This window comes from Aquabacterium sp., from assembly GCF_036273115.1.
Taxonomy (GTDB): domain Bacteria; phylum Pseudomonadota; class Gammaproteobacteria; order Burkholderiales; family Burkholderiaceae_C; genus Aquabacterium.
Genome location: NZ_DASUIN010000026.1, coordinates 1 through 55,600, shown reverse-complemented (window position 1 = coordinate 55,600; position 55,600 = coordinate 1). Strand labels below are relative to the sequence as shown.

Annotated in this window: 56 protein-coding genes; 23 read left to right on the top strand and 33 right to left on the bottom strand. The window is 62.0% G+C overall.

Annotated elements, in window-relative coordinates; genetic code table 11:
* Window positions 1-141 precede the first annotated feature (141 nt).
* A complete protein-coding gene (locus tag VFW72_RS11430) occupies window positions 142-1,074 on the top strand; it encodes a triacylglycerol lipase (RefSeq protein WP_329674425.1) in 933 nt (310 codons plus the stop codon).
* An 82-nt stretch (window positions 1,075-1,156) separates the two neighbouring features.
* Window positions 1,157-2,092 carry a lipase secretion chaperone gene (locus tag VFW72_RS11425; RefSeq protein ID WP_329674424.1) on the top strand — a complete coding sequence of 312 codons (936 nt, stop codon included), beginning with the start codon at window positions 1,157-1,159 and terminating at the stop codon, window positions 2,090-2,092.
* On the opposite strand, the gene VFW72_RS11420 is transcribed toward VFW72_RS11425, so the two are convergent.
* The 3 genes from VFW72_RS11420 to VFW72_RS11410 all read right to left on the bottom strand — a co-directional run bounded on the left by VFW72_RS11420 (window position 2,083) and on the right by VFW72_RS11410 (window position 5,072).
* Window positions 2,083-3,177 (bottom strand): hypothetical protein, encoded by a 1,095-nt coding sequence (locus VFW72_RS11420; protein ID WP_329674423.1) that lies wholly within the window; start codon window positions 3,175-3,177, stop codon window positions 2,083-2,085. The genes VFW72_RS11425 and VFW72_RS11420 overlap by 10 nt on opposite strands.
* Entirely contained in the window at window positions 3,171-3,506 is a 336-nt protein-coding gene (locus tag VFW72_RS11415) for a metal-sulfur cluster assembly factor (protein WP_329674422.1), read from the bottom strand. The genes VFW72_RS11420 and VFW72_RS11415 overlap by 7 nt, the downstream gene beginning before the upstream one ends.
* A 75-nt stretch (window positions 3,507-3,581) precedes the next feature.
* Window positions 3,582-5,072, bottom strand: a complete 1,491-nt coding sequence (locus tag VFW72_RS11410) for an AAA family ATPase (RefSeq protein WP_329674421.1) — start codon at window positions 5,070-5,072, stop codon at window positions 3,582-3,584.
* A gap of 69 nt (window positions 5,073-5,141) precedes the next feature.
* On the opposite strand from VFW72_RS11410, the gene VFW72_RS11405 reads away from it, so the two are divergent.
* Genes VFW72_RS11405 through alkB form a run of 4 tightly spaced genes read left to right on the top strand, consistent with a single transcriptional unit; the run spans window position 5,142 to window position 10,405 of the window.
* Entirely contained in the window at window positions 5,142-5,981 is an 840-nt protein-coding gene (locus tag VFW72_RS11405) for a polysaccharide deacetylase family protein (protein ID WP_329674420.1), read from the top strand.
* Window positions 5,982-5,983: 2 nt separating this feature from the next.
* Window positions 5,984-7,300 carry a putative glycoside hydrolase gene (locus VFW72_RS11400; RefSeq protein WP_329674419.1) on the top strand — a complete coding sequence of 439 codons (1,317 nt, stop codon included), beginning with the start codon at window positions 5,984-5,986 and terminating at the stop codon, window positions 7,298-7,300.
* Window positions 7,297-9,738: an exo-beta-N-acetylmuramidase NamZ domain-containing protein gene (locus VFW72_RS11395; protein WP_329674418.1), complete on the top strand. Its 2,442-nt coding sequence runs from the start codon at window positions 7,297-7,299 to the stop codon at window positions 9,736-9,738. The genes VFW72_RS11400 and VFW72_RS11395 overlap by 4 nt, the downstream gene beginning before the upstream one ends.
* 7 nt (window positions 9,739-9,745) lie before the next feature.
* Window positions 9,746-10,405, top strand: coding sequence for a DNA oxidative demethylase AlkB (alkB, locus tag VFW72_RS11390; RefSeq protein ID WP_329674417.1), 660 nt, complete (start codon window positions 9,746-9,748; stop codon window positions 10,403-10,405).
* Window positions 10,406-10,415: 10 nt separating this feature from the next.
* Here the strand turns inward: alkB and VFW72_RS11385 are convergent, their stop codons facing one another.
* Window positions 10,416-11,426: an inorganic phosphate transporter gene (locus VFW72_RS11385; RefSeq protein WP_329674416.1), complete on the bottom strand. Its 1,011-nt coding sequence runs from the start codon at window positions 11,424-11,426 to the stop codon at window positions 10,416-10,418.
* A gap of 16 nt (window positions 11,427-11,442) precedes the next feature.
* A complete protein-coding gene (locus tag VFW72_RS11380) occupies window positions 11,443-12,090 on the bottom strand; it encodes a DUF47 domain-containing protein (RefSeq protein WP_329674415.1) in 648 nt (215 codons plus the stop codon).
* A 202-nt stretch (window positions 12,091-12,292) separates the two neighbouring features.
* On the opposite strand from VFW72_RS11380, the gene VFW72_RS11375 reads away from it, so the two are divergent.
* Entirely contained in the window at window positions 12,293-12,946 is a 654-nt protein-coding gene (locus tag VFW72_RS11375) for a DsbA family oxidoreductase (protein ID WP_329674414.1), read from the top strand.
* Window positions 12,947-12,973: 27 nt separating this feature from the next.
* On the opposite strand, the gene VFW72_RS11370 is transcribed toward VFW72_RS11375, so the two are convergent.
* The gene (locus VFW72_RS11370) at window positions 12,974-13,222 is read right to left on the bottom strand and encodes a DUF3297 family protein (RefSeq protein ID WP_329674413.1); all 249 of its coding nucleotides are present in this window, start codon (window positions 13,220-13,222) and stop codon (window positions 12,974-12,976) included.
* Window positions 13,223-13,369: 147 nt separating this feature from the next.
* On the opposite strand from VFW72_RS11370, the gene VFW72_RS11365 reads away from it, so the two are divergent.
* The gene (locus VFW72_RS11365) at window positions 13,370-13,861 is read left to right on the top strand and encodes a c-type cytochrome (RefSeq protein WP_329674412.1); all 492 of its coding nucleotides are present in this window, start codon (window positions 13,370-13,372) and stop codon (window positions 13,859-13,861) included.
* Between the two features lie 13 nt (window positions 13,862-13,874).
* Complete coding sequence (locus VFW72_RS11360; RefSeq protein WP_329674411.1) at window positions 13,875-14,762, top strand: SDR family oxidoreductase; 888 nt, start codon at window positions 13,875-13,877, stop codon at window positions 14,760-14,762.
* Here VFW72_RS11360 and VFW72_RS11355 read toward each other — a convergent pair.
* The 3 genes from VFW72_RS11355 to VFW72_RS11345 are packed head-to-tail and all read right to left on the bottom strand — an operon-like array spanning window position 14,749 to window position 16,144.
* Window positions 14,749-15,174, bottom strand: a complete 426-nt coding sequence (locus tag VFW72_RS11355; RefSeq protein WP_329674410.1) for a hypothetical protein — start codon at window positions 15,172-15,174, stop codon at window positions 14,749-14,751. The two genes, VFW72_RS11360 and VFW72_RS11355, sit on opposite strands and share 14 nt — an antisense overlap.
* A gap of 42 nt (window positions 15,175-15,216) precedes the next feature.
* Window positions 15,217-15,495 (bottom strand): hypothetical protein, encoded by a 279-nt coding sequence (locus VFW72_RS11350; RefSeq protein WP_329674409.1) that lies wholly within the window; start codon window positions 15,493-15,495, stop codon window positions 15,217-15,219.
* Between the two features lie 10 nt (window positions 15,496-15,505).
* Window positions 15,506-16,144 carry a hypothetical protein gene (locus tag VFW72_RS11345; protein WP_329674408.1) on the bottom strand — a complete coding sequence of 213 codons (639 nt, stop codon included), beginning with the start codon at window positions 16,142-16,144 and terminating at the stop codon, window positions 15,506-15,508.
* A 194-nt stretch (window positions 16,145-16,338) separates the two neighbouring features.
* Here VFW72_RS11345 and wrbA point away from each other — a divergent pair, with 194 nt between their 5' ends.
* The gene (gene wrbA / locus VFW72_RS11340) at window positions 16,339-16,941 is read left to right on the top strand and encodes an NAD(P)H:quinone oxidoreductase (protein WP_329674407.1); all 603 of its coding nucleotides are present in this window, start codon (window positions 16,339-16,341) and stop codon (window positions 16,939-16,941) included.
* Between the two features lie 15 nt (window positions 16,942-16,956).
* Here wrbA and VFW72_RS11335 read toward each other — a convergent pair whose 3' ends face one another.
* The 5 genes from VFW72_RS11335 to VFW72_RS11315 form a co-directional block, all read right to left on the bottom strand.
* A complete protein-coding gene (locus VFW72_RS11335; RefSeq protein WP_329674406.1) occupies window positions 16,957-17,880 on the bottom strand; it encodes a diguanylate cyclase in 924 nt (307 codons plus the stop codon).
* Between the two features lie 86 nt (window positions 17,881-17,966).
* Entirely contained in the window at window positions 17,967-21,071 is a 3,105-nt protein-coding gene (locus tag VFW72_RS11330) for an efflux RND transporter permease subunit (RefSeq protein ID WP_329674405.1), read from the bottom strand.
* 7 nt (window positions 21,072-21,078) lie between these two features.
* Window positions 21,079-22,221 (bottom strand): efflux RND transporter periplasmic adaptor subunit, encoded by a 1,143-nt coding sequence (locus tag VFW72_RS11325; protein WP_329674404.1) that lies wholly within the window; start codon window positions 22,219-22,221, stop codon window positions 21,079-21,081.
* Between the two features lies 1 nt (window position 22,222).
* Window positions 22,223-22,855: a hypothetical protein gene (locus VFW72_RS11320; protein WP_329674403.1), complete on the bottom strand. Its 633-nt coding sequence runs from the start codon at window positions 22,853-22,855 to the stop codon at window positions 22,223-22,225.
* The gene (locus tag VFW72_RS11315) at window positions 22,855-24,237 is read right to left on the bottom strand and encodes a TolC family protein (RefSeq protein WP_329674402.1); all 1,383 of its coding nucleotides are present in this window, start codon (window positions 24,235-24,237) and stop codon (window positions 22,855-22,857) included. The genes VFW72_RS11320 and VFW72_RS11315 overlap by 1 nt, the downstream gene beginning before the upstream one ends.
* 233 nt (window positions 24,238-24,470) lie before the next feature.
* Between VFW72_RS11315 and VFW72_RS11310 the strand changes: the two genes are divergently transcribed.
* Window positions 24,471-24,617: a hypothetical protein gene (locus VFW72_RS11310; RefSeq protein WP_329674401.1), complete on the top strand. Its 147-nt coding sequence runs from the start codon at window positions 24,471-24,473 to the stop codon at window positions 24,615-24,617.
* 135 nt (window positions 24,618-24,752) lie between these two features.
* Here the strand turns inward: VFW72_RS11310 and VFW72_RS11305 are convergent, their stop codons facing one another.
* Complete coding sequence (locus VFW72_RS11305; RefSeq protein ID WP_329674400.1) at window positions 24,753-25,265, bottom strand: flavodoxin family protein; 513 nt, start codon at window positions 25,263-25,265, stop codon at window positions 24,753-24,755.
* A gap of 90 nt (window positions 25,266-25,355) precedes the next feature.
* Here VFW72_RS11305 and VFW72_RS11300 point away from each other — a divergent pair, with 90 nt between their 5' ends.
* Window positions 25,356-25,805: an SRPBCC family protein gene (locus VFW72_RS11300; RefSeq protein ID WP_329674399.1), complete on the top strand. Its 450-nt coding sequence runs from the start codon at window positions 25,356-25,358 to the stop codon at window positions 25,803-25,805.
* 28 nt (window positions 25,806-25,833) lie between these two features.
* Here the strand turns inward: VFW72_RS11300 and VFW72_RS11295 are convergent, their stop codons facing one another.
* Window positions 25,834-28,218 carry a methyl-accepting chemotaxis protein gene (locus VFW72_RS11295; protein ID WP_329674398.1) on the bottom strand — a complete coding sequence of 795 codons (2,385 nt, stop codon included), beginning with the start codon at window positions 28,216-28,218 and terminating at the stop codon, window positions 25,834-25,836.
* Between the two features lie 145 nt (window positions 28,219-28,363).
* A complete protein-coding gene (locus VFW72_RS11290) occupies window positions 28,364-30,010 on the bottom strand; it encodes an acyl-CoA synthetase (RefSeq protein ID WP_329674397.1) in 1,647 nt (548 codons plus the stop codon).
* Between the two features lie 228 nt (window positions 30,011-30,238).
* Between VFW72_RS11290 and VFW72_RS11285 the strand changes: the two genes are divergently transcribed.
* Together VFW72_RS11285 and VFW72_RS11280 are read left to right on the top strand one after the other, a co-directional pair.
* Window positions 30,239-31,642: an OmpP1/FadL family transporter gene (locus VFW72_RS11285; RefSeq protein WP_329674396.1), complete on the top strand. Its 1,404-nt coding sequence runs from the start codon at window positions 30,239-30,241 to the stop codon at window positions 31,640-31,642.
* A 73-nt stretch (window positions 31,643-31,715) separates the two neighbouring features.
* On the top strand, window positions 31,716-31,952 hold the full coding sequence (locus tag VFW72_RS11280) for a hypothetical protein (RefSeq protein WP_329674395.1): 237 nt from the start codon (window positions 31,716-31,718) through the stop codon (window positions 31,950-31,952).
* Between the two features lie 17 nt (window positions 31,953-31,969).
* On the opposite strand, the gene VFW72_RS11275 is transcribed toward VFW72_RS11280, so the two are convergent.
* Complete coding sequence (locus VFW72_RS11275; RefSeq protein WP_329674394.1) at window positions 31,970-33,214, bottom strand: saccharopine dehydrogenase family protein; 1,245 nt, start codon at window positions 33,212-33,214, stop codon at window positions 31,970-31,972.
* A gap of 125 nt (window positions 33,215-33,339) precedes the next feature.
* Here VFW72_RS11275 and VFW72_RS11270 point away from each other — a divergent pair, with 125 nt between their 5' ends.
* Window positions 33,340-33,777: an SRPBCC domain-containing protein gene (locus tag VFW72_RS11270; protein WP_329674393.1), complete on the top strand. Its 438-nt coding sequence runs from the start codon at window positions 33,340-33,342 to the stop codon at window positions 33,775-33,777.
* Here VFW72_RS11270 and VFW72_RS11265 read toward each other — a convergent pair.
* The 5 genes from VFW72_RS11265 to VFW72_RS11245 form a co-directional block, all read right to left on the bottom strand.
* Window positions 33,759-33,956: an oxidoreductase-like domain-containing protein gene (locus tag VFW72_RS11265; protein WP_329674392.1), complete on the bottom strand. Its 198-nt coding sequence runs from the start codon at window positions 33,954-33,956 to the stop codon at window positions 33,759-33,761. The two genes, VFW72_RS11270 and VFW72_RS11265, sit on opposite strands and share 19 nt — an antisense overlap.
* An 85-nt stretch (window positions 33,957-34,041) precedes the next feature.
* Window positions 34,042-34,272, bottom strand: a complete 231-nt coding sequence (locus tag VFW72_RS11260; RefSeq protein WP_329674391.1) for a VF530 family protein — start codon at window positions 34,270-34,272, stop codon at window positions 34,042-34,044.
* 244 nt (window positions 34,273-34,516) lie between these two features.
* Window positions 34,517-34,831, bottom strand: a complete 315-nt coding sequence (locus VFW72_RS11255) for an RNA-binding protein (RefSeq protein ID WP_329674390.1) — start codon at window positions 34,829-34,831, stop codon at window positions 34,517-34,519.
* Between the two features lie 62 nt (window positions 34,832-34,893).
* Complete coding sequence (gene infA, locus VFW72_RS11250; RefSeq protein ID WP_329674389.1) at window positions 34,894-35,160, bottom strand: translation initiation factor IF-1; 267 nt, start codon at window positions 35,158-35,160, stop codon at window positions 34,894-34,896.
* A 45-nt stretch (window positions 35,161-35,205) separates the two neighbouring features.
* Complete coding sequence (locus tag VFW72_RS11245; RefSeq protein WP_329674388.1) at window positions 35,206-35,442, bottom strand: hypothetical protein; 237 nt, start codon at window positions 35,440-35,442, stop codon at window positions 35,206-35,208.
* Between the two features lie 634 nt (window positions 35,443-36,076).
* Here VFW72_RS11245 and VFW72_RS11240 point away from each other — a divergent pair.
* On the top strand, window positions 36,077-36,670 hold the full coding sequence (locus tag VFW72_RS11240) for a chalcone isomerase family protein (protein ID WP_329674387.1): 594 nt from the start codon (window positions 36,077-36,079) through the stop codon (window positions 36,668-36,670).
* Between the two features lie 29 nt (window positions 36,671-36,699).
* On the top strand, window positions 36,700-37,494 hold the full coding sequence (locus VFW72_RS11235; protein ID WP_329674386.1) for a transporter: 795 nt from the start codon (window positions 36,700-36,702) through the stop codon (window positions 37,492-37,494).
* 67 nt (window positions 37,495-37,561) lie between these two features.
* On the opposite strand, the gene VFW72_RS11230 is transcribed toward VFW72_RS11235, so the two are convergent.
* Window positions 37,562-38,302 carry a substrate-binding periplasmic protein gene (locus tag VFW72_RS11230; protein WP_329674385.1) on the bottom strand — a complete coding sequence of 247 codons (741 nt, stop codon included), beginning with the start codon at window positions 38,300-38,302 and terminating at the stop codon, window positions 37,562-37,564.
* Window positions 38,303-38,635: 333 nt separating this feature from the next.
* Between VFW72_RS11230 and VFW72_RS11225 the strand changes: the two genes are divergently transcribed.
* Window positions 38,636-40,186: a diguanylate cyclase gene (locus VFW72_RS11225; RefSeq protein WP_329674384.1), complete on the top strand. Its 1,551-nt coding sequence runs from the start codon at window positions 38,636-38,638 to the stop codon at window positions 40,184-40,186.
* A gap of 164 nt (window positions 40,187-40,350) precedes the next feature.
* Here VFW72_RS11225 and VFW72_RS11220 read toward each other — a convergent pair whose 3' ends face one another.
* Together VFW72_RS11220 and glmS are read right to left on the bottom strand one after the other, a co-directional pair.
* Entirely contained in the window at window positions 40,351-42,462 is a 2,112-nt protein-coding gene (locus VFW72_RS11220) for a hypothetical protein (RefSeq protein ID WP_329674383.1), read from the bottom strand.
* A 227-nt stretch (window positions 42,463-42,689) separates the two neighbouring features.
* The gene (gene glmS, locus VFW72_RS11215; RefSeq protein WP_329674382.1) at window positions 42,690-44,573 is read right to left on the bottom strand and encodes a glutamine--fructose-6-phosphate transaminase (isomerizing); all 1,884 of its coding nucleotides are present in this window, start codon (window positions 44,571-44,573) and stop codon (window positions 42,690-42,692) included.
* Window positions 44,574-44,744: 171 nt separating this feature from the next.
* On the opposite strand from glmS, the gene VFW72_RS11210 reads away from it, so the two are divergent.
* Entirely contained in the window at window positions 44,745-45,263 is a 519-nt protein-coding gene (locus VFW72_RS11210; RefSeq protein WP_329674381.1) for an Lrp/AsnC family transcriptional regulator, read from the top strand.
* Here VFW72_RS11210 and VFW72_RS11205 read toward each other — a convergent pair.
* From VFW72_RS11205 to VFW72_RS11175, 7 genes are all read right to left on the bottom strand, one after another.
* Complete coding sequence (locus VFW72_RS11205) at window positions 45,252-46,034, bottom strand: J domain-containing protein (RefSeq protein WP_329674380.1); 783 nt, start codon at window positions 46,032-46,034, stop codon at window positions 45,252-45,254. The genes VFW72_RS11210 and VFW72_RS11205 overlap by 12 nt on opposite strands.
* Window positions 46,035-46,036: 2 nt before the next feature.
* Complete coding sequence (glmU, locus tag VFW72_RS11200; RefSeq protein WP_329674379.1) at window positions 46,037-47,431, bottom strand: bifunctional UDP-N-acetylglucosamine diphosphorylase/glucosamine-1-phosphate N-acetyltransferase GlmU; 1,395 nt, start codon at window positions 47,429-47,431, stop codon at window positions 46,037-46,039.
* A gap of 29 nt (window positions 47,432-47,460) precedes the next feature.
* Entirely contained in the window at window positions 47,461-48,105 is a 645-nt protein-coding gene (locus VFW72_RS11195; protein WP_329674378.1) for a DUF4136 domain-containing protein, read from the bottom strand.
* A gap of 10 nt (window positions 48,106-48,115) precedes the next feature.
* On the bottom strand, window positions 48,116-49,084 hold the full coding sequence (gene ttcA / locus VFW72_RS11190; RefSeq protein WP_329674481.1) for a tRNA 2-thiocytidine(32) synthetase TtcA: 969 nt from the start codon (window positions 49,082-49,084) through the stop codon (window positions 48,116-48,118).
* A 175-nt stretch (window positions 49,085-49,259) separates the two neighbouring features.
* Window positions 49,260-50,429 (bottom strand): DNA polymerase IV, encoded by a 1,170-nt coding sequence (locus tag VFW72_RS11185; RefSeq protein ID WP_329674480.1) that lies wholly within the window; start codon window positions 50,427-50,429, stop codon window positions 49,260-49,262.
* 41 nt (window positions 50,430-50,470) lie between these two features.
* Window positions 50,471-50,842 (bottom strand): dihydroneopterin aldolase, encoded by a 372-nt coding sequence (locus VFW72_RS11180; protein WP_329674377.1) that lies wholly within the window; start codon window positions 50,840-50,842, stop codon window positions 50,471-50,473.
* Between the two features lie 19 nt (window positions 50,843-50,861).
* The gene (locus tag VFW72_RS11175) at window positions 50,862-51,668 is read right to left on the bottom strand and encodes an SDR family oxidoreductase (RefSeq protein ID WP_329674376.1); all 807 of its coding nucleotides are present in this window, start codon (window positions 51,666-51,668) and stop codon (window positions 50,862-50,864) included.
* A gap of 18 nt (window positions 51,669-51,686) precedes the next feature.
* On the opposite strand from VFW72_RS11175, the gene VFW72_RS11170 reads away from it, so the two are divergent.
* The 4 genes from VFW72_RS11170 to VFW72_RS11155 all read left to right on the top strand — a co-directional run.
* Window positions 51,687-52,883: a class I SAM-dependent methyltransferase gene (locus VFW72_RS11170; RefSeq protein ID WP_414638794.1), complete on the top strand. Its 1,197-nt coding sequence runs from the start codon at window positions 51,687-51,689 to the stop codon at window positions 52,881-52,883.
* A gap of 127 nt (window positions 52,884-53,010) precedes the next feature.
* The gene (gene lpxC, locus VFW72_RS11165; RefSeq protein WP_329674375.1) at window positions 53,011-53,946 is read left to right on the top strand and encodes a UDP-3-O-acyl-N-acetylglucosamine deacetylase; all 936 of its coding nucleotides are present in this window, start codon (window positions 53,011-53,013) and stop codon (window positions 53,944-53,946) included.
* A gap of 21 nt (window positions 53,947-53,967) precedes the next feature.
* Window positions 53,968-54,153 (top strand): hypothetical protein, encoded by a 186-nt coding sequence (locus tag VFW72_RS11160; protein ID WP_329674374.1) that lies wholly within the window; start codon window positions 53,968-53,970, stop codon window positions 54,151-54,153.
* Window positions 54,154-54,298: 145 nt separating this feature from the next.
* Window positions 54,299-55,600 (top strand): AMP-binding protein (locus tag VFW72_RS11155; protein ID WP_329674373.1); only part of this gene is annotated, 1,302 nt, incomplete at its 3' end.

Sequence of the window (55,600 nt, the reverse complement as noted above, 5' to 3'; positions counted from 1 at the left end):
TCGAATCCGAACTTTCCCGCAATACCGCCCGTTTAGGGGTTTTCATGCGTTGATGACGTGGCCTATTCCGCGGGACCATGCCTCACCCCTCGAACGGGGGGCATTCAATTTAAAACATCACGAGACAACGGACAGGCACGTATGAAAAAAGCACTCTTCACCGCCGCCCTGGCTATTGCTGGCGTCTTCGCAGGTTCGCAACCCGCCATGGCTGCGGGTTACACCCAAACCAAGTACCCCATCGTGCTGGTCCATGGTCTGTTTGGCTTTGACAGCATCCTGGGCATTGACTACTGGTATCGCATTCCTGAGAACCTGCGTGCCGATGGCGCTCAGGTGTTCGTGACTCAGGTGTCGGCAGCCAATTCCACCGAAGTGCGCGGCGAGCAACTGCTCACCCAGGTCAAGCAGATTCTGGCCATCACCGGCGCCAGCAAGGTCAACCTGATCGGTCACAGCCATGGCGGCCCCACCGCTCGCTACATTTCCGGCGTGGCGCCTAGCCTGGTGGCCTCGGTGACCAGCGTGGGTGGCGTGAACCGCGGCTCTGACTTCGCCGATGCCGTGCGCGGTGTGCTGCCCGACGGCTCGCCCCTGACCAGCGTGGTGGCCGCCACGGTCGACGCCACCCTGACCGCCCTGATCCAAGGCTTGTCTGGCCAGTCCAGCCTGCCCAAGAACGCCAACGCTGCACTGACTTCGCTGAGCACCGCCGGCTCGCTGGCTTTCAACGCCAAGTTCCCCGCCGGCGTGCCCACCAGCGGTTGCGGCAACGGTGCCACCGTGGTCAACGGCGTGCGCTACTACTCGTGGGGTGGCTCGACTCCTTACACCAACGTGCTCGACCCGATCGACGCTCCCCTGCTGCTGACCAGCGCCTTCTTCAATGGCAAAGCCAACGATGGTCTGGTGTCGGCTTGCTCGATGAACCTGGGTCAGGTCATTCGCACCAACTACATCATGAACCACCTGGATGAAGTGAACCAGACCGTCGGCCTGGTCAGCATCTGGGAAACCAACCCGGTCGAACTGTTCCGCCAGCACGCCAACCGCCTGAAGCTGGCAGGGCTGTGATTCGGTTGCTCCGGATGGTCCCTTCCTCTCTTTTTCTTCACTTTTGACAGACCGCTTCGGCGGTCTTTTTTTGGAGTCTGCGATGTCGACCAAGCTACTCATCCAACGTTCGAGCCAACCGGCCCGGTTGGGCTGGGCGATGGCGGCCTGTGCTGGTGCGCTGTTGGCTTACACCCTGCGCCCACACGACACCACGCCGACCACGGCATCGCAGACGCCCTCCACGCTCAACGCCCCCGATCAGGCCTTCACTCGCACCTTCATCGGCACCGAGCCAGATGGGGTTCTGGCCAGCACGGGCCATGACCTGTCACTGAGCCCCGAACTGATTCGCCGCTTCGAGTACCACCTGACCGCCGTGGGCGAGCGCACCCAGGCGCAGATTCGCGCGGCGATCGAAGCCGACCTGGCGCGCGAACTCAACGAACAAGGCCGTCAACATGCCATGCGGATTCTGGACGCGTACCTGAAGTTCAAGACCGCGCTGGGCAACCTCAATCAGCCCCGCATGCATGAAGTCAGCGGCACCGCCCTGGCTCAGCATTTCAAGGCCATTCGCGATCTGCGGGCCTTGTACTTCCAGACCGACGAGATCAAGGCTCTGTTTGGCGATGTCGACGAGTACGACGACTACATGGCCCGCAAATTGGCGATCGTCCAGAACAAGTCGCTGACGCCCGCGCAGCGCGAGGCTGAACTCGACAAGCTGAAGGACGCCCTGACACCCGAGAACCGGGCCCATGTGGAACAGCCGGTGGTGCATCTGACCCTGGCCGCCAAGGAAGAACAAGCTCGCCAGAACGGCGCAAGCGCAGCCGACATTCAGCAGATCCGCACGCAGTTGGTGGGCGCCGATGCCGCGCGTCGGCTGGAAGCCCTGGACCGTGAGGAAGCCGCCTGGAAAGAACGCATCCGCCAGTATCAGCAAGCCCGTACGACCGACCCGCAACAAGCGCAGCAACTCAAGGCCACGCTGTTCACACCTCAGGAACAGCTGCGTCTGGCCGCCTACGAGTGACGCGTGTGACGGCGTCGCCAGCTGATGGCGGCCGTCACCATGGTCAACACAAATAGAACCAGGGAGGCCACATTCAAGCCCGCACCCCAGGCTTTGAGCTGGGGGCTGGCGTGGCCACCAAACAAGCGCACCATCAGCGATGCGTGAAGCACAGCCAAGGGCAGGTAAAAGCGCGCGTCGTAGTGCACCTTGATGCGGGCCACTGCGGGCAGGATGACCGGCGCATGCCCCATCACCATGCTCATCACGAACCCCAGGCCGAGCGCATGCAGGGCCGCATCGCGATAACCCCCTCCCGCGGCCTGCGCCCACCAGCACACGCCCGCGACGGCCAACCAGGCATAGCCCAGCAACAGACACACGGCCATGTAGCGGCTCAAGCCCTGGGTGTGAATGGTGCGCCGGGCCACATCGAACACGCCCAGCCAGACGGCCAGAACGACCAGGGCCAGACCAAACAATCGGCTGGCCCAGCCCGCATTGGCCCACAAGCCCACCAGGCTAAGCGACAAGGCCAGCAACACGGCGCCCAGCAAGGGATTCGCGGCTGGATGGCGCCGCATCAGGCGTGACATTTCCAGACGTTCGGCCGCAATGGTCAGCACCAGGAAGGCAAACCAGGCTGCCAGCACCGCCTCACTCAAACCGGTCAGGCCAAACGCGATGTTGGCCAGGCACAGCACGATGGCCGAGCCCAACAACATCCAGGTATGCGGCGCCGACTGGCGTCGAACAATGAGCGCATTGACGGCCACAAACACCCCCGCCGCAACTGCAAAGCACCCGCTGGCCCAATTGGCATGCCCAGTCAGCAAACACAACCCCCCCAAGACCGAGGCCAGTGGCGTGAGGTACGCCCACCGAACCCGCACCGCCACCGCACGCTCGATGCCGATGACGGCACCAAAGAAGGCAGGCATCATCAAAGCAGCGTGCCACCCGGCTGCTGACCACTGCCAAGGCGCCGCAACGGGTGACATGGTCCCCGCCCGAATCAGACCACCAAGCAGGCCGCCCAACAGACTGATGGTAACGAGGGCCATCGCGACCGCACGCAGCAAGACAAACGGCACCGGCTTCACCATTGCATCAGCTGACGGGCGTGCGGGCTCATGCGCTCAGGCCCCCAGGGGGGCTCCCAGCAGATCTCCACCACGATCTTCATGTGCGGCGGGATCACCGGGTCAAGTTCGGCTTGAACGTCGTCGATGATGAGATCGGTCACCGGGCAGGCCGCCGAGGTCATGGTCATCAAGACATGGGCTTTGTCTTCCGTGAGGGTCACGGCGTAGACCAGCCCCACATCCAGAATCGACAAGGCGACTTCAGGGTCGACCACGCGTTGCAAAGCTCGGGTAATGGGTACCCGAAGTTCCTCGGGCCCGGTGTATTCAAAGCGTGGTGTGTCCTGCATGGTGAGGTCGATGGTAGCGAAGCCTGACGGCAAACCGCGAGCATCTCCATGACAGGGTCATTGCATTGAACTGAATCAAGTCTGATGTGTCTGAGACCACAGGGTGTGACGCAATTCTTGCTGGCTCAAGGGCTCGGCGGTGTCTTGCTGGTGCGCCAACACGGCCAGATCGGCTTCCGAGGCGTCGCGTCCCTGGGCCAGACGATGCTGGATGCGTTGCCGCAACACAGCATCGGGCGCCTCGCAATGCAAGATCTGAAACGGCGCGCGATGGGCCTGGGCCAAAGCCTGAAATCGCTGCCGCTGAGCCCGAGCCAGAAACGTCGCATCGACCACCACAGACCAACCGGCGGCCAGAGCCTGATCGGCCAGGTAAAACAAGCGCTCGTACACGCGTTGCGTTTGCTCTGGGGTGTATGCGCCTGCCCCGAACAGGCGTTGGCGCTCCACATCAGAGCGAAGCCGAATGGCCTCGTGCCGGGCGGACCACAGCCCCGCCGCCACCGTTTTGCCCGAACCCGAAACCCCATGGGTGATGACCAACTGCGGTGTGGCCACAGGGGCTGCCACGCCCACCCATCGCAGCGCCAGGGCCAAGTAGTCAGGCCCCCGGGGCATCGATCCGCCGGCCATCTGGTCGCGCCGCTGTCGCTCACGCAATTTCGCCACAAGGGCGCGCACCAGGGCTCGGTAAACCAGTTGATGCCGCAGCACCGGCAAGCCGGCGTGGTCGCCACTGGCATCCAGGTAGGCATTCAGAAAGCGCCACGCCAGGTCTTCACGGTCATGCGCCACCAGGTCCATGGCGAAGAACGCCACATCGCTGAGTGCATCGATCCAGCGCAAGGCAGGGTCGAACTCGATGCAATCAAATGCAGTGATACGACCTTGCCACAAAAGAACGTTGTCGAGGTGAAGGTCGCCGTGCGCTTCCACCACCCGGCCCAGTTGCTGCCGAACCGGCCAGACGGGGGCCAGCAACCTGGCCTGCTCAGACGCCCAAGCTCGCAGCCCCGACAGGGCGGTCTGAGGTACACCTTCCTGCGCCGCCAGGCCATCCAGCACGCCCTGCATGCCGGCCTCAATCGATTGCGGGTTGCCCCATCGGGCGGCGACTGTCGCAGCAGGCGCGTCGGCATGAAAACGGGCCAGATCGCGCGCCCAATCGTCCAGCAAGGCGGGGTCAAGCTGCCCCGGCCCCATGCGATGGCTCAGCAAGGCATCGTCCGGAAACTGGCGCATGTGCACCATGTAGTCGACCACCGGCCCCTGACCTGTGAGATTCGGGTGCGCGCGTGCGCCGTGAATGGGCACCACACCCAGGTACAGATCAGGCGCGAGGCGGCGATTCAAGCGCACTTCGTCCTCGCACCATTGGCGACGGGTTTCCAGGCGAGTGGCATCCAGAAATGCCAGCTTCAAGGGTTTTTTGATCTTCCAGGCAGATGTGCCATCGAGCAGCACCCAGGAGATATGGGTTTCGACCACGGTGGCATGCAAGGCCTGGCTCAGCGCCGCCATGAATGCGGCCAACTCATCAGCCTGGTCCGGTCGGTCAGATGCCACGATGCTCCCCCGTGTACTTTGATCCCGCGCATGCGAATCGGGCCCGAATGCCCTACTCTTGCAAGCAGGATGAACGCTTCTCACGATACCTGCTTCGGCGCCCCCTTGTCACGCCGCGCCTGGCTCGGCGGCGCGCTGTGTGCCGCCTGGGGCTCTTTGAGCGCCCATGCGGCAATCCGCTCCCCAGCCTCGGGCCACAGTGTGCCCATTCTGGCTTACCACCGCTTTGCCGACAGCGCCGTCGACAGCATGACCGTGCGCACCCAACGCTTCGAGGCGCACCTCGACACACTGGCGCAACTGGGGGCTCAACTCATTCCCTTGTCGGATTGGGTGGCTTACCGCCGGGGCGAACGCCCCCACCTGCCCGAGCGCGCCGTGGTGCTCACGGCCGACGATGGGCATCGCTCGCAAGCCGAAGTCTTGCTGCCGCGCCTCAAAGCCAGGGGCTGGCCCATCACGCTCTTCATCTACCCCTCGGCCATTTCAAATGCCAGCTACGCCATGACCTGGGACCAGTTACGGCAAGCCCGACAGCAAACCGGCGTGTCGATTCAATCGCACACCTACTGGCACCCGAACCTCGTGCGCGATCGGCGCACGATGGCTGCAGCCGCGTTCGAGCAAGCAGCCCGCATGCAACTGCACCGTCCTCGCGAAGTCCTGCGGCAGAAATTGGGGGTGGAGGCCCATCTGCTGGCCTGGCCTTTCGGGCTCAGTGATGCAGGCTTGCAGCAGATGGCTGAAGCCGAAGGCTATCGTGCCGCCTTCGCATTGGAGAACCGCTCGGCGAGCCTGAATGACCCGCTGTATGCCGTGCCCAGGCACCTGATGGTCGACAGCCTCGATGAGCATGAACTGGCACGGCGACTGCGCCATGCCTTCGCCCAGTCCACCCGGGAGGAATGACCGTGAAACAGCAGCCCCTCCGGGATTCCCTCCGACGTGGCTTCGGCGACCTGCTGGTTGCGGCACTTGGCCTCGTGCTGATTCAGGCCGCGCAGTCTCAGCCCTCGCCGACCTGGTCGGGCCAGGTGGTCGACGCCCAATCCGGCCAGCCCATTGCCCATGCCATCGTGCAAGCCGCAGAGCAATCGGTGCGCACCGATGCGCAAGGACGATTCGTATGGAGCGCCTCGAGCCGCCCGCCACGCTGGAGCGTGCGGGCCTGCGGCTACAGCCGGCTCAATGATGCGCAGGCCTCCGCGGGCCCCACCACGCTGTCACTGCACCCCATTCGCCCCAAGGCGCTGTACTTGTCGGTGTTTGGCATTGGCAGCCGCCCCTTGCGTGAATCGGCCTTGAAGCTGGCGGCCACCACCGAAATCAATGCCCTGGTCATCGATGTGAAAGACGACCGTGGCCTGGTGCCGCACCGCAGTGCCTCGGTAGCGGCATCGGGCCTGGGCCCGCAAAAGCCCATCACCGTGGCCGACATGCCGACCCTGGTGCGCCAGCTGAAAGCCCAAGGCCTTTACCTGATTGCGCGCGTGGTGGTGTTCAAGGACAACCAGTGGGCCAGCGCCCACCCGCAATGGGCCGTGCACCGAGCCGATGGCAGCCTGTGGCGCGATGGCGAAGACGTGGCCTGGATCGACCCCTTCCAGCAAGCTGCCTGGGACCGCAGCCTGGCCATTGCCGAAGAGGCCGCGCAAATGGGGTTTGACGAGGTCCAGTTCGACTACATCCGCTTCCCCGATGCCACCGGCCTGGTCTTCAGCGAGCCCGCCACCGAGCCCCGTCGGGTGGCCACCATCAACGCCTTCCTCGATGCCGCACGCCAGCGTCTGGCCCGCTACAACGTCCTCATCGCCGCCGACATCTTCGGCTATGTGGCCTGGAACACCAACGACACCCAGATCGGACAGCAACTGGAAGCCATTGCCCAGCATGTGGACTACCTGTCGCCCATGCTCTACCCCTCGGGCTTCACCTTCGGCATTCCGGAGCACCGCAACCCGGTCGCCGAGCCTTATGCCATCGTCGAGCACACGCTGAAACGCGCCAAGCAACGCACCCACGGCACGCCGGTGTGCTGGCGCCCCTGGCTGCAAGCCTTTCGCGACTATGGCTTTGACCGGCGCCCCTTCGGCGAATTGGAAATTCGTGCGCAAATCGATGCGGCCGAATCCACCGACACACATGGCTGGATGCTGTGGAACCCCCGCAACCACTACGACGAATCGGGCCTGAAACTCGAACCCAGCCCAAGCGCAACCCAACCATGACGTCCACCCGGCGCCCACCCCATGACCGACCCGGCCGGGTATGCCGCGGTGGGATCCTGTGCGCGCTGATCAGTTGGGCCGCACTGTGCACGACCGCACAAGCCCAAACCGCCCCGCCAGCACCGATCACGCTCACCCCGTTATCCACCACGGGGCGGCCCGCACTGACTGACAACTGGGCCCCGCTGGACGCGGCGGTGCAAGCACAGATCAACGCCAGACAACTGCCCGGCGCGGTGCTGGTGATGGGCGACGCCGACCGCATCTGGCTACGCCGCAACTGGGGCTGGCGCAGCCGCCAACCGGTGCCCGAGGCCATGAGCCCCGATACCATTTTCGACCTGGCCTCGTTGACCAAGGTCGTGGCCACCACCACCGCGGTGCTGCAACTGGTGGAGGCAGAACGCATTCAGCTGGACGCCCCCGCAGCCCGCTACTGGCCGGCATTTACCAGCAAGGGGAAAGACCGCATCACCATTCGGCAACTGCTGGCCCACACCTCGGGACTGAGGCCTGACATCTCGCTGCAACCCGACTGGCAAGGCCCAGCAGAGGCTTTGAGGCGCGTGTTGGCCGAGCAACCCATTGCGGCACCAGGGACGCGCACGCTCTACAGCGACATCAACTTCATGGTGCTGGGCGAGATCGTGCAACGCGTCTCGCACACGCCTTTGCCGCTGTATGTGCGGCAACACATCTTGCTGCCACTGCACATGCACGATTCGGGCTTTCTGCCGCCCCACCGCTGGGCCAGTCGCATGGCCCCCACCGAGCCATTGGCCAACGGCCAATGGCTCAAAGGCCAGGTTCAAGACCCCATCGCGCGCCGCATGGCCGGCGTGGCGGGCCATGCCGGCCTGTTTGGCAGCGCCGACGACCTGGCCCGATTTGCCCAGGCCATGGTGCAACCCGGACGTTTGCTGAAAGCCGAGACCTTGCAAGAACTGGCCCGCCTGCAGAGCCCTGCCAGCGACTCGGAATGGCGGGGCCTGGGCTGGCAGCTGCAAGCCCCCTTGGTGGCGAACCGAGATCAACTGGCTCCGCTGGGTTTGATCGGCCACACAGGCTACACCGGCACGGGCTTGTGGATCGACCTGGTTCAAAAACGCTTCGTGGTGCTGCTCAGCAACCGGCTTCACCCGGATGGCAAGGGCGATGCACGCCCCCTGCGGCGCGAGCTCCTGGCCCTGCTGTCCAGCCTGAACCCACCGCTCTCGGCAGACGCCTTGGGCAAAGCGCCCGCGCGCCCAACCTCCGTTGCGACGAGCAGCCCTAGCAGCTCGGTGGTGGCCACCGGCATCGACGTGTTGCAGGCCCAGCAGTTTGCCCCCCTCATTGGGCGCCGCGTCGGCCTCATCACCCACCTCGCGGCGGTGGACCGCCAAGGCTGGCGTACCCTGGACCGGCTGCGCTGGGCCCCAGGGGTTCAACTGGTCAAAGTGTTCAGCCCTGAGCATGGCCTGTACGGCGATGCCGAAGGCAAGATCGCCTCGGGCATCGAGCCTCTCAGCGGCCTGCCGCTCATCAGCCTGTATGGCGAGCAGCGCCGCCCCACGGCCGAATCGCTGCGCGACATCGACACTCTGGTGTTCGACCTGCAAGATGCGGGCGCACGCTTCTACACCTACATCTCCACCCTGGCTGAGGCCATGCGGGCGGCGGCCGAGCAAGGCGTGCGCATCCTCGTGCTGGATCGCCCCAACCCGATTCGGGCCGATCGAATGGGAGGACCCGTTCTGGATGCCGACAAGGGCTCCTTCACCGGCTACCCCGGCTTGCCTGTGCAGCATGGCATGACCGTGGGTGAATTGGCCCGCTGGTTTCAGCAAGACCTGCAGAAAGAGGGCCTGACCGTGCAGCTCGACGTGGTGCCCATGCAAGGTTATCGGCGGTCGCTCTGGTTCAACCAGACCGGCTTGGACTGGGTGCCCCCTTCCCCCAACTTGCGCACCCCTTTGACTGCCATGCTCTACCCCGGCATGGCCTGGGTAGAAGGGGCCAACGTCAGTGTGGGGCGAGGCACCGAGCACCCCTTCGAATGGCTGGGCGCGCCGTGGATAGATGCCACTCGGCTGGCCGAGGCGCTCAACGCCTGGGTTCAAAACGGTGCCCTGGCTGGGGTGCAATTCAGTGCCACGCAGTTCACCCCCACGGCCCCGCCGTATCAAGGGCAACTCTGCAATGGCATTCAGGTTCGCGTGCTCGATCGCAACCGGTTGGATGCCCCGCTGCTGGGCGCTGCCCTCGTGCGTGAGCTCTACCGCCTCTGGCCCCAGCAGTTCAAGCTGGAGCGAACCCTGGGCATGATCGGATCAGCCCGCACACTGCAAGGCTTGCGCGAAGGACAAGACCTCAAAGCCCTGGCGGCATCCTGGCAAGACGACCTCACCCGCTTTCGACAACGTCGCGCCAGCGTGCTGCTTTACCCAGAGGAGTGAGCCGCCCATGACACTGGACCTGTTTCCCGATGAGCCTTCCACCCTGCCCGCGGGTAGCCAGGAATGGCTTGGGCCGCAAGCCGTGGTGCTGCGGGGCCGCGCCCTGGCCCTGGATCGGGACCTGGTACAAGCCATCGACACGGTCACCCGGCAGGCCCCCTTTCGCCACATGGTCACGCCAGGCGGGCAAACCATGTCGGTCGCCCTGAGCAGTTGCGGCCCCCTGGGCTGGGTGACCGACCGACGAGGCTATCGCTACAGCCCGGTCGATCCCCAAACCGGCATGCCCTGGCCTGCCATGCCCGAGGTCTTGCAAGACCTGGCCAGACAAGCCGCCAGCGACGCTGGCTTTGCGAACTTCGAGCCAGACGCCTGCCTCATCAACTGCTACGAGCCGGGCACCCGCATGGGCCTTCATCAGGACAAGGACGAACGCGACCTGAGCCAGCCCATCGTCTCGGTTTCCTTGGGCATTCCCGCCCTGTTCCAGTTCGGCGGTCTCAGCCGCAGTGAGCGCCCGGCCCGCGTGCCCTTGTTCCACGGCGATGTGGTCGTCTGGGGTGGGGTCGACCGCCTGCGGTTTCACGGGATCTTGCCCATGAAAAATGCGACGCACCCCCTGCTGGGAGAGCGTCGCATCAATTTCACTTTCAGAAAAGCGGGCTAAGCCGCCTGGCTCAGAACAACTGCAAGCTCACCCAGTAAGCCACGGCCGCCACAAAAGCCGACGCCGGAATGGTGAGGATCCAGGCCCAGACGATGTTGCCGGCCACGCCCCAGCGCACGGCACTCGCACGCTGCACCGAGCCGACGCCCACGATCGCCCCCGTAATGGTGTGCGTGGTCGAGACAGGCACACCCAACGCCGTGGCGATGAACAGCGTCAAAGCGCCACCGGTCTCGGCACAGAAGCCGCCCACCGGCTTGAGCTTCGTGATCTTCTGACCCATGGTCTTGACGATGCGCCAGCCACCAAACATGGTGCCCAGGCCGATGGCCGCGTAACAGGCCACGATGGTCCATGTGGGTGGCGATTTGTCCGCCGCAGAGGCATAGCCTGTCGAGATCAGCAGCATCCAGATGATGCCGATGGTTTTCTGCGCATCATTGCCGCCATGGCCCAAGCTGTAGGCCCCGGCCGAGACCAACTGCAAGCGACGGAACCAGCGGTCAACCCGCGAGGGCGAGACCCGACGGCACACCCAAGCCACCAGCACCATCATCAGCGAGCCCAGGGTGAAACCCAGCAAAGGCGACACAAAGATGAAGGTGACGGTCCGCATGATGCCGCTGGCCATCAGGGCACCTGCGCCGGCCTTGGCCATCACGGCCCCCACGATGCCGCCAATCAGCGCATGCGAGGAACTGCTGGGAATGCCATAGAGCCAGGTGATCACGTTCCAGGTGATGGCCCCACTCAGGGCGCCGAACACCACGTAAACGTCGACCACGCCCTTGTCGGCAATGCCCTTGCCCACGGTGGCCGCCACGCTGAGGTGGAAGATGAAGATGGCCACAAAGTTGAAGAACGCCGCAAACACCACAGCCTGCGTGGGGCGCAACACCCCCGTGGACACGACGGTGGCGATCGAATTGGCAGCGTCGTGGAAACCGTTCATGAAATCGAACAGCAGCGCCAACACCACCAGGAAGACGATGACCCAAAGGGCCACCTGCATGGTTGCCATGATGAGACCTCCCGGATCAGGAGTTCTCGAGGATCACACCCTCGATGAGCTTGGCCACGTCCTCGCACTTGTCGGTGACGGTTTCCAGCAGCTCATAGATGGCCTTGAGCTTGATCACCTCGCGCACATCGGGCTCTTCACGGAACAGCTTGCTCATGGCTGCGCGCATCACGCGGTCGGCATCCGATTCCAGCTGGTCAATCTCTTCGCAGGTCTTCAGCGCGGCCTGAGCGGTCTTGGCGTTGCCAATGTCGTGCAGCATGGACACGGCCGTTTTCAGGCGCTCGCAGCTCTTCACGCACAGGTCGGTCAGACGAACGATTTCGTCGGTCATGCGACGCACGTCGTACAGGGCCATGGTTTCAGCCGCGTCTTGCAGCAGGTCAGCCACATCGTCCATCGTGTTGATCAGCGAGTGAATCTGCTCGCGATCGATGGGGGTGATGAAGGTCATGTGCAGCAAACGGTTCACTTCACGGGTCACCGTGTCAGCTGCGCCCTCGGCGTTGTCCACGTCCTTGTTGAATTTTTCACGTTGTTCGGGGTCGTTGTAGTGCTTGACCAGGTCTGCGAACGCCTTGGCCGCAGAAACGATGTGGTTCGCGTGCTGGTTGAACAGCTCAAAAAAATTGCCCTCACGGGGCAGCAGCTTTCCGAAGATCATGAATTTTCTCGCGCGTCACGAGGGTGACATTGACTTGAGGTAGGGGATTTTACCCGCCTGCTCAGCGCCTGACTACCCACCCCCGCGGCCGGATTTGGCAAGCGGCGCATCTGTGATCCGTGTGTGATCCTATTGCCCTGATCCAGATCAGGAAATGCGACTGTGGCTAGCATGGCTGCCATCGCGACCGCTCGGACACGCCATGGTGACCTTGAAAATCGACTTCGTCTCCGACATTTCCTGCCCATGGTGTGCCATCGGCCTGGCGGCTCTGGAGCGCGCACTGGCCAATCTGGCAGGCGAGGTCTCCGCCACGATTCAGACACAGCCCTTCGAACTGAACCCGCACATGGAGCCCGAAGGCGAGGACATCACCGAACACCTGAGCCGCAAGTACGGCAGCACCGCCGTCGAGCAAGCCCAGATTCGCGAACGCATTCGCCAGCGCGGCGCCGAAGTGGGTTTCGAGTTCAACGCCGACGGGCGCGGCCGCATTTACAACACCTTCAATGCCCACCGGCTGCTGCACTGGGCGGGGGAAACAGCCCCGGCCCAACAGATGGCGCTGAAAAAGGCCTTGCTGGTGGCCTGCCACCGAGACCGGGCCGACATGTCTTCCCCCGAGGTGTTATTGGGTGCCGTGGCACGGGCCGGCCTGGACACGCAAGCGGCTCGGCAGGTTCTGGACTCGGACGCTCATGCGCAGGACGTGCGCGAGCAAGAGGCGTTTTACACCTCGCACGGCATCCGTTCGGTGCCCGCGGTGATCATCAACGATCGACACCTCATCTCCGGCGGACAACCGGTGGAGGTGTTTGAACAGGCGCTTCGGCAGATCGCCGCAGATCAGGCCTGAGGCGTTCCCGGCCGAAGCAGCGCGCGCTTATTTGTAAAACGCTTCGACCTTGCCCTTGAGGGCCACCGTCAGAGGACGCCCCTTGCGGTCGACCTTGTTGCCCACGGGCACGCGAATCCAGCCTTCGCTGATGCAGTACTCGGCCACATCGAAGCGTTCCTTGCCATTGAAAAGAATGCCCACGTCGCGCTCGAACACGGCCGCAACGTGGTGCGGGCTGGTGGGGTCGATCGAGAGGCGATCAGGCAGCGCGGGGGCAGACGTGGTGTCGTTCATGGTTTGAAAAGTTGCAGGAGTCGCGAAAGGCCATCATTGTCCAGGATTCGGCGCTGCCACAACAGCCACGACACAGAAACAAGGCGATACTGAAAGCGAAGCCGGGATCTCGCACACCACCGGCCAGACTCTGAGGAGACCTCTGCCATGAACAGGCTTTTTCAACGCAAGTACCTGCTGAGCGCCGCTCTGATTTCTGCGCTGACCCTGGCCGGTTGCGCCATCGAGTGGCAGAACCGCCAACCGGCTCAGGAAATGGCCGAACTGGCCAAGCCTCCCGGCTCGGTCTACACCGGCTGGCGCGTGTTTCAAGGCAAATGTGCCAGCTGCCATGGCGCCAGCGCCACCGGACAGGGTACTGCGCCAGATCTGCTGGTTCGCCTGCGCGAGATGGGGCCACGGCAGTTCATGAGCGTGGTGCTCAAACGCTACGACTGGGGGATGCCCACCGCACGCGTCAACGGCGACTCGGCCACGCTTGATCAACTGGTGGAAGCGATTCTGAAGCGCCAAGCCGGTGCCCTGACCATGCCCGCATGGGAAGACGAGCCCGAAGTCAACGCCCAGATTGCCGACCTGTACGCCTACCTGTCGGCGCGCTCGGAGGGCACACAAGGCCCAGGACGACCCGCCCGTTAACCGAGGTGCCCTGATGTCTGCGACCGAGACAAGCACGCCGAACGTCGGCCATGGCGTCCTGATCACCGGATGCAGCTCGGGCATCGGCAAGGCCCTGGCGCATGCCTTCCATGCCCAAGGCTACCGGGTCTGCGCCACAGCCCGCCGCGTCGAGACCCTGGCGCCCTTGGCCGAACTCGGCATGCTGACACGACCGCTGGATGTGACCGATGCGGCCAGCCGACAAGCGCTGCTGAGCCAGTTGCGCGAAGAGCGCTGGCAAATTGACACCCTGGTTAACAACGCAGGCTACGGCGCCATGGGCCCTTTGATGGACCTGCCCTTGTCCGAGTGGCAACGCCAGTTCGATGTCAATGTGTTTGCACCCATGGCGCTGATTCAAGCCGTGCTGCCCGAAATGGTCGCGCGTGGCCACGGTCACATCGTCAACATCAGCAGCGTGTCAGGCGTCATGCCCACGCCGTTTGCCGGGGCCTATTGCGCCAGCAAGGCTGCAGTAAACGCCCTGTCAGATGCCTTGCGCATGGAGTTGGCGCCTTTGGGCATCCGGGTCACCACGGTTCAGCCAGGCGGCATTGAATCTGGCTTTGGCGATGCGGCAGGGCAAGGCGTTTCGGTGCCGCCCCAATCACCCTACCACCGCATTCGCGATGCCGTGATGGCACGGGCCCATGGCAGCCAGCAAAATGCCACGCCGGCAGCCGAATTTGCCAGCCAGCTGGTGGCCCAACTCGGGCGTGCCAATGGCCCGGCCGTGGTTCGCATTGGCGAGAAAAGCCGGCTGATGCCGGCCTTGAAACGCTGGCTCAGCGACCGGCAGCTTGACCGCATCCTGAGCCGGCAATTTCAGCTCGACCAACTCGCGTCTACGCGGCCATCCAAGCCCGTCAAAAAGGGGTGAAACGCGCCTGCTCGGCCGCCTGCCCCTTGAGCTTCACACTCACCACGGCTTTGATGCCAGGCGTGGAGGCGTAACGCGCCACGCCCTTGAGGCGATTTTCGCCGTCGGGCTGCAACGCCGCTGTCACCTTGTTCTTCCCACTCAGCAGCGTGATGCTGCCGGTCGCGCCTTGCGTGGGCAACACCTGGCCGGCGTGGTCGGTGACATAGACATACACCGGGTTGTCAGCGGCCGTCGGGCTGTCTTTGACCAGCACCAACTCCAGGTGCTGGGCCCCCGCCATGCGCAACTGCCCGCCATGCGGCGCCTTTTGCGTGTCCAGGTAGGCATCATCATGCGCACGCGCAATGCCACTGGTCATGAAAACCAGGGCGGCTGCACACAGGGAAAGACTCCAGTTCTTCTGCCACATGGCGTTTGACTCCTTCAGCGACAAGATCGGTTCAGTTTCTGATCACCCCAAGGTCTTGGGAGTTCCCTGTGGGTTCGGTGGACCGCCACGGTGCGCCTTGCTCCAGCTGTAGTCGGCCGGTCTGTCATCGCTGACACCAGGCTGACTGACACAGTCGCCCAACTCGGAATTGGTCACCACATGGTTGTGCAAAGGGCGTCCATCGGCGTCCTTCTCCTTGCGTTTGGCCTCTGAAAAGGCCAGCGCAGCCAGAAGCTGGTCATCCTGAAAAATCTGAACCGAAGGCTGCCCTTGGGTCAGCCAATACACCACGATGCTCATGAACCTGCTTTCAATTCAACTCAGATGCAGCCGAGCTGGGGCTGTGGCTGGCTGCCGGATCTGGCAAGGCCGACGAGGCGGGAGCAGATGGCGGCGCTGAAGCGGGCACAGCCGAAGCAGAGGCGGCTGACGCGGGCGCCACCGCCGGCACCGTCGGCTTCACCGCACTGGGGCGAACAGTGGCCGCGGCGGCTTCCTTCTTCAGCAAACGATCAACCCGCGCCTGAGCCCGGTTTTGCACCAGATAGCGCTCAAATCCATTGAACTCATCAAAGAGTTGCTGCGACCAGGTGCTGCACTGCGCCAGCCGCTTGCGCCGTTCCGCCTCAGTCAACGTGGCCCAGCGCTTTTCGGATGCCTTGAGCATTTGATCGGCCTCGGGGTTGCGCAACCCCTGCTTGTAAGCCACGGCCACAAAGGTGAAACCCAGTTCCGCGTCTCGCAAGATGGCCTGATTCCGCGTGTCCGTGCGCGGCTCGGTTCGACGCTGAAGAATGCGCCCTTCGAAGGCTGCCGCGCAGTCCGACGCCTCTTGATGAGTGGGTTGCCGAACCTCATCCGGCGCGGCCCACGCCCCCCCAGATGAAACGGCCAACAAGACCCATGCCCCGAGGACGGGGACGAAGGCAAGCAAACGATCAATGTGCATGGTTCGATGTTAGCGCCCGCCAGACCAGCGTGCGTAAGAAGGTGTGCCAAGGTGCGTCACCCTACCCATTCGGCATTCAATCAATTTCAACGATCCCGACAAAACAACGCGACCTCAGGACACAGGGCATCTCGAATAATGACTTCACTGCGGTTCAAACGGACCGCTCCCCCCACCTCCAGCCAGGAGTCATCATGTCCAAAGTCCTCGTTCTGTACTACTCGTCCTACGGTCACCTTGAAACCATGGCCCAGGCTGTGGCCGAAGGCGCCCGCTCCGCCGGCGCCACGGTGGATGTCAAGCGCGTGCCGGAAACGGTGCCCACCGAGATCGCCCAGGCGGCCCACTTCAAACTGGATCAGGCTGCCCCGATCGCCACGGTGGCCGAACTGGAACACTACGACGCCATCATCGTCGGCGCCCCCACCCGCTTTGGCCGCATGCCTTCGCAAATGGCCAACTTCTTCGAACAAGCGGGAGGCCTGTGGGCCCGCGGCGCTCTCAACGGCAAGGTTGGCGGCGCCTTCACCTCAACAGCCACCCAGCATGGCGGCCAGGAAGTGACGCTGTTTTCCATCATCACCAACCTGCTGCACTTCGGCATGACCATCGTGGGCCTACCCTACAGCCACCAAGGCCAGATGACCCTTGACGAAGTGGTCGGCGGCAGCCCCTACGGCGCCACCACCATCGCCGGCGGCAAGGGTGAGCGCCAGCCTAGCGCCATTGAGCTGGAGGGGGCACGCCACCAGGGCAAGCTGATCGCCGAAACCGCCAACAAGCTGTTCGGCGCCTGATCTGTACCGGCCAGGCTAGCGAGGCAGGACGCGGTTGCGACCGCCTCGCTTGGCCTCATACAGGGCTGAGTCGGCGCGAGCGAACACGTCTTCGGGGCGCAAGTCGCTCAGCTGCAGCTCGCTGAATCCGCCACTCACGGTCACGTCGACGGCGGATGTCATCTGCCGGCCCAGCATCTTGTGCAGTTGCTCGACCAAGGTCTGGCGCAAACGCTGAGCAATGGGCTCGGCCTGCGCCAGTGAGGTCTCGGGCATGAGCACCACGAACTCATCCCCACCGATGCGGGCCACCACATCGGTCGCACGCAGGGTGGCACGGCACACGTCTGCCACTTTCACCAGCACATCGTCTCCGGCCTGATGCCCGAGCTCGTCGTTGATGCGCTTGAAATGATCAATGTCAAACACCAGCACCACCGCCGCACGCCCGTAGCGCGTCAGGTGATGCCGCTGCACTTCGAGCGCCTGCAACAGCCGGCGCCGATTGAACAAGCCGGTCAGCGGATCGGTTTCACTCAGCTCGCGCAAACGTGATTCCATCTGCTTGCGCGCCGTGATGTTGCTGGCCACCCAGAGCACAGCCTCTTCGCCTTCCACCTCAAAAGAAACGGCCTGAACGCGTCCCTCGAACCAGATCGGCTCACTCGGCCCCACTTCCGTCAAGCCTTTGACATCGCTGCCAGAGAGGGTGTATTCGTTGATCAGCAGGCGCCGTTCACGCAAGGCGGTCTCGATCTGGTCCAGAAACCACTGCGCCTTGTCCTCTTTGATGACATCCGAGATGCGGGTGCCGACCAAGCCGCTGCCGTCGTGGTAGTAGCGCTCGTCGGTGCCACCGTAAACCGCGGCATAGCGGCCTGTCCGGGTCAGAATGAACACGGGGTCAGGCATGGCGCTCAGAACCGAGCGCATTTCTTCCAAGGTCAGAGGCGAAGACATCGTCACGGAATTTCGGGTAGCCAGCGCAAACGCGCAGCAGACAAACGCAGCAGACAATCGGCCGCGCCAGCATACCTCATACCGTATTACATCGGGTGCTCACCTTGCCCGACCAGATCAGCCGTGGCCTGTCGTCCGAACCGGGCATACAGCAGCGGAGTCAGCACCGTATCCAGCAAGGTGGAACTGATCAGCCCACCGAAGATGACCACGGCCACCGGGTGCAAGATTTCCTTGCCCGGCGCATCGGCTGACATGAGCAAGGGCAAGAGCGCAAAGGCCGCCACCAAGGCCGTCATCAACACCGGGGTCAAGCGCTCCAACGAGCCCCGCACGATCATGGCCTGCCCGAATGTTTCACCCTCCAGCCTGCACAGATTGATGTAGTGGCTGATCTTGAGGATGCCATTGCGTGTGGCAATGCCTGTGAGGGTGATGAAACCCACCAGAGTGGCCACCGACAAGGGCAAGTCGGCCACCCACATGGCCACCACGCTGCCGACCAGGGCAAAGGGAATGTTGGCCATGATGACCAAGGCCAGGATGCCTGACTGGTAGCGCGAATACAGCACCAGGAACATCAGGGTCAAAGACAGCAGCGACAAACCGGCAATCAGACGGGTGGCTTGTTCCTGCGCCTGGAACTGTCCTTCCAGGCTGACGAAGTAGCCCTGAGGCAAAGCCAGACGCGTCATGTGCGCGCGAATATCGTGCACCACCTGGGCCATGTCCCGACCATCGGTGTTGGCGTAGACGACGATGCGGCGGCGCCCGTTTTCCCGCCCGATCTGGTTGGGACCATCGCTTTCATCCACCGTGGCAAACGAAGACAAGGGCACGCGGCCAGCGGGCGTATCCAGCAACAAGCCGGCCAGATCTCGCGGACCTCGGCTTTGATCGGCCAGTCGGATCACCACATCGTATCGACGCGCCCCATCCAGCACCTGACTCACGCCTTGCCCCTCCGACAAGGTCTGCAAAGCTTCCACGGCCTGCCCTGGCGTCAGCCCCAGCTGGGCGGCCTTGCGATGGTCCACGCTGACCTTGATCTGGGGAATCAGCACTTGCTTCTCCACGGTCAGATCCACCAGCCCTGGAATAGGGGCCAGGCGACTGCGCAATTGCTCGGCCAGCCCGCGCAGGGCATCGACATCGTCGCCATAGATTTTCACCGCGATCTGAGCCCGCACGCCAGACAAGAGGTGGTCGAGCCGATGCGAAATGGGCTGTCCCACCGCCACCGCCGCAGGCAACACTGACAAGCGCTGGCGCAGATCAGCCATGATGGCCTCGCGCCCGCGCTGACTGCGCCGCAGGTCCACCTCGATCTCGGAGGTGTGCACCCCTTCAGCGTGTTCGTCTTGCTCGGCTCGCCCGGTACGGCGACCGACCTGAACCACCTCGGGCACTTCGCGGATCAACTTCTCTGCCAAGGCCCCCATGCGATTGGCTTCCGCCAGGGAGGTACCCGGCGTGAACAACACTGACAGCACCATCGAGCCCTCATTGAAGGCCGGCAAAAAAGTGCGCGGGAAAAACGGCACCGAAGCCGCCGCCAGCACCACCACCAGCACGGCCGCCATCAGCAATCCGCGCATGCGCGGAAACGACCAGTTGAGCAGCCGCGTGTCTTGCCGTTTGAGCCAGGCCACCAAAGGACTGTCGCCATGCCCCAGGCGCTTCATGCGGGGCAACAACCACGACGACAGCACGGGCGTGACCGTCATGGACACCAGCATGGACGCCAGAATGGACACGATGTACGCCACCCCCAAGGGCGCAAACAGACGCCCCTCGATGCCCGGCAACGCAAACAAGGGCACGAACACCAGCACCACCACCACGGTGGCGTAGACGATGCCCGACCGCACCTCAACCGACGCGCGCCAGATCACTTCCATGACTGGCAAGGGTTCTGCCGCCAGTCGGTTGAGTTGCAAACGCCGAACGATGTTTTCCACGTCGACTACCGCATCGTCCACCAACTCACCAATCGCAATGGCCAAACCACCCAGTGTCATCACGTTGATCGACTGCCCCAGCGCATGAAACACCAAGGCCGTGACCGCCAACGACAAAGGAATGGCCAGCAGGGAAATGACGGTGGTGCGGGCGCTGAGCAGAAATGCAAACAGCACGATGGCCACCATGATGGCCCCATCGCGCAGGGCTTCCACCACGTTGCTCACAGAGGCCTGGATGAAGTCTGCCTGTCGGAACAAGACCTGAGGGGCGGCCAATCCAGCAGGGCGACCTTGCCGCAACTCGGCCAGGGCCTCATCGATACGACGGGTCAGCTCGACCGTATCGGCTCCAGGCTGCTTTTGCACACTGAGAATGACGGCCGGCTTGCCGTTGTAGCCGGCATCGCCCCGTTTGAGCGCCGGGGCATAGCGAACCGTGGCCACCTGCTCAAGCAAGACCGGATGCCCCTGGGACCAGCGCACCGCCAAGCCTTGAAGGTCCTCGACTCGGGTGGTACGAGCCAGGTGGCGAATCAGGTATTCACGACCATTGAGATCGATGAAACCGCCGCCGGCATTGCCGGCATAGCCCTTCAAGGCGGATTCGACCTCGGTCAGCGACACGCCAAACTGCGCCATGCGCGCCGTATCGGGTTCGATGCGAAGCTGCCGCACCTCGCCACCAATCGGAATCACTTGGGACACCCCAGGAACCGAGAGCAAGCGAGGCCGCATCACCCACTCAGCGTAGTCGCGTGCCTGCATGGGCGTAGCTGCCTGATCGGCCTCAATGGGCAAGGCAATCAGCATGATCTCGCCCATGATCGACGACACGGGCCCCATCACGGGTGTGATCCGGCCCGGCAGTTGCTCTTTCACCAGGGCCAGCCGTTCGGCTACCAGTTGACGGTTGCGATAGATGTCGGTGCCCCAATCGAACTCGGCATACACCACCGACAAACCCACGCCCGATGTGGAGCGGACGCGGGTCACCCCGGGCATGCCATTGAGGGCCGTCTCCAGGGGAAAGGTTACCAGTTGCTCGACCTCTTCCGGCGCCATGCCACCGGCCTCGGTCAGCACGGTCACGATGGGCTTGTTGAGGTCAGGGAACACATCGACCGGCGTGCGCATGGCGGTGAACACCCCCAAGGCCATCAAAATGAAGGCCCCCACCAGCACGAACAGGCGTTGCTGCAGGCTGTGTCTGACGATCCAGTTGAACATGGCCGCCTCAGCGAATCTGGTTGATCAGGGAGGCGCCTTGCACCACCACCCGGCTGTTGGCCGACAGCCCCCGCGTGACCAGCACGCGCTGGGCATCGAGGGGCTGCGCTTGAACCGGCTGCGGCGCGAATCGCTCGGCGCTGACCTTCACCCACACAATCGGCTCGTTGGCCGGGCTGCGCACCACCGCCTCGGACGGCAAGGCAACGCCCTCTTGCCGCTGCCCCAACTCGGCCACCAAGGTCAGCGGCTGACCGATGGCCAAGGGACTGGATGCAGCCGGATCGCCGTTGGCCTTGGTGCTGGCGCGGAAGGTCACCGGAACCGCCCCCTCTTGCATGACTCGCGCCACGCCCACGAGTTTGAGCGCCAGATCAGGCGCTTGCTGCACCGAAGCAGCACGGATCTGGCTGGCCCATGCGGGATCGCTGACGCGGGCCTCAATCAGCATCCGCTTGGGGTCAACAATCTCGAACAACACCGCTTGCGGTTCCACCATCTGGCCATGGAGCACCCGCGCACTGGCCAGAACCCCATCGGTGCTGGACAGCACGGCTTGCCTGCCCTCGAGCGATTGAGCCAAAGCGGCTTCGCGTTCACGCAGCCCTTGCAGCTCCCACTGGGCGGCCTCGCTTTCTTTGCGCGGCACCACGCCTTCCAGCTGCTTGAGTCGGTTGACCCTCGCTTCGGCCTGCAAGCGGCTCGCCCGCACCTCGGCCAAGGCCGCGCGTTGCGAGCCTCGTTCTGCCCCCCCCATGGCGGGCTGGATATAGGCCAAGACCTGCCCCTTGCGAACCGCCTGACCGGCGACTGGCAGCCCACCCGCAGCCGCCTCCATGCGACCGGCCATGGCCGCCTGCACCACCCCACCGGAGGCGGGGTCCATCACCACTCGGGCATTGAGCACCATGGTGGTGGGATAGGTGCCCGTCTCAGCCACCACGGTGCGCACTTGCATGCGACGCTGCGCCAACTTGGGCACCTGCACATGGCCATCCGGCAAACGATGCAAACCGGCAGGCGCCCCCACCGAAGCGGTCGCATCCAGATGCTCCCCATTGGGACCATGCGCACCCGGGCCAGCCCAGACCGAGCCTGCCAGAGCCAAACAGCCTGAGAGTGCCACCAAAATCATCAGCTTGCTACGCATGTCATGCCTCGCCAGTTTGGGATGGTTCTGTAGACGAAGGTCGCGCCGATCGGCGACTGGCGATGCGCCATGCGACCGCTGCCACGATCAGTATCAGCACCGCCACGAGGGCGATGCCCTGCCAGCGAGCCAAGCCCAGCAGGGCATGGGATGTTGGCTGCGCCTGAATCGCATCAGGCTCGACATGCAAGGCGCCTTCAAGCAGGTCACTGTCATCCCCGCTCACGACGGTGAAGACCAAGGCATGGTGCCCCGGTTGAGCCAGGGCTTTCAGCAAGGCCGGGTCGGTGAAGGCATAGTCACCCTGATCTGCATGGAAAGTCCCTTGGGCCCGGATGCCATTCACTTCGACATCGACCTGACCGCCCAGCACCGGTTCGTTGGTGGCATAGCGATCCACCATCACCGATAGCTCGCCCGCCTCGAGCGTGGCCACCAGCTCAAAGGCCTCGGTGCGGGCCTCCATACGAGGTGCCGCGTGCGCCCCGTATGACTCTATCGCGGCTGAATCAGCGGCGCCATGATCATGATCACCCTCGGGCCCATGGGCCCAGGTTGGCGCACCGAAGCAGCCAGCCAAGGCCAGCACGATGGCTGCACCATGCGTCCCACACAGTTGTCTGTTTCGCTTCATCACTGCGCTCCTTGCGCATAGCTCAGGCGTGCTCTGGCCTTGGCCAACCACGCACGTTGTTGCATCACCCGGCTCGCGGCCTGCTGCCAGCTCAATTCGGCTCGCAAGCGTTCCGTCAAACTCATCTCGCCCAGGGCATAGGCTTTTCTGATCCAGTGGGCACGCGTCTGGGCCGCAGCCGAGGCGGCCTGCATGTGATCCAGCATGGCTTGTTGATGCCGAACCCCTTGCTGCGCCTCCAGCCACTCGGTTTCCAACTGATCGGCCAGTCGGCGTGCCTCGGCCTGCGCCACATCAGCGGCTGTTTGCGCCGCCACCGCGGCCTGGCGGCGATCCGGGTCCGCCGCCAGCGGAATCATCACACTGATGCCCCACGACGGCGTGATGCGATTCACATCGGCCTCCTGGTCGCGACGGTGTTGCAGCCCCAACTCCCACGGTGCACTGGCCCCACGCCTGAGCAGGTCTTGCCGAACGGCCTGCTGCTCGGCGGCCGCCTGTGCGGCCAACATGGCAGGGTGCTGGCTGAGGCGCTGTCGGATCTCGTCGACAGACAGCGACAGCTCTGCCTCATTGATGGGAGGCAGCATCGATTCCAGTCGCTCACTGGATACGTCACTCGGCGGACGCGCCTCCCCCACCAGCACATGGAAGGCGTGCTCTGCCTCCATCTGATCGAGCTGGGCCTGCCTGACTTCGGTTTGCGCCAGCAGCACGTCCTGGCGTACCAACAAGGCATCCGACTCGGCCTGGTCACCCGCTCGCACGCGCTGCTTCACATCGGCTTCCAGCACCTCCAGGTCAGCCAGATGGGCGCGCGCCTGGCGCACGCGCACGTCTGCCAGGGCCAGGTCCGCCACACGCTCGCGCACCTGGCGAGTCAGCGCCAGCCGGTGTGCCACCACCGCGGCTCCCGCATAGGCCTGCGCCAGTTCAGCACTGCGCTGACTGGCGGAGCGTTGCCCCAGCGGCCACAACGGCGCCTGGACAGCGACTTCCTGCTCACGCAGGGGGCGCTGGCCCGGCCGGCTGCCCGACCTCTGCCCCAACGACACCGTGGGCGCAGCGGGAAACCACGCACCAGCAGCTTCTGCTTGAGTTTGTGCCTCACGAGCCGCGCCTTCCAGCTGACGCGCCTGGGGCGAACGAGCCCAGGCCATCTCGACCAGCGTAGCCAGACTGGACACCTCAGGCAAATGCGCGTGCCCCGCATCCACACCGGGCGACACGACCGCCTGTTGAGGTCGATCAAATGGGGCCGGCTCACCCGAGCCGGCCTGGCTGGCCTGCGGAGCCAACACCAACATAGCCAACGTCACGCCCAGCAGGCCGCGGGCCGAACGGCCACGGCTCTGCCTGGCGGCAGAATCGAAACAATACACAGGAATGTCCTCTCGTCAGCGGTCAGAAATCCAAGACGGAATCTGGCGCTCGGGCGGGCACGAAGGCCCTCACCCGATGCGCTTCACGCACCCCAATGAGGCGGACGAGGAGGCTGTTCGAGAACGGGAGCTGGCAGAGGGCGATCTAGCCAGCCGGGCATGGCATGAGGCACGCCAACCCACTGGGCCAGGGTCAACGACGAGGGCAACAACCAGCCCAAGGTACCGACACAATGGTGATCACTGTGCTGGGACGCATCTTGATCATCCCCATGCGAGCTGACGGCGTGGCTGTGATGGTGATGCGCTTCAAAAAACTGGTGCGCCGACTGCATGTCGACAACATGGTGGCCCTGCGCGTTCAGGGTCACGGCTTCTGAAAAAGACGGGCAATCGCACTCCGCGGCCATGACAGCCTTCAGAGGAATCAGCACACACAGCAGAAGAAGCAGGAAGCGTCGCCACATAAGAGTCATTCGCATCCTAACGCATGCGCTTGCGCTTGTGGAGCCATTTCAGAACACCCCCAACAGCAACCCGGTTCCCAAGGCCTCACCCAACGCTTCGCATTGCACCCGGTCGTCCGGCCCGATTTGCTTCGGCGCCGCAATCGCCTCGGGTGTTTGCGCATGGGTGCAGACGATCAACGGCTCAGCCACCGCTCTCAAACGCCAGCCCGTGGCTATGCGATCGATTTGCCGCGCCGCGTTGTGGCCATCGCTGCCAGCACAGATCAGGCTGGCATAGGGGCGACCATTGATCTGGTCGAGCACGGGGTAGTAGCAGCGGTCAAAGAAATCCTTCATCAAGCCACTGATGGCAGCCAGGTTTTCTGGCGTGGCAAACACATAGCCATCGGCAGCCAGCACATCGGCGGGGCCCGCCTCGGTGGCCGGAAGCAATCGCACCTGCAAATCGCCCTCCACCAGGCTGGCACGCATCGCCCCATCGTGGGCTGCCTGCGCCATCTGACGGGTTCCGCCGGTCAGCGAGTGATAGACAATGAGCAAGGTGCGGGTTGGCTTCATGCCACAAGCATAGGCCACTCTTGGTGCCACGCAGGTTTACGACGATGATGTCGCCAGCCGTCATCCAACTGATTCAGCCAGGAGCCCACCATGAGCACATCCGGAACCGTGACCCTGCATCGCGTGTTGCGCGCCCCCGCCGAGCGCATTTATCGCGCATTCCTCGACGCCGATGCCATGTGCAAATGGCTGCCCCCACATGGTTTCACTGCCAAGGTGCATCACCTCGACGTGAAGGTCGGGGGCTCTTACAAGATGTCATTCACCAATTTCTCGAATGGGCAGGTGCATTCGTTTGGCGGTCAGTATGTGGAGTTGGTGCCCAACGAGCGCATCGTCCATACCGATGCCTTTGATGACACCAACCTGCCCGGCACCATGCGCACCACGGTGGTCCTGCGTCCGGTGTCATGCGGTACGGATGTCCACATCGTTCAAGAAGGCATACCGGCCCTGATCCCAGTGGAGGGCTGCTACCTCGGGTGGCAGGAGTCGTTGCAACTGCTGGGTCAGTTGGTCGAAGCCGAGATTCCGGGCTGACCACACCACTCATGCGAGCCTGAACCCATCAGTTCAAGGCTTGCACGGCCTCCGGCACCGCCATCTCGTGGCGATAGAACCCGCACCCCAGAACGCACTCTCCATCGAGCGGCAGAACGTAGCTGGTTTTCTTTTGGGGCAAACCTGTGATGGGATTGACGATGGTGTAGTCAACCCAGTGCGAGCCATTGGCGGCGCTCCAGGCATCTCGCACAAAGGCATCGCCATCGATCCCGGGAACTTCATGTACGCGATGCCCCTCTTTGGCCGGGTTGCCTGCATGCAAACGGTACACACCCTTTCGGTCGGTGATGAACACATACAGATCACGGTCGACATAGCCTGCGCCAGGCTGACGCATCTCGGCCATGGCGGCATCCAGCCCGATGCGCTGAATCAAGGACAAGGCGCGGTCCACCAGATTGCGCGCCTCGTCCGCAGATCCCTGCCGCAACTGAATGGCCGAGACGTCATTGGCCAGCGCTCCAGCGCGGTCCATCAACTCCAACGCGGCATCGGTGGAGTGATTGACCATGCCCTGATTCATTCGGGTCAACGAATCGAGGTTACCGACGCTTTGAGCCACACCCGACAAGCTGGCGCTTTGTTCATGACTGGAGTCGGCCTGCGCTTTCAAGGCGATCGAAATCGACATGACCCCATCGACCAGACCCGAAATGGCGCGCCCGGCTTCCTGAAGACGCCGAGAGGAATGCTCCACATGCCCCTTCGAGGTGTCGAGCAAACGCCGCACCTCTGCCGCCGCTTGCGCGCTGCGCTGAGCCAACGCACGAACCTCGCCAGCCACCACAGCAAAGCCACGCCCGGCCTCGCCCGCACGGGCGGCTTCCACTGCGGCATTCAGCGCCAGGATGTTGGTCTGAAACGCGATGCCATCGATCACGCCGATGACCTCGCCGGCCTTGCGTGAGCTGGATTCCAGATCAACCATGGCATGCACGGTCTCGTCCATGATCTGACCACTGGCCAACGCGTCGGCCTTGAGCTGCTCGGTGGTTCGGCTCAACTGTCCTGATGCCTCGGCGTTGACCGCCGCTGCCTGACTCAGCGAGCTGACGACCTCCACCGTTTGCACAATCTGACGCGCCTGTTCATCGGTGCGATCGGCCAGAGAGGCGGCGGACGCGGCCACCGCTTCCCCCGTCTGGCTCAATCGCATGGCGCTGCTGCGCATTTCACTCACGATGTTCGAAAGACGCTCGGCCACCTGCTCGGCGGCCAACCCGATGTGAGCCACCTCATCTTGGCCCTCGACTTGGACTCGGGGGGTCAAGTTGCCCTTGGCATATTGCCCCAGGGCCTGCTGCAACTGCCTGAGTCCATTGCCAAAGCTGACGGCGAAGGTCCAGGAAAAATACGCCAGCAGCATGATGCCCAGAACCAGAGCGGTGACGGCCAACGTCAGCCGAACCTTGGCCTGCCCGAGGCGCTCGTTCAAACGGCGCTGTAACGCGTTGGCGCTGTGCCGCTGTGCGTCATCCAGCGCGTCCATGACGGCCGACGCACGATCCACGTGCTGCGCGGCCGAAACGCCGTCGCGCAGCGAGTCGTCGGCTGTGATCTGCCTCAGGTACGCGATGTAGCTGATAACGGCTTGTTCTGCCTTCCGCCAAGGTTGTAAATCGGTCTCCCCCGCGCGCTCCAGCGATTTGAGGTGGGACTGAAGATCATCAATGGACAACTCAATCCGATCGACAGCGTTTCGCAAGCGCACACGATCTTGTTCACTCTGGCCGCCATCCAGAAGCCACGCAGCACCGCGCCCGCGTGTGCGCCCGACCTCTTCAATCAGCCTGAGACTGCGCTCCAACCTCAAATCGATCAGCAAGTAACTGGGGGGATCGGGGTCAAAATACAAACCATACACCTCACCCACAAGGTGCAACAGCGAGCTGGCATGACTGACCACCTGATTGGCGCGTCGATACACCTCCTCGGGGTCGGTCTCAGCACTTGCATCCTGGCGCAGTTTCAACAACTGCTCAGACTCGTTTTTCAACTCCTGCCACTGAGCGATCAGCAGCGGCTCCCCCAGCCCCCCGACCAGCTGACCGACGTCCTGCAAGGCCTGCTGAAGGTGTTGGGTGTGTTCGCCCAGGCGCTTGGTGACAGAGTCATCCCCCCGCGTTGCACGCAAGATCAGACCGCGTTCGGACTGAAACATCCGCGTCAGCTCGAACATGCGCGAGGCCAAATCCGACCCCTGAATTTCGCGCTCAATGATGCGCATGTCTGTCGTGGTTCGCGTGACCACCAGCACCAGCAACACCAGCAAGGGCAGGGCCATCACACCGGTCAGCAAAGCCAGTTTGGCGGGCAGCTTCATCCGACGCATCAGGTAAAGGCCTGGCGTCAAAATGACATGCAACAGTCTGGCTATACGGGCGATCATGGCGAGTCAATGCTCACATCAGGGATACCCCACACTATCGTCCGTCAATTCCGCAACTGAAGCCTTCCTGGCCCCTACGGGGGAAATGAAGACATTCCGTGACAAACGCCACGGATCAAGCAACTTCCCCCCGCGCCGCGATGCACTAAACGTCGATCGCCGACTTCGAGCCTGCCAGCTTGCGCAACTCGAACTTCTGAATCTTGCCGGTGCTGGTTTTAGGCACCTCGCAGAACACCACCTCACGCGGCACCTTGAAACCCGCAAGATGTTTCTTGCAATGGGCCACGATGTCTTCGGCCGTGGTCGTGGCGCCGTCCTTCAACTCCACAAACGCACACGGGGTTTCGCCCCACTTGGGGTCAGGCTTGGCAACGACTGCTGCGGTCAGCACATCCGGGTGGCGGTAGAGCACGTCTTCCACTTCGATGGAGGAAATGTTTTCGCCACCGGAAATGATGATGTCCTTGCTGCGGTCTTTGATCTTGATGTAGCCATCTGGATACTGCACCGCCAGGTCGCCGCTGTGGAACCAGCCACCGGCAAATGCATCGGACGTGGCCTTGGGGTTCTTCAAATACCCCTTCATGGCGATGTTGCCGCGGAACATGATTTCACCCATGGTCTCGCCATCTTGCGGCACGGGCTGCATGGTGTCGGGGTTGATGACGCGAACATCGCGCTCCAGGTGATAGCGCACGCCTTGGCGGGCATTGAGGCGAGCACGCTCGCCAATGTCCAGGCTCTGCCAGTCATCGTGTTTGGCGCACACCGTGGCGGGGCCATAGACCTCGGTCAGGCCATACACATGGGTCAGGTCAAAACCGAGCTTTTCCATGCCCTCGATCATGGCGGCGGGCGGCGCGGCCCCAGCCACCATGGCCTTCACGCCGGTGGGCAAGCCCACTTTCATGGCCTCAGGCGCGTTGACCAGCATGCCGTGCACGATGGGCGCGCCGCAGTAATGCGTGACGCCGTGCTCGCGAATGGCATCGAAAATGGCCTGCGCATCGACGCGGCGCAAACACACGTTCACACCGGCGCGCACCGCCACGGTCCAGGGGAAGCACCAGCCATTGCAGTGGAACATGGGCAGGGTCCACAGATAGACGGAATGCTTGGGCATGTCCCACTCGAGCACATTGCTGATCGCATTGGTTGCCGCCCCGCGGTGGTGATAGACCACCCCCTTGGGGTTGCCTGTGGTGCCACTGGTGTAGTTCAGCGCAATGGCATCCCATTCGTCGGCGGGCAGCGACCATGCGAAAGCCGGGTCACCGCCAGCGACGAATTCGTCATAGTCAACACCGCCCAGGGCCTGGCGCGTCGGGCCGAAGAGATCGTCTTTGACCTCCACGATCAGGATCGGCGTGGACGACTGCCGCAAAGCCAGGGCCCTGCCCATCACCGCAGCGAACTCGGGGTCGACGATGACCGCTTTGGCCTCACCGTGGTCCAGCATGAAGGCAATGGCTTCGGCATCCAGGCGGGTGTTGAGGGCATTGAGCACGGCGCCAGCCATGGGCACACCGAAGTGCGACTCCACCATGGGCGGCGTGTTGGGCAGCATCACCGCCACGGTGTCATTCTTGCCAATGCCATGCTGCTGCAAGGCGCTGGCCAACTGCCGACAGCGGCGATAGGTTTGGGACCAGGTTTGTCGCAGCGGGCCATGAACAATCGCCAGACGGTCAGGGTAGACCTCGGCCGTGCGCTCGATGAAACTCAGAGGGCTCAAAGCCGCATAGTTGGCTTCGTTACGCGGCAAATGCTGATCAAAAATCGAACTCACGGCAAAACTCCTTAGGCCACAGCACAACAGGGTCATTTTTCGACTGGCACACTTTACGAGATAACTCGACCCCAATTTCGAGCCATTTCGTCAAGCAAGACACACGAATCGCGCGTCATATTGCGTCACACCGACTAAGATCGCCAGCGTGCAAACCTGCAGCCCAGGCGGCAGGGTCCATCACGCTCACCATAAGTAAAGTCTGGGGAGCTTTTTCTCCTTACGTTCATGTCCAAAAAGTTCCTGTTCCCTCTTCTGCTCGCCGCATCGGTCACGCCCGTCTGGGCCTCCGGTTACCGCTTTGGTTCTCAAAGCGTGTCGGCACAAGCCAACGCCGACGCCAACAGTGCGGAAGCTGCCGATGCCTCGGCTCAGTTCTTCAATCCCGCAGCGCTGTCCAAGCTCTCGGGCTCTCAGTACCAACTGGGCGGCACCCTGGTGGTGCCACAGATGTCCTACCAGGACCGCGGCTCGACCCGTTTCACCGGCACGCCCACCGGCGGCACCACGCCCTCCGGCTTCGCGCCTGACCACGCCATCGTGCCCACCTTCTACCTGAGCCGCGCACTCAACGCCGATCTCACCTGGGGTCTGGGTGTGTACGTGCCCTATGCCGCCAAGCTGAACTATGGTTCGACCTGGCAAGGCCGCTATGCGCTGAAGTCGATCGAACTGGCTTCGCTGGCCATCAACCCCTCGGTGGCCTGGAAGTTTGCCCCTCACCAATCGTTGGGCTTTGGCCTCACGGCTGAGTACATGAAAGCCAAGCTCAGCCAGGCTGTCGACGTGCCCGGCTCGATCGCTGCCCTGGCCGCCGCCGGTGTCGGTGGCGCTGTGGTTTCGGCCATTCAAGCGCAAGGCGGCAACCCGGCTGTTCTGGCCTCCGCCCAAGATGCGCACGCTCAAATCAAGGGCGACGGCTGGGGCTATGGCTTCAACCTGGGCTATCTGGTCGACCTGAGCGACTCGACTCGTTTCGGTCTGGCCTATCGTTCCCCCATCAGCCACACACTGAAGGGCGACACGATCTGGGACTTCTCCACCGTCACCACCGACCCCATCGTCAACCAATTCCTGCAGAACTCGTCGCACAAGATCAACTCTGATGGTCGCGTGAAGCTGATGACGCCGGAAACCGTATCGGCCAACGTGTTCAGCCAGTTGAACGCCACCTGGGCCGCGATGGCTGATGTGACCTGGACCCGCAACTCGCGTCTGCAAGACCTGCACATCGAGTTCCCCGGCAGCCAACTGGGTGACGAGGTGATCCGTCAGCGCTGGCGTGACACCTTCCGCGTGTCGGTGGGCGCCAACTATCGCCTCAACGAGCGCACCGTGCTCAAGGGTGGCGTGGCACTGGACCAATCGCCCGTTCGCAGCAGCGAACTGACCCACCCCGCCCTGCCTGACGGCGACCGCACCTGGCTGTCGGCCGGCCTGAGCTACAAGTTGGATGCGGCTTCCAGCGTGGATCTGGCCTACAGCTACGTTCAGTTCGATCAAGTCGAAGGCAACTACAGCAACGACTGCTCGCCGCTGAGTACCGGCTGCACTGGCAACGGTGAAACCACCAAGGGTCTGTACAAAACTCGTCTGCAACTGCTCGGTGTGAGTTACAACCGCAAGTTCTGATCGACCGAAGCCCTCAAAGGCCCTCGGCTGCTACAGGCGTGCCGAGGGCCTTGTTTACTAGAGAACCAGCCCCATGAAAACTTACGACATCGAACTGCAACGCATCAAGTCCGTCAAGCACGACAAGGGGCTGATTGAACTGGGCGTGGATGTGCTGGTCATGCCCCGCTCGCCGCGCGACGAAAATGCCGTCACCAGCTGCTTGTCGATCCCGGTTGACGACGCGCGCACGCTGCTGATCCTGCTCAAGCAGCAAATCACCGAACTGGACAAGCTTCAACCTCGCAGCCGCCGCTCAGGCCGCTGCTGACACGGCAGCCCGAGCGGTCAGACCCGCTCGAATTGCACCCCGGCATAACGCGACAAGCGGCTCAAGTACCGGTCGTCAAACATCGTGGCGGGCGTCCAGAATCCGCCTGCGCGGCCTGTCTTGGCGCCATCTTGTACGTGATCCAAGGCCAGGCTCAATACCGCCTGCCCCAGCATCTTGCCGGTTGAACCATAGCCCGGATCGCGATCACCTGTGACGCGAGTCTGAAGCACCTGCCCCTGCGAGTTACGCCCCACGAAGCGCAGATCGAACCGGCCCGCCAACTGGGCTTGCGGACTGGGGCCCTCACCAGGCTTGGGCAGCACAAAGCGCTCCAGCAAGGCCCGGGTCGGGGCCATCACCACCCCCACCATGAAGGCAGCCAGGCCGGCCACCATCATCGTGGCACTCAAGCGCCCCTTGAAACCGCCGCCCGTCAGCACGCCCTCGTTGTAGGTGAAATCGGCCCCGTAGGCGCGCCCCGACAAGGCGTTGCTACGGTGAACCACGCGCTCATTGATGGCCGCCATCACAAACGGGGCCACCCAGGCTTTCAGATCGGCATCGTGCTCAACGCCTTGCACCACGTGCTGGCGGGCCGTGAGCCCATGGCCTGTGGGACACAGCGAATAGGGATTGCGCAGCTCCTTGCGCAAAGCCGGATTCGAGGCCGCCTCTTTCACGACGTTGATCATGCTGGCCACGGTGCCACCTGAGGCACCGCCCTTGAGCACCTTCACGCGCATTTTCACTTGGGAGGCGGGCCCACCCCACACAGTCTGAGCCTGCTGCTGCAAGAAATAAACGCCCATGTCGGAAGGCACCGAATCAAAGCCACAGCAATGCACAATGCGTGCGCCTGACTGCTTGGCAGCGCCTTCGTAGCGTTCAATCATCTGGCGGATCCACTGCGCCTCACCGGTCAGGTCGCAGTAGTCGGTGCCCGTCTCGGCACACACCTTCACCAGCGGCTCACCATACAGCGCGTAAGGCCCCACGGTGGACACCACCACCCGCGTCTGTGCGCACAGGGCACGCAGATCGGCTTCATTGGCCGCATCGGCCACGATGACGGGCAAATCTTGACCCAAAGACCCCAGGGCTTGCTTGACGTCTTGCAGCTTCGAAGCGGATCGTCCGGCAATGGCCCAACGCACCGGCTCTCGATGCTGAGCCAAATGCTCAGCCAGATACCGCGTCAGGATCTGCCCCACAAAACTGCTTGCGCCAAAAACGACCAGGTCATAGGCCGACGTGCTCATCCAATGCTCCTGTTTCCTAATGGGTATGAATCGTCCCCATGATAGCCATCCCGGCCCAGTGGTGCTTTAATGCGTTCCAATCCACCTGCGTCAGCTGATGCTCAAGTCAACCGGGAACCCTTGCGATGACCACCTTCAGAACCAGCCGGCTGTTTCCCGTTGAGCCAGCGGCACTGTTTGATGCCATCCAGAACGGCAACAGGCTGGCCCGTTGGTGGGGCCCTCAGGGCTTTTCCAACCGCTTTTCTGTTTTCGAGTTTCACCCGGGGGGCCGGTGGGTGTTCGACATGGTGGGCCCCGACGGCACGGTCTACCCCAACGAATCGGTGTTCTCAACCATTGAGGTTGACCGGCGGGTCGTACTCAAACACGTGTGCGCACCGCACTTTGAGTTGACCATCCACTTGCACCCCCACCCAAAGGGCACCCTGCTGGAGTGGCAACAAGTCTTTGCCGACCCGGCCATTGCACAAGCCGTGCGCCACATCGTAGAACCAGCCAACGAGCAAAACCTCGATCGTCTGGCCGCCGAATTGGCTGGCGATCAGTCCGTGCGCTGCTGAGACGCGTTTGCAGCGTCTTGCCTGGCTTGCCAGGCCCGCAGCGCTTGGCGGTACTCATCCATGGCCATGTCGTGCAAATCAAAAATGCACGGATCGCACCCGCTGGCGCAACAGGCGTTGATGTCAGGGGCCTCGGGAGGCTCTGGCTTGGGATCAGGATGGGGTACAGCGTCACTCATGGCGAGCTATTCTGACGCAAGCGATTGGATTTTGCCCAAGACTGCGCCATAGCCCTTCAGGCTCAGAGCGCGATGGGCGCAGCAGTCAAAGGCCTCGTGCCCGCCGCCAGGTGTCTATATACAAGGCTTCCACCTTGGCACGCGCCCATGGCGTGCGACGCAGGAACTTCAGGCTGGAAGACACACTCGGGTCATGCGTGAAGCAGCGAATCGGAATCAGGCGCCCCAACTCAGCCCAACCGTAATGGTCAGCCAGGCACTCGACGATGTGTTCGAGCGTGGCGCCGTGCAGAGGGTTTTGGGGTTGGTGATCCATGGATGAAACAGAGCCGATGCTGATTGCCGAAAAACGCTCAGGCAATTGTAGGCGGTTGACCTGATCGGCCAAGCCCGGCTGCCACCCATTGGAAGGTTCGAAGGTACAACAATCGCCATCACGGCGATGTGTTACCAGCGCGAAAACCGCACCCGACTCAGGTCGAAACCTGAGCTTGGTGCGGGTTCACACGCAGCGGTGCGCCCTGACGGGCGCTACCGAAAAGTGCTCAGACCGAGTCTGATCAGAAGCGACGACCGCCGCCGAAGCCACCGCGATTGCCACCGCCGAAGCCACCAGGACGCTCTTCGCGTGGGCGGGCCTCGTTCACAACCAGGGCACGACCTTCAAACGAATGACCGTTCATGCCGCGGATCGCACCTTGTGCGTCTTCGCGAGAACCCATCTCAACGAAGGCAAAGCCCTTGGAGCGACCGGTGTCGCGATCCATCATGACCTTGGCAGACACGACCTGACCGAAACGGGAGAAGTGTTCCTGCAGATCATCGTCGCGCATGGAATAGGGCAAATTGCCAACGTAAAGCTTGCTGTCCATCATTGGACCTTTCAAAAAGAATATGCCGCGGTGAATCGATGCCTGCCGCGACCCCAGGCGATTTCTCAGAAGCGACGACGTGGGGCGCCGGAATAGGCACCGCCTGCGCGAGGCTCCAGATGGCGGAAGGTGATGCGGCCCTTGCTCAGGTCATAAGGCGACAACTCCAAAGAGACCTTGTCTCCCGCCAGAATACGAATGTGGTTCTTGCGCATCTTGCCGCCGCTGTAGGCGATCAAGGTATGACCGTTGTCCAGCGTGACGCGGAAACGCGAGTCGGGCAGCACTTCGGCCACTTGGCCGCGCATTTCAATCAGTTCTTCTTTAGCCATGGATTGCCTTTGCAAGTCGCTGTAGAGGTTGACTCAGTTCGCCCATCAAGCCGGCAGTGCCGGTTGCTGGACGTACGACAGCCCGACCTCCAGCGCGTAGTGCGCAGCAGCCTGGGGAGTGGAAAACTGAGGAATGAAGCGGTAAACCCGATCGTGGGTGCCGGAACCTCGTCCGCTGCGGATCGACAGCGAGGCCAGATACTGACCAGACTCGGTTTGACGGGTGATCGGAGAGAGCACAAAACGGCCGACCGTTTGAGCTTGGTGTGAGGAATGAATCAAGAAAAATTAGGGCTGCCGAAAGAGGCGAAGCCAATCAAGTCAGGCAAACGAAGCGGCATCGCACAACGACACGGCTTTTGCCTAGGGCACAAGGAGCGATTCGGATCCTGAGGAAGCAAGCTCTGAAAACGAGCGAATCAGGAGGATTGAACCAGACGATGCTTGCCTGGATACGGCAACCTGAAGCCAGATGATCTGGGAGGTTGCGAGAACTGCACCGCAGGGTGCGGGCAATCAACAAGTGCTGCGGAGGTAAGCGAAACTGCAGCAGATGCAAACCACTATAACAGTGAATGCGTTTCTGTGCAGATTATTTTTTGCCCCATCAAATTGGTGGGAAACAGACGCACAAGAAACCCACGCACACCCCAGCGGCCCGCGCGGGCGCAATCAGGCGGTGAACAGGAAAGCGTCAATTCAGCACGGATTCGTGGTTTTGTGCATTTGCTTTTGCGCAAACTGGCCGATCTGGTTAGGAACAATCCACGATAGCCATGTAGCATCTTGTTTCTAACGACCTTGTGGCATGCGCAATGACATGCCGCATGTTGTTGAAACAAATGGCATTCAAGGGACAGGGGGCCGCCATCAGGTTGGCCGCTTGAACACAAATCTTTTGTTCAAGGATGAGCACATGTCGGTGATGAAGAATTGGGCCCTGTCGTTGAGCTTGGCATTGGCCTCGGCGCTCCTGTCGCCTGCCCATGCTGCGGTCGAAGTAGCGGGGGTCAAATTTGAAGACACCTACAGCCTCGCTGGCCAACCCTTGCAGCTCAATGGCGCGGGCCTGCGCAAGATGATGTTCATCAAGGTGTACACCTTGGGTCTGTATGTTCAGAAGAAGGAAACCACGGCCCAAGGGCTGCTGGATGCCCCCGGCTACAAGAGCATGCACGTGGTGCTCAAGCGTGATGTCAAGGCGCAAAAGCTGATTGACGCACTGGTGTTTGGCGTGGAAAACAACACCCCTGAAGCCGAGTTGAAAGACCTTCGCCCGCGCCTGGAGCATTTGGCCAACGGCCTGCGTGCCGCCGGCGAAATCGAAGAAGACGCGATCGTGAAAATCGAATTCGTGCCGGGCCTGGGAACGGTTGTCAGCCACAACAACAAGATCCTGGTGAAGGACTTGCCAGGTGAAGACTTTTATCGTGCGCTGATGCGCATCTGGCTGGGCGAGAAGCCCGCCGATCGTGGACTCAAAGCCCGACTGCTGGGCGAAACAGACTGACCCAGCACCAACCATCGCGCGGACACGAGATGCGCCCTCGCCTGCTCACGTCTTGCAGTCTGAGTTGCCTGCTATGGGCGGCCTCCGGGCTCGCGCAGGCCGAAGACGTCATCAGCACGGATCGCCCTGGCACCGCCGAGTCGAGCACCGTGATGGCCCCCGGTCGCTTTCAAGTGGAAATGGGCTATGCCCAGGCCCGAGAAAGCAAGGATGCCCCCCGCAGCCGCACTCACACCACACCGCTGTTGCTTCGCATGGGCCTGACTGACCGGGTGGAGCTTCGCCTGGAAACAGACGGGCTGACGCGTGACAAGGTCTGGCTACCCGCAGGCCCAAGCACATCGCGTGGCACAAGCGACCTCGCCTTTGGGCTGAAATGGCAAATGGCGCCCTCTTCGGAAAGCGACAGCGCACCGAGCACCGCCTGGCTGTTTCACGTCGATGCGCCTACGGGCTCTGCCCCGTTCCGAGAACAAGGCTTGCGGCCTTCCGCACGCTACGTGGCCGAATGGGATTGGGGAACCTGGTCGCTGGGCGTCATGCCCGGTCTCTACACCAGCCATAACGACGCCAACCAGCGTTATGTGGGCGGCATCTTCGCCGTGTCACTGGGTGCCCAGCTGAACGACCGGACCCAAGCCTTCTTCGAGCTATCCGCAGACCAATTGACCTCGCGAAAGAACGGGGGCAATCAGGTGTCCATTGGAACTGGGCTGGCGTATCGCCTCGCCGACCGAGTGCAACTCGACTTCGCCGTTGCAAGGGGGCTGACCCAAGCCGCCCCCAAACAGCAATGGACGACCGGCATTTCAATTCTGTTCTGACACCGCCCCATCAAAGAGGCAGCCCCCACCAAGACCATGTCTTCCTTGACTGGCGCGAGACAAATGTCTATTTCGCAAGGCTGTTTTCGTATCGCTCAATCAATGCCTTGTAATCAGGGCTGGCTTTGAACTCCTTCAATTCGCGATCGAACTCGTCGAGCCAAGGCAGCGCACGTCCGTTCTTGCTAAAGCCGATATAAGAAGGCGTGACCCAAAGTGACGGCGACAGAATCTCAACCTGATCGTATGCGCCGAGGCTATGCAACTCAGCAATGGCTGTGGCCTTGTTTTCAATTGCGGCGTCAAATCGATCAGCCAGCAGCATCTTCATCACGCTCTCAGCCTGCATGGGCTCCTCGACTCGAGCCCACGCTTGCTTCTTGAGTTGATCAAAGTACGGGCTAACCGCTTTGTCCTTGTACAAACCGATCGAATACCGTCGCATGAACCCTTCCAAGTCACCGTCGTAACGAATGGCTCTGTTTTTCTTGACCAGCAGCACATTGACTCGATCGGCCAGACCAGTACCTGGATAAACCACAAACTCTTCGTATTCCGGCTTTTTCAGCAGGGTATAGATCAAATCGCATCGGCCGCTCTTGGCGTCAACACGAGCTCTCATCCAGGTCGAATAGTTGACCGTGATTTCCCAACGCAAGCGCTTTGCCACCTGCAACAGAACCTCACTCGCCAGGCCAGCAGGACTTCCATCAGACGCCTGAAAACTGTGCGGCGGCAGATTGTGGCTGCATGCGATGAAATGGGGACGTGTCTGCGCAAAGGATGGCGCGGCAAACACTGCAGCCATCCACAAAGCAAATCTGAAACCTGATGTGCACCACATGACCTTCACCCTATTTTCAGGGTCATTGGAGTCGAAGACGTTTTGCCATCCCCCATCTCAAATAGCCCCCCCATATTGAGCTTCAGATGGTATCCCGAGTCTGACTCGACATAACTAGGGTGCCCCCGACGTGCCAAACGTGAGCGTGGCGGGACTGCTTTGAGCGAGCGACGCCCATCACCTCTGGGATGCAATATTTCACGAGTGGGGTGTCGTGGTGGTCAAGCTATCCCTCCTGATCATCCGAAAGAGCAGACAATTTTTTGAGAAATCGACAAGGCTGAGGTAGGGTGTCCCATGCTCAAACGAATCAATGAATCAAACCGCCAGCGACTCGGCAATTTGATCTTGGCAGCGCTTGCAGTGGCCGTCGTCGCGGCGGCATGGGGAACCGCCGTGAGGGTCCATGACAGCATTTTGGAAGGCCGCGAGCAGGTCCGCGTCGCGGGCCAGCTCATCGCGAAGTCTCTGGATCACGAGCTCGATGTTCATGTGTCTTATCTGAACGCGATGTCTTACCAGGCAGAGCGCAGCCTATCCGGGCACGCCCCAACCCTGGACAACCCCATAGAACGACTGAAGCGCACAGCCAAAGGTGACGGATTTGAATCTGATCTTCCTCCTGGCTTCGGGGATCATCAGCACCTCGGACGCTTCACGGGATTGGGCCCCGTTCCCGGCATCAACGACCCCATCAAGCAGGAGATGCAGATGGTGGTGAGTCTGACTCCTCTGATGCGCGCCATCAAAGAGCGTGGCGACCACATTCCTTGGATCCACTACGCCTCTGCCCGAGGCTTCATGTTCATCTTTCCCTATCGGGGTTCCGAAAACTTCTTCTTCAACGAACAGCTGCTGAAAAGGGATTACTTCGCCAAAGCGACGCCAGAGGCCAACCCCGAGCGACATGTTCACTGGAGTCAGCCCTATACAGACGCCGCAGGTCAAGGAGAGATCGTGACCATCACGAAACCCGTGTACCAGGGCGACCACTTTCTTGGCAGTCTCAACATTGATTTCAAGTTAGAGAGCTTGCGCCAGTTTCTGCGTGGCGTGCCCATTCCGAAAACCCACATCCACATCACGAAGAACCCTGAGGGTCAGACGATTCTCCAGGCCTGGGCTCACGAAGACGATGTAGGCAAGCCACATGATCGCATCGTGCTCCCCCTTTCAAATGCACCCTGGGCAGTCGAACTCACCATCGATGAAGGAGCGCTCTTGGCCGCATCGTTGCAAGGTCGGATGTGGCATCTGATGGCCGTGATCGCACTGGCCGTGACGTTTCTGTTTCTGCTCATGTTGACCCGCAGTCATCGCCTTGCACGAAACTTGGCCATTACTGATGGACTGACAGGGCTGCACAACCGTCGCTACTTTGATGCAATGGCAGGACAGCAGTTCGAACTGGTACGCCGCAAGCACCTCACAACTGGCCTGATATTGCTCGACATCGATTTCTTCAAGAAATACAACGACCACTACGGCCACCAGCAAGGCGACGTTGCGCTCAAGGCCGTTGCAGGTGCGATCCGCAAAGCCTTGCGCCGCGAAGTTGACCAAGTCTTTCGGGTTGGGGGAGAAGAGTTCGCCGCATTACTGCCCTTGAACAGCCCCTCGGAGCTACCAGTAATGATGGAGAGGATCAACCAGGAAGTCCGGGATCTTGCACTGGAGCATGTGGGCAATCCCAGTGGACGGATGACGGTCTCCATTGGAGGTGTTTGCATAGCTGGCAACAGATGGATGCCTGTCAGTGAGGCATACAAGGTGGCAGATGATGCGCTTTACCGAGCCAAGACCTCAGGTCGTGACAGAGCAGTGGTTGCTGAGCCGATTGCCAATTAATGCCGATCGATGGAGTCACTTGTGCCCCACTCTGCCGTGTGGGCAAGAAAAGAAAAAGGCCACGGACACAAGCCGTAGCCTTCAGGGGGAGCCTGATGCCTAGATCAGGCAAAACATGACAAGGTGGATCGCGTCAGCGATGAGTAATCGACTTCAAGCGCCAGTCAAGGACGAACAGGTAAAGCGCTTTTGTATCGGAGAGACCCGAACAAAGCAGCCGAACCTCCCTCGCAATGCTGCTCGAAGTCTACTGCCAAGCGAGCAACCTTACCACTACCGTCATAGACGACCTCGAGCACGTCGAATCGACCAGTCACGGAATTGCAACCTCTTCCATCACCAGAAAAGCTAACGCCATTGCCTGAGCCATTGAAAGGTGCTCTTGTGGCGTTTTCATATGATCCAACACGAATCGGAACGCCGCCACCCGACAGATCAAGTGACCAGCCGCCCGGTGTGTTCGAGGCAAACCTCAGATAGGTGGGGCCTGCGTAGCCCGCAAAATCGCCTGCCGGAGATGGGATCACCTGCTGCAAGCCTTGCCCGACATAGTCACCAGGCTGACTTCTAAAGTACAACAAGTTGGTGCTCTCCGGTTCCGAGATCACGGTGATTGTCTTTCTCGCATATTCGACCTGACCGTTCACATCCGTGATCTGCAGTTGCACGGTCACACTAGCGTTGCCCACAACTCCGTCATTCAATGTCACCGTTGTAGTCGGCTTGTCGGGGTCACTGAAGGTTACGCCGACTCCGTTCACTTGAGTCCAGCGGTAACTCACAATGCCATTTGTGCTTTGGGATGACGCTGCGCTCAAGGTCACGGGCCTGATGCGGGTCAGTAGAGGCACATCAAAAGGGAAGGTGATGGCCGCACTCAGAGAAGCGTCAACGGTGAATCTGTACATCGAGTCACTCAACATGTTGCCCATGGAGTCTCTGTAGAGAATGGCACCCAACGCGCCTCCATTCTCATTGACCGCCTGCAACATGTACGTAACGCCATGCTGAAGAGGCTGAGATGGCGTGAGAAGCAAGTATGCCCCCTTGACTTGAAGGGTCAGCGGCACCACGGCGTCGCCCCAGATATTGGGATTCCCGTAGTCGTAGTTGGTCCTGACCAGTTGCAAACGCGGGAGGGAATCAGCGTCCAACTCCCGAGAGAACTGGATCGCCATACTGGGCAGCTGGCTCATGACCCCTGTCGAAAACGGGGACTTCAAAATACGGAAATCGTTAGATAAGAAGGGCCTTGCGCTCCCCGCGGCAAACTGACTTTGCGCGCCCAGATCCTCGCCCCACCAAATGACCCCCGTTGTCAACTGCCCCCATTCTGCGTAGCCTTGGTCCTCCGCAACCCCATCTCCATTGACATCGAATGCATAAGAGGCCCGATTGCTATCGATGACGTAATTGGCCTTCAGCTTGGCCACAGCCTGCCCAGATGCTCGAACATGAATCTCGCCGCTATCCGGATAGGTATCGAAATAGCTAGCCAGCGCTACGGGGGTGGACACATTCAACGAGCCACCAAGATAAACACTTTGGAGCTGGAAATTAAGACTGGTCACGACCCGTGCGCGCTCGCGACTCAAGGTCTGCCGGATGTCGATCAGCCGTGCTTGCTCCGTATCCTGCACAACCTCGCTATCCCTTTGGTATGAACCCGTTATCCTCAGGTCATCTTTTGACGATGAGGCCACAGCAATCTGGCGTGTCAGCCCATCATCGGACCAAGTGACATTCATCGTTCCCAGCACATAGGATTGGGACTGATCCGCTTGATCGACCAGCAGCAAACCTGAGCCGTAATCCACCCCCATCGTCAGGGTGTTGTCGCTTTTGGAGAGGATTGAGATCAAAACTGTGCCGGTCAGTATCGAGCCGGTTTGAGCAATTGCACAGTCACGATATTTGATGGTGAGCGTGTCACCTGAGACCCTTTGTGCGTTTTCGGCACCAATCGCCCAGCTGGTCTGGACAATGCCCCCGTTGGCGCATGAACTGCTCGTAGCAGCGCTCCCGACTGCCTGCACTGTTTGAACTGCCGCCAATTTCGCAAGCGCGAGCACAGCGTCGCCTACGCTGGCGCCAAAACCCATGGCCGTATCAGCATTGTCGGAAGTTAACGCAAAGGCTTGTGCAGGCGCATCGTTTTGGCTTTGAACATAGGCTGGTGAATCACCGCCACCGCCACCACATGCCGTCAAGCCCAAACTCAGCAAAGCTACTGCGCCCAGGAGTTTTTGATGCGTCCGCTTATTCCTGCTGCTCATGTCCTACCCTTGTTACTCCGATCCAGCCATCTATTTTCGTTGATACGCCTTTGGCGGAGAAACTAACGCCCCCCCTTGATTCAATGAATCGGTGGCGCAAAGTTCAGGCCTTCCCTCGAATTTTTCCAGTATGCGAAGACCGTCTGGCGTGCCCCCTCATGCTCATGACTGCAGGCGAGGATCCAAATTCAATCGCCCCCAAGAAAAAAGGCCCCGAAGGGCCTTTCTCATTCCACCGTCACACTCTTGGCAAGGTTCCGAGGCTTGTCCACGTCGGTGCCCTTGGCACATGCGGTGTGATACGCCAGCAGCTGCAGCGGCACCACGTGCAAGATGGGGGACAAGGCACCGTAGTGCTCTGGCAAGCGAATGACATGAATGCCAGGCTCGGCCTGGATGTGGGTGTCGCCATCGGCGCACACATACAGCTCGCCGCCGCGGGCCTTCACTTCCTGCATGTTGCTCTTGAGCTTTTCCAGCAGGGCATCGTTGGGGGCCACCACCACCACGGGCATCTCAGCGGTCACCAGGGCCAGGGGGCCGTGCTTCAGCTCACCGGCAGGGTAGGCTTCGGCGTGGATGTAGCTGATTTCCTTGAGCTTGAGCGCGCCCTCCAGGGCGATGGGGTAGTGCATGCCGCGACCCAGGAACAAGGCGTTGTCTTTGCGGGCGAATGAATCGGCCCAGGCCATGACTTGGGGCTCCAAGGCCAGCACCGACTGCAGGGCGGCAGGCAGGTGGCGCATGGCGTTGAGATGCTCGGTTTCCTGCTCGGGGCTGAGGTGGCCACGCAGCTTGGCCAGCGTCAGGGTCAGCAGGAACAGGCCAGCCAGCTGGGTGGTGAAGGCCTTGGTAGACGCCACACCAATTTCCACACCGGCACGGGTCACGTAAGCCAGTTTGCATTCGCGCACCATGGCGCTGGTCGACACGTTGCAGATGGTGAGCGTGTGCTCCATGCCCAGGCTGCGTGCATGCTTGAGCGCCGCAATGGTGTCAGCCGTTTCGCCCGACTGGCTGATGGTGACCACCAGGGTGCTGGGTTCGGGCACGCTGTCGCGGTAGCGGTATTCGCTGGCCACTTCGATCTGGGTGGGAATCTTGGCGATGGATTCGAGCCAGTACTTGGCGGTCGAGCCCGAGTAGTAGCTGGTGCCGCAAGCCAGAATCAGCACACGGTCGATCTTGCCAAACACCTCGGCAGCGTTGTCACCAAACAGGCTGGGGGTGATGGCGTGCACACCTTCGAGCGTGTCGGCAATGGCGCGAGGCTGCTCGAAAATTTCCTTTTGCATGTAGTGGCGGTAAGGGCCCAGTTCGACCGCACCGCTGTGCGCGGTGACGGTGCGCACGGGGCGCTCGGCCAGGTCCACACGGGTGTGCGCGGTGGCACCGGGCGCGATGTGTTCGATCCAGTGGCGGCCGGGCTGCAGGTCCACCACATCGCCCTCTTCCAGGTACACGATCTGGTCGGTCACGCCAGCCAGGGCCATGGCATCAGACGCGAGGAAGCGCTCGGAGGCGTCCACCCCACCCACGCCCATGATCAAAGGCGAGCCTTGGCGGGCGCCCACCACACGCTGGGGTTCATCGCGGCAGAACACGGCAATGGCGTAGGCCCCCGTCAGGCGCAGCGTGGCGGCCTTCACGGCGGCGTACAGATCGCCGTCGTACAGGTGGTCCACCAGGTGGGCAATGACTTCGGTGTCGGTCTGGCTCAGGAACACGTAGCCCTTGGCCTGGAGTTCGCGACGCAGTTCCTCGTGGTTCTCAATGATGCCGTTGTGAACCAGGGCGATGCGGCCAGGCTTGGAGGTGGCAGCATCGGCACCAGGGCCGTGCGAGAAGTGCGGGTGGGCGTTGTGCACCGCAGGCGCGCCGTGGGTGGCCCAGCGGGTGTGGGCAATGCCCAGGGTGCTGTTCACACCGTCTTGCTCGGCTTGCGAAGCCAGTTCGGCCACGCGCTGGGTGCTGCGGGTGCGGCGCAACTGGTTGTCTTGCAAGACCGCGACGCCGCAGGAGTCATACCCGCGGTATTCGAGGCGCTTGAGGCCTTCAACCAGAACTGGAACGATGTTGCGCGAACCAACGGCGCCGACGATGCCACACATGGGTCAGGACTCCCGAGCAATGAAATAAATCAAGTGGTTCGCGATCGTATCCACCCCAACAAGAAATGTTCTTCCTTTTTTTGCACACTTACGAAACAATCAACCATTCGTGAAATTTGAACAAATAAATGATTCACGAATAAACATTTATTGAAATATTCTTCCACCAACATGAGTTCCCCCCCGCATCTGGATGCCATTGATCTGCGGCTGCTGAACCTGCTGCAACACGACGCCAGCCTGTCGAACCAGGCTTTGGCTGATGCCGCACACCTGTCAGCGGCCACCTGCCACCGCCGGGTGAAGCGCCTGTGGGACGAGGGCTTCATTGAACGGCAGGTGGCCATCTTGTCGCCCGAACGGCTGGCCGATGCCTTGGGCTGGGGTTTGTCAGCGCTGGTGGAAATCAGCCTGGATGTGCAAACCCAGGAGGCGCTGGACGCGTTTGAAGCGAAGGTGACGCAAGACGCGCAGGTGCAGCAGGTATGGCGCGTGTCACCCGGCCCTGACTTTGTGCTGGTGATGCAGGTGGCCGACATGCCGGCCTACCAGGACCTGGCCAAACGCCTGTTCACGGAAGACACCCGCGTGCGCAATGTGCGGGCCTTCTTCTCCATCAAGCGGGCGAAGTTTCACCCGCAGTGGCCGCTTCCGGGCGCCGGCAGCCAAGCCCCCGTCTCATCGAGCTGAGCTCGGCTCCGATTCCATGGCCTGACCATCCTGGCGCAGGTTCAAGGGCTGGCCGTCCAGCGGGTGGGAAGGAATGCTGCGGCGCTTGCCCGGCCCAGGCGCCCCATCCAGCTCTGACAGCTGAATGAGTTCTTCATTCGACAGCTTGGACAACTCCGTCACCGACGGCGCCCGCTGCCCCGGTGCCGCACCAGACGCGGCGGCTCGGGCGGCACCCACACCAGCCACCGATCGCTCACGCCCCACTACGGGCACCTCGATGGGATGACCTTGAACCGGGCTGGCCGCGTACTGCTCAGACAGGGCCTTTTCCATCTGGTGCTGAACCACCATGTTCGAGATCCAGAAGGCGCCCCCAATCAAAAGCACCGCACCAAACGAGCCGCCTAACAAGATCGCGCGGCGTGAATGAAACCAGAGTTGCTCTTGCTCAGGTGCTTTGGGTGGCAGCCATTCCATGTCAACCCGCGCCTGCACCGGCTCGGCCTCTGCGACCGGCTGGGCGGGCACCTTGCCCCCCACCCGCGACTTGCGCAAGGCCGTCTTCTTGGCCAGCAGGGCATCGTATTCACGACGACGATCGGGGTGAATGAGAACCTGGTATGCCGTGTTCAGCGCCGCCATTTCGGCATTGGCTGCTTCTGTGGCGTGGTCGTCTGACGCCGCGGCCTGACGGTCGGGGTGATACTTCGCAGCCAGGACACGATAGGCTGCGCGGATGACCTCCACCGGGGCATCCTGGGTGACCTTCAGGCGGGCGTAGTGACTCATGCTCAGCGCTTGGTTTTCTGTGGGCGCTGCCAGCCCGCCAACGACACCTGCTTGGCACGGGCCACGGTGAGCTGCCCTGCCGGCGCATCTTTGCTGATGGTGCTGCCGCCGCCAATGGTGGCGCCTTCACCCAGGGTGACGGGCGCGATCAAGACGCAGTTGGAGCCCACATGCACGTCGTTGCCAATGACGGTGCGGTGCTTGTTGGCCCCGTCGTAATTGGCGGTGATGGCACCGGCGCCATAGTTGACGCGCTCGCCCACGGTCGCATCGCCCAGGTAGGCCAGGTGGTTGGCCTTGGCACCCTTGGCCATGGTGCTGTTCTTGACCTCAACGAAGTTGCCGATGTGCACCTCTTCACCCAACTCGGCGCCCGGACGCAGACGAGCAAAAGGCCCGATGAGCGAACCGGCCCCCACCGTGGCACCCAGGGTGTCGCCATCGATGTGGGTGAAGGGGTGAATGACGGCCCCGTCGCCAATGACGGCGTTGCGAATGACACAGTTGGCGCCGACTTGCACGTTGTTGCCCAGCTTGACCTGGCCTTCGAAGATGCAGTTGACATCGATGTCAACGTCTTGCCCACAGGTGAGCTGACCACGCAGATCGAAACGCGCTGGATCAGCCAGGCGAACGCCCTGCTCCATCAGCTTGTTGGCCTGAGCCTGCTGGTGCCGGCGCTCCAGGTCAGCCAGTTGCGCGGGGCTGTTCACACCCAGCACTTCGACTTCGTCACGAGGCTGGGCAGCCACCACGGGCACGCCATCGGCCTGAGCCATGGCCACCACGTCGGTCAGGTAGTACTCGCCTTGGGCATTGTTGTTGTTCAGGCGGCTCAGCCATTGCTTGAGCTTGGCGGTGGGCGCGGCCATCATGCCGGTGTACACCTCGCGAATCGCGCGCTGTTCAGCGCTGGCGTCTTTGTGCTCAACGATGCCGAGCACCTTCACACCACTGGCATCACGCACGATGCGGCCATAGCCGGTGGGATCGTCCAGATGAATGGTGAGCAGCGCCAGGTGGTCGCCACGGCAGGCGTCGATCAGGGCCTGCGCGGTGCTGGCTTCGATCAAGGGGGTATCGCCGTTGAGGATGAGGGTGACCCCGTCGTCAGGCAACACGGGCACGGCCTGCTGCACGGCGTGGCCGGTACCCAACTGAGGCTCCTGGCGCACAAACTGCAAAGGGGCCTGAGCAAAAGCCGAACGCATTTCCGCTTCGACCATGTCGGCCCCATGGCCGGTGATGACCACTTGCTGCTGCGCAGACAAGGTGGAGGTGGTGCCAATCACATGCGCAAGCATGGGCCGCCCGGCGAGCTTGTGCAGCACCTTGGGGCGAGACGATTTCATGCGGGTGCCTTTGCCCGCAGCCATGATGACAATGGAAAGCGACATGTGAGGAAACAACCTGGTTGAATAGGGGTTCAGCGATTGTCAGAAGGGATCGTGACAGTCACGGTACGGGGGCTGATGGCCGGCAAAGGAAAGTCCTTCATGGCGGCCTCGAACAGATAGGTGAACAAGCGGTCATCGGCCGCACCAACGCGGTCATGCCGTGCATGGGTTTCGTACAGAACCTGGCTGGTGCGCCGATCACGGATCAGCACATCGACCTGCATCTGCGTGTAAGGTGGCTCGAACTGCATGGACAGGGAAATGCCGCTGCGGCCACCGCTGCCCCACCAGCCGCCAAAGCCCGGGCCCCACGGACCCCAGAACGGGTCGTAAGTCGGGCGGCGTTGTTCGACCACAACCTGGGCGCCCACTTGCACGGTCACATCGGCCTGATTGGCGTCGGGCACGCGCTCGAAACCAGCGGTGGCCAGCACGGGCTCAGCCGCCGCTTCAAGGCGGTCTTGCTGCTCCACACGGGCCTGCTGGGAGGGCAGACGCTCGAACACGTAGCGCCCCGGCTTGCGTCCATCGGGCCAGCTACCGTAGCTCGACACCTGGCTGGTGACGGCATTCTGAGTGGCGCACCCACCCAGCAGCAGCACGCCCAGAGCCAACGCAGCGGCAACCCGGGGCACGATCGGGGCGGCGGACGGAGCGGCGGTCTGGGTGTGCATGCAGTGAACCTCAGTCGGCTTTGCGGATGGGAATGGCGCTCAGCGAGATCTTGGTCTCGGCGGGCAGGCCATCCGACGGGTCGCCACAACCTTCGTCTTCGTCAAAGGCAATGTCGCCGCCCTTCATGGGGGCGCCGGTGGCCTTGATGGTTTCGAAGGGGTAGAGCTTGCGGTCCATCATGTGCGAAGGAATGATGTTCGACAAGGCGGTGAACATGTTGTCGACACGACCAGGGAACTTGCGGTCCCACTCGTTGATCATTTCGCGCATTTGCTGGCGCTGCAGGCCTTCCTGGCTACCGCACAGGTTGCAAGGAATGATGGGGAACTCTCGATGCTCGGCGTATTTGGCCAGGTCCTGCTCACGGCAGTAGGCCATGGGGCGAATGACCACGTGCTCACCGTTGTCGGTGACCAGCTTGGGTGGCATGCCCTTGAGGGTGGAGCCGAAGAACATGTTCATGAACATGGTCTGCAGGATGTCGTCGCGGTGGTGGCCCAGGGCGATCTTGGTGCAGCCGAGTTCGGTGGCCACGCGGTACAAGATGCCGCGGCGCAGACGCGAGCACAGCGAGCAAGTGGTCTTGCCCTCGGGCACGACCTTCTTCACCACACTGTAGGTGTCTTGCTCTTCAATGCGGAAGGGCACGCCGACCTTGGTCAGGTACTCGGGCAGCACGTGCTCGGGGAAACCGGGCTGCTTCTGGTCCAGGTTCACGGCCACGATCTCGAATTTGATGGGCGCCCGCTTTTGCAGGTTCATCAGGATGTCGAGCATGCCGTAGCTGTCTTTGCCGCCCGACATGCACACCATGACCTTGTCGCCGTCTTCGATCATGTTGTAGTCGGTGATGGCTTCACCCACCAAGCGGTGCAACTTCTTGCTGAGCTTGTTCATTTCGAAGGCATGGCGGGCGGCCTTCTTTTCAGCTTCGTCATCGTTGGCGGCGTCGCCGTGGTGCACGGCTTCGGCGTACATGGCGGCAGCGGCCACAGCCAGAGCGTCGTCCATGTGATGGGCCTCGGCGAGGTCGGAAGCGGAAACGGGTGGGGTGTTACGGGCGGCGTCTTTCATGGGCCGCGATTTTCGCCGATCCAGGCAAAAAAGGGCGGAAAAGCCAGAGGATTCGGCTCAAAAGTGGTCGATTGGGGGCTCAAACCCCATCAAACAAGGGTAAGGTTTGCGGACCTTTCTCACGATCCGAAGGCGCGGGCTCGGTGCCGTCGCCTTTTTGCAGGTTTTCTACCTTCACCCCCAACAGGCGCAAGCGGCGCTCCAGCGGCACGGTTTTCAGGCATTGCCCGGCCCAGTGGCGAATGGTGGCCGCGTCGCGCGTGGGGTGCGGCAAAGTGATGCTGCGGGTCACGGTTTTGAAGGCATCGTCGCGCAGCTTGATGCCCACGGTGCGGCCTGCATAGCCTTTGCGCAGCAAATCGGCCGCGACTTGCTGGCACAAACGGGTGAAGACTTCGCCCAGTTGCTCTCGGTCTTGCCTGGGGTGCAAGTCGCGCTCGAAGGTGGTTTCACGGCTGAGCGACTTGGGCTCGCTGTAGGTCACCACCGGGCGGTTGTCATCTCCCCGAGCGGCTCGATATAGCCACTGACCGTAGTTGCCACCGAAGTGGTCAATCAGCCAGTCGAGTTCGCACTGAGCCAACTGACCAATGGTCTCTACCCCCAGGGTTTGGAGCTTCTGTGTGGCCTTGGGGCCGATGCCATTGATGCGCTTGACCGGCAGAGGCCAGATGCGTGTGGGCACCTCGTCGAGGGTCAGCAAAGTCAGGCCGTTGGGCTTGTCGAGCTCGGAGCAGATCTTGGACAACAGCTTGTTGGGGGTGATGCCGATCGAACAGGTCAGCCCTGTGGCGTCGAACACGGCTTGCTTGATGCGCTGCGCCAGATCACGAATGCCGGCCAAGGGGTCGTCTGGGGTGCCGTCTTGCGCGCCAGGCACGTCGCTCAGGTCGAGGTAGATTTCATCAATGCCCCGGTCTTCCATGACGGGGGCGATTTGGGTGACGGCCTGTTTGAACAGGCGCGAATAGTGCCGGTAGGCATCGAAGTCGACCGGCAGCAAGATGGCGTCGGGTGCCAGGGCGGCGGCTTTCATCATGCCCATGGCCGAGTGCACACCCAAGGCCCGCGCCTCGTAGGTGGAGGTGGTGATGACGCCGCGGCCCACATAGTCGCGCAGGCGGGCGTAGTGCCAGCTGCCATCGGACAACTGCTGGGGGCGCTGGTCGCGTCGCCCGCCAATGACCACCGGCTGCCCACGCAACTGTGGGTAGCGCAGCAACTCCACGGACGCATAGAAGGCGTCCATGTCGAGGTGAGCGATCAGGCGCCGCTTCACCTCAGGTCACCTCACCACTGGCCCGTTTCCATGCGGATGGCCACTTCGCAGTCATCGAAGATTTCCAACTTGGCAATCTTCACCCGCACACCCAGCACGCCGGGCAGATCCATCAAGCGCTTGCAGAGCTTGCCGATCAAGGTTTCGAGCAAGTTCACGTGCTCGGCCGTGCACTCTTCGATGATGATGGTGCGGACACGGCGGTAGTCGAGCACGTGCATCAAGTCGTCATCGCAGGGCAGCAAGGGTTGGCTGCCCATGTTCATTTCGGCATCGACCATGATGGGCTGGGGCGCCACTTTTTCGTGGTCCAGCACACCGAGGTTGGCATCGAAGCGCAAGCCGGTCAGGTTCAGGGTTTGGTTGCCTTTGGTCAGGGACATGGAACGGGCTCCGTTGCGCTCACATCATTGAAAAATCGCGGTCGAACCGCTGGAGGTGCTGTCCACCATCGACCAACAAGGTGGTCCCCGTGATGGAGCGGTTTTGCAGGGCAAAGGCCACGGTGGCGGCCACGTCTTCCGGGGTGGAAGAGCGCCCCAGTGGCGATTGCCGATGCAGTTGTTCGAACTTCTCGCCCTGCAGCCAGTCGCTGGTCAAGGTCAGCCCAGGGGCCACGCCCACCACGCGCACGTGCGGCGCCAAGCTCAATGCCAGCAAGGTGTTGGCCGCTTCGAGCGCCGCTTTCGACAGGGTGTAGCTGAAAAAATCCGGGTTCGGGTTCCACAGCTTCTGGTCAAGCAAATTGACCACGGCCCCCGCCGCATCGGGCTCACCGCCTTGTGCCCGGGCCTGCACATGCTCGGCCAGGCATTGGCCCAGCACCACCGCGGGGGCAGCATTGGCGCGCATGTGGCGCTCGAGCATGGCGTAGCTGAAGGTGGCGGCGGTGTCGTATTCGAAGGTGGACGCACTGTTGACCACCGCCTGCAGCCCCCCGAAAGCGGCCACCGTGCTGGGCACCAAGGTGCGCACTGCGGCTTCGTCTGACAGGTCTGCCTGCAGCACGACGGCACGGCGCCCCAAGCGTTCGATGTCTTGCTGGGTGGCCTGGGCTTCATCCAGCGAATGGCGGCAATGAATGGCCACGTCCCAGCCTTGTCGAGCCAATTCAAGCGCAATGGCTCGCCCCAGACGGCGTGCGGCCCCGGTGACCAGAACCGCCCCGCGCGCACTGGCTGGTGTTGCTTGTGTGGAGTTTTCTGACATGGTTCCTACAATCGGGGCATGAACGCCCCTCGTACGCCTGATCACGCGGACCACAGTGTAGTGGCCGCCCCGCTGCCCGGCCACCCGTTGGCCCGCATGATTGCCGATGAAATTCGGCACCACGAAGGCTGGATTCCGTTTGATCGCTACATGGAGCTGGCCCTGTACAGCCCCGGTTTGGGCTACTACAGCGGCGGCAAGCGCGTGCTGGGCCACGTGCCGCAAGATGGCAGCGACTTTGTGACCGCACCCGAGCTGACACCGCTGTTTGGCGAGACCCTGGCCAAGCAAGTGGCCCAGGCACTGGACGCCACCGGCACCGACGAGATCTGGGAGTTTGGCGCGGGCACCGGCGCCCTGGCCGAGCAACTGGTCAGCGCACTGGGTGATCGCATCAAACGCTACACCATCGTGGACCTGTCGGGTAGCCTGCGCGACCGCCAGCACCAGCGCATGATCAAGCACCTGCCCGAACTGGCGCACAAGGTGGTGTGGGCTGACAGCCTGCCCGAGCAGTTCGATGGCGTGGTGGTGGGCAACGAAGTGCTTGATGCCATGCCGGTGAAGCTCTTGTTCTGGACCGGGCACGAATGGCTGGAACGAGGCGTGGGCCTGGACCCCGCCAGTTCGGTTGAAGACCCCCGCTTCATCTGGTTGGACAGGGCCGCAGCGCCCGGCAGCCGCCCGCCCAGCGAATACCAGGACAGCGATTTCGTTCCCGACACCGTGGTCGAGACCCACGCGCCTGCGGAAGCCTTTGTCGCCACGCTGGCCCAACGCATGGGCACTGGCGCCGCCTTCTTCCTTGACTACGGCTTTCCAGAGTCCGAGTTCTACCTGCCCCAGCGCCGAGGCGGCACCCTGATGTGCCACCAAGGCCACCAGAGCGACCCCGACCCGCTGAGCGCGGTGGGCGAGAAAGACATCACCGCGCACGTCAACTTCACCGGCATTGCCCTGGCCGGGCAGGAGGCTGGCTGGCAGGTGCTGGGCTACACCAGCCAAGGCCGCTTCCTGACCAACTGTGGTCTGCTGGAATCGCTGCAGCAGCCCTCCGACAGCCCCAATGCCGCCGATTTCAAAACCCGCGCGGCCGTACAAATGCTCATCACCGAGCATGAAATGGGCGAACTGTTCAAGGTGATTGGCTTTGTCAAAGGCCCCTGGTTTGACGCCATCGGGTTTGTCCACGGTGACCGCACGCACACCCTGTGAGCGGGTCAAAACAAGAGAGTAAGTACATACTTACTTGCGCGTTTCTGGTCCGCCATTAGATGCAGACAATCAAGGTCATTGCGAGATCTGACAGCGGTTTTGCTGCACTGCCGCGATAATGCGAACCATGCTGCAACAACGCACCCTCAAATCCTTGACCCGCGCCGTGGGCGTGGGCCTGCACAGCGGCCAGCGCGTGGAACTGACGCTGCGCCCTGCACCGGCCAACACGGGGATCGTGTTCCGCCGGGTGGACTTGGCCGAGCCGGTTGACATTCCCGTGAACCCGCAAGCCGTGTGCGATTGCCGCATGGCCACCACCATTTCTCCCGCAGGTGACCCGGGCGCGCCCAAGGTCAACACGATTGAGCACCTGATGTCAGCCTGCGCCGGCTTGGGCCTGGACAACCTCTACATCGACATCACGGCCGAAGAAGTGCCCATTCTGGATGGCTCGTCAGCAGCGTTCGTGTACCTGCTGCAAAGCGCCGGCATCGAGTTGCAAAAGGCCCCCAAGCGTTTCATTCGCGTGATCAAGCCGGTGGAAATTCGCGAAGGCGAAGGCCGCACCCTGAAGTGGGCCCGCCTGGAGCCCTATCACGGCTACAAACTGGCGTTTGAAATCGATTTTGACCACCCCGCGGTGGACCAGACCGGCCAGCGCGTGGAGTTCGATTTCAGCAGTGGCCAGTACAAGCGCGACATTGCCCGCGCCCGCACCTTCGGCTTCACCAAAGACGTGGAAATGATGCGTTCGCGCGGCCTGGGCCTGGGTGCCAGCATGGAAAACGCCATCGTGGTCGACGACTACCGTGTGCTCAACAGCGATGGCCTGCGCTACGACGATGAGTTCGTGAAGCACAAGATCCTTGACGCCATTGGTGACTTGTACGTGGCAGGCTACCCGCTGCTGGCCGCTTACAGCGCCTACAAGTCGGGCCACGCCCTGAACAACAAGCTGCTGCGCGTGCTGATGGACCAGCCCGACGCCTACGAAATCGTGAGCTTTGCCGATGAGTCGAAGGCCCCCAAAGGCCTGAGCGAACTGGCCCCTGCTTGGTAAACACGCACGAGGCATCCACGCATGGCTTTGTTTCGCCTGGCTTTCCTGATTCTGGCCGCGGGCTTTGGCCTGAGCATGGGCTTGCATGTGCTGACCGGCCAGGCCGTCTGGCGCCAACGTGCCATGCAAATTCTGAAGTGGGGCGTGGTGGTGGCCTTGTGTTTCTTCGGCTTGATCATCCTGCGCAGGGCCGCCGTCTTCATCTAGATCAAGAATCCCAAAACGTCAGGGAACACTGACACACAAACATGGGGTTACCCCCCTGTATGCGGGGTGTTTGACGTGCCTACGATGGCACCTCACAACACGCATCTGACGCCGGGCAACAGACCTGGCGCGAGAGGAGACCCGCATGGATTACGCCACGTTGTATCGGCGCTCTATCGCTGACCGCGATGCCTTCTGGCAAGAGCAAGCCAGCCGCATCGAGTGGCATCGTCCTTTCGACCATGTGTGCGATTTCAGCCATCCGCCCATGGCGCGCTGGTTCGTCGGCGGGCAAACCAATCTGTGCCACAACGCCGTCGACCGCCATGTGGCCACGCGCCCCGACCAGCCTGCGCTGATCCACGTGTCGACCGAAACAGGTGAGGAACGCATCCTCAGCTACGGGCAGCTGCACGTGGAAGTGCAACGCATGGCCGCGGTGCTGCAATCCTTGGGCGTAAGCAAGGGCGACCGCGTCCTGATCTACATGCCCATGATCCCCGAGGCCGTGATCGCCATGTTGGCCACGGTGCGCATCGGGGCCATTCATTGCGTGGTGTTCGGCGGCTTCGCCAGCCACGCTCTGGCCAGCCGCATTGACGATGCAGCCCCCACCGTGATCGTGACCACCGACGCGGGCTCACGCGGGGGCAAGGTCATTCCCTACAAGCCTTTGCTGGACGAAGCCCTGCGCCTGTCCAAGCACAAGGTAGCGCATGTGGTGCTGGTCAACCGCGGGCTCGCGTCCGCCGACATGATCACCCCCCGAGATGTGGACTACGCCCTGGCCCGCAAGCTACATATGGACGCCATGGTGCCTTGCGAATGGGTGGAGTCCACACACCCCAGCTACATCCTGTACACCAGCGGCACCACGGGTAAACCGAAAGGGGTGCAGCGGGATACGGGGGGTTATGCCGTCGCCCTGGCGGCATCGATGGAACACATCTACCAAGGCAAATCAGGCGAGACCTTTTTCTCAGCCAGTGACATTGGTTGGGTGGTGGGCCACAGCTACATCGTCTACGGCCCCTTGCTGGCGGGCATGAGCACCATCATTTACGAAGGCCTGCCCATTCGGCCAGACGCTGCCATTTGGTGGTCTTTGGTTGAAAAGTACAAAGTCAGCGTGATGTTTTCGGCGCCCACAGCCATCCGCGTGCTCAAAAAGCAAGACCCCGATTGCCTCAAACGGCATGACCTGTCCAGCCTGCGGCACCTGTTTTTGGCTGGCGAACCGTTGGACGAGCCCACTGCCAAATGGATTGGCGATGCCATCGGCAAACCCATCATCGACAACTACTGGCAAACAGAAACCGGCTGGCCCATCCTCAGCTTGGCACGAGGCATCGACGCCAGCCAGCAAACCAAGCTCGGCTCACCCGGCATCCCGATGCGGGGTTACGACGTGAAGTTGCTCAGCGAGCAAACAGGCGAAGAGTTGACC

Excerpts from the sequence above, each read along its gene's own strand:
- VFW72_RS11425 (WP_329674424.1), top strand. The coding sequence starts at position 1,157 with ATGTCGACCAAGCTACTCATCCAACGTTCGAGCCAACCGGCCCGGTTG.
- VFW72_RS11405 (WP_329674420.1), top strand. The coding sequence starts at position 5,142 with ATGAACGCTTCTCACGATACCTGCTTCGGCGCCCCCTTGTCACGCCGC.
- VFW72_RS11380 (WP_329674415.1), bottom strand. The coding sequence starts at position 12,090 with ATGATCTTCGGAAAGCTGCTGCCCCGTGAGGGCAATTTTTTTGAGCTG.
- VFW72_RS11280 (WP_329674395.1), top strand. The coding sequence starts at position 31,716 with ATGAAAACTTACGACATCGAACTGCAACGCATCAAGTCCGTCAAGCAC.
- VFW72_RS11320 (WP_329674403.1), bottom strand. The coding sequence starts at position 22,855 with ATGAAGCGAAACAGACAACTGTGTGGGACGCATGGTGCAGCCATCGTG.
- VFW72_RS11415 (WP_329674422.1), bottom strand. The coding sequence starts at position 3,506 with ATGCAGGACACACCACGCTTTGAATACACCGGGCCCGAGGAACTTCGG.
- VFW72_RS11260 (WP_329674391.1), bottom strand. The coding sequence starts at position 34,272 with ATGGATCACCAACCCCAAAACCCTCTGCACGGCGCCACGCTCGAACAC.
- VFW72_RS11255 (WP_329674390.1), bottom strand. The coding sequence starts at position 34,831 with ATGATGGACAGCAAGCTTTACGTTGGCAATTTGCCCTATTCCATGCGC.
- VFW72_RS11355 (WP_329674410.1), bottom strand. The coding sequence starts at position 15,174 with ATGTGGCAGAAGAACTGGAGTCTTTCCCTGTGTGCAGCCGCCCTGGTT.
- lpxC (WP_329674375.1), top strand. The coding sequence starts at position 53,011 with ATGCTGCAACAACGCACCCTCAAATCCTTGACCCGCGCCGTGGGCGTG.
- VFW72_RS11335 (WP_329674406.1), bottom strand. The coding sequence starts at position 17,880 with ATGTCTTCGCCTCTGACCTTGGAAGAAATGCGCTCGGTTCTGAGCGCC.
- VFW72_RS11235 (WP_329674386.1), top strand. The coding sequence starts at position 36,700 with ATGCGCCCTCGCCTGCTCACGTCTTGCAGTCTGAGTTGCCTGCTATGG.
- VFW72_RS11385 (WP_329674416.1), bottom strand. The coding sequence starts at position 11,426 with ATGGCAACCATGCAGGTGGCCCTTTGGGTCATCGTCTTCCTGGTGGTG.
- VFW72_RS11230 (WP_329674385.1), bottom strand. The coding sequence starts at position 38,302 with ATGGCTGCAGTGTTTGCCGCGCCATCCTTTGCGCAGACACGTCCCCAT.
- VFW72_RS11360 (WP_329674411.1), top strand. The coding sequence starts at position 13,875 with ATGTCTGCGACCGAGACAAGCACGCCGAACGTCGGCCATGGCGTCCTG.
- VFW72_RS11195 (WP_329674378.1), bottom strand. The coding sequence starts at position 48,105 with ATGCACACCCAGACCGCCGCTCCGTCCGCCGCCCCGATCGTGCCCCGG.
- VFW72_RS11375 (WP_329674414.1), top strand. The coding sequence starts at position 12,293 with ATGGTGACCTTGAAAATCGACTTCGTCTCCGACATTTCCTGCCCATGG.
- glmU (WP_329674379.1), bottom strand. The coding sequence starts at position 47,431 with ATGTCGCTTTCCATTGTCATCATGGCTGCGGGCAAAGGCACCCGCATG.
- VFW72_RS11175 (WP_329674376.1), bottom strand. The coding sequence starts at position 51,668 with ATGTCAGAAAACTCCACACAAGCAACACCAGCCAGTGCGCGCGGGGCG.
- glmS (WP_329674382.1), bottom strand. The coding sequence starts at position 44,573 with ATGTGTGGCATCGTCGGCGCCGTTGGTTCGCGCAACATCGTTCCAGTT.
- VFW72_RS11370 (WP_329674413.1), bottom strand. The coding sequence starts at position 13,222 with ATGAACGACACCACGTCTGCCCCCGCGCTGCCTGATCGCCTCTCGATC.
- VFW72_RS11185 (WP_329674480.1), bottom strand. The coding sequence starts at position 50,429 with ATGGACGCCTTCTATGCGTCCGTGGAGTTGCTGCGCTACCCACAGTTG.
- VFW72_RS11350 (WP_329674409.1), bottom strand. The coding sequence starts at position 15,495 with ATGAGCATCGTGGTGTATTGGCTGACCCAAGGGCAGCCTTCGGTTCAG.
- alkB (WP_329674417.1), top strand. The coding sequence starts at position 9,746 with ATGACACTGGACCTGTTTCCCGATGAGCCTTCCACCCTGCCCGCGGGT.
- VFW72_RS11170 (WP_414638794.1), top strand. The coding sequence starts at position 51,687 with ATGAACGCCCCTCGTACGCCTGATCACGCGGACCACAGTGTAGTGGCC.
- VFW72_RS11305 (WP_329674400.1), bottom strand. The coding sequence starts at position 25,265 with ATGAAGCCAACCCGCACCTTGCTCATTGTCTATCACTCGCTGACCGGC.
- VFW72_RS11420 (WP_329674423.1), bottom strand. The coding sequence starts at position 3,177 with ATGGTGAAGCCGGTGCCGTTTGTCTTGCTGCGTGCGGTCGCGATGGCC.
- VFW72_RS11160 (WP_329674374.1), top strand. The coding sequence starts at position 53,968 with ATGGCTTTGTTTCGCCTGGCTTTCCTGATTCTGGCCGCGGGCTTTGGC.
- VFW72_RS11240 (WP_329674387.1), top strand. The coding sequence starts at position 36,077 with ATGTCGGTGATGAAGAATTGGGCCCTGTCGTTGAGCTTGGCATTGGCC.
- VFW72_RS11295 (WP_329674398.1), bottom strand. The coding sequence starts at position 28,218 with ATGATCGCCCGTATAGCCAGACTGTTGCATGTCATTTTGACGCCAGGC.
- VFW72_RS11210 (WP_329674381.1), top strand. The coding sequence starts at position 44,745 with ATGAGTTCCCCCCCGCATCTGGATGCCATTGATCTGCGGCTGCTGAAC.
- VFW72_RS11365 (WP_329674412.1), top strand. The coding sequence starts at position 13,370 with ATGAACAGGCTTTTTCAACGCAAGTACCTGCTGAGCGCCGCTCTGATT.
- VFW72_RS11205 (WP_329674380.1), bottom strand. The coding sequence starts at position 46,034 with ATGAGTCACTACGCCCGCCTGAAGGTCACCCAGGATGCCCCGGTGGAG.
- VFW72_RS11300 (WP_329674399.1), top strand. The coding sequence starts at position 25,356 with ATGAGCACATCCGGAACCGTGACCCTGCATCGCGTGTTGCGCGCCCCC.
- VFW72_RS11180 (WP_329674377.1), bottom strand. The coding sequence starts at position 50,842 with ATGTCCCTGACCAAAGGCAACCAAACCCTGAACCTGACCGGCTTGCGC.
- VFW72_RS11225 (WP_329674384.1), top strand. The coding sequence starts at position 38,636 with ATGCTCAAACGAATCAATGAATCAAACCGCCAGCGACTCGGCAATTTG.
- VFW72_RS11310 (WP_329674401.1), top strand. The coding sequence starts at position 24,471 with ATGGTGATCACTGTGCTGGGACGCATCTTGATCATCCCCATGCGAGCT.
- wrbA (WP_329674407.1), top strand. The coding sequence starts at position 16,339 with ATGTCCAAAGTCCTCGTTCTGTACTACTCGTCCTACGGTCACCTTGAA.
- VFW72_RS11220 (WP_329674383.1), bottom strand. The coding sequence starts at position 42,462 with ATGAGCAGCAGGAATAAGCGGACGCATCAAAAACTCCTGGGCGCAGTA.
- VFW72_RS11270 (WP_329674393.1), top strand. The coding sequence starts at position 33,340 with ATGACCACCTTCAGAACCAGCCGGCTGTTTCCCGTTGAGCCAGCGGCA.
- VFW72_RS11430 (WP_329674425.1), top strand. The coding sequence starts at position 142 with ATGAAAAAAGCACTCTTCACCGCCGCCCTGGCTATTGCTGGCGTCTTC.
- VFW72_RS11285 (WP_329674396.1), top strand. The coding sequence starts at position 30,239 with ATGTCCAAAAAGTTCCTGTTCCCTCTTCTGCTCGCCGCATCGGTCACG.
- VFW72_RS11325 (WP_329674404.1), bottom strand. The coding sequence starts at position 22,221 with ATGCGTAGCAAGCTGATGATTTTGGTGGCACTCTCAGGCTGTTTGGCT.
- VFW72_RS11265 (WP_329674392.1), bottom strand. The coding sequence starts at position 33,956 with ATGAGTGACGCTGTACCCCATCCTGATCCCAAGCCAGAGCCTCCCGAG.
- VFW72_RS11330 (WP_329674405.1), bottom strand. The coding sequence starts at position 21,071 with ATGTTCAACTGGATCGTCAGACACAGCCTGCAGCAACGCCTGTTCGTG.
- VFW72_RS11345 (WP_329674408.1), bottom strand. The coding sequence starts at position 16,144 with ATGCACATTGATCGTTTGCTTGCCTTCGTCCCCGTCCTCGGGGCATGG.
- ttcA (WP_329674481.1), bottom strand. The coding sequence starts at position 49,084 with ATGTACGCCGAAGCCGTGCACCACGGCGACGCCGCCAACGATGACGAA.
- VFW72_RS11395 (WP_329674418.1), top strand. The coding sequence starts at position 7,297 with ATGACGTCCACCCGGCGCCCACCCCATGACCGACCCGGCCGGGTATGC.
- VFW72_RS11275 (WP_329674394.1), bottom strand. The coding sequence starts at position 33,214 with ATGAGCACGTCGGCCTATGACCTGGTCGTTTTTGGCGCAAGCAGTTTT.
- infA (WP_329674389.1), bottom strand. The coding sequence starts at position 35,160 with ATGGCTAAAGAAGAACTGATTGAAATGCGCGGCCAAGTGGCCGAAGTG.